Source organism: Ruegeria sp. CDSC021 (assembly GCF_059610845.1).
Genome location: NZ_JBXWOK010000017.1, coordinates 1 through 57,671 on the forward strand (window position 1 = coordinate 1; position 57,671 = coordinate 57,671).

Below are 57,671 nucleotides of genomic sequence, written 5' to 3' on the forward strand. Positions count from 1 at the left end.
CCAATCTCCTGAATCGGCTTCTTCTTCGCCTCACGCGCAATTTCGATGTCAGATTTATAGCTCATTGGGTTTCGGTCTCCCTGCATAAAATAGGCCAATAGTATTCCAACCAGAACGGCAAAGAGCCGAACCAGATTCGCATATATTTTTCTTTAAAGTAAATATTTATTCCCTAGGGTCAATATACGAGTTTAACACTCCCTGAAAGTGCTACTCGATTCATCATTAGGAAACAGAGGCTGGCCACAGCGATCAGGCGTATCTTTTCCGACCCGCGCTGAGACCAAGCAACCAATCTTCAACGATGCGCTGCTCTGGGAAAGCTTTGTGAAGAGGCCTTTTTAACAGGTAGTATCCGGACTGTGTTCGCACTGATGCGCCCAGAACCGGCCTGACCAAAGTGCCGCTTTCAAGCAAAGGATCAACAAGATGGGCCCAACCCAATGCAATTCCCAGTCCATCGACAGCTGCTTGCACTGACAACGGATAGGTATTGAACTCCACTGCCTGTTCCATCGAGGACGTCGATACCCCATTGCCACTGAACCAAGTGCGCCATGTCATCCACTCTGCATGGCCACTGGCCACTTCAATAAGGTCCAGTTCCGGCAGCGCAGATATATCTGCCGCTTTGGGGTTGCTCTTGAGATACTCTGGGCTGCAGACCGGAAATACGGTTTCTCCGAACAAAAGCTGTGCCTCGTATCCCGGCCAATCGCCATCTCCACGCAGGATCGTCAAGTCCATCGAATCCGACAGGCACTCTGCGTCGCTGTCAGAAGAGACCAGCGAAATACGGATGCGGCCATTTGATTTGTTGAACTTGCGAAGTTGCGGCATCAGCCAAAGAGAAGCAACAGAGTTGGTGGCGGAGATCGATACCGTGTTGGCCTGATGTTTGGCCAGCATATCCCGGCTGACATCCCGCATCAGGTCCAGCGACTTCTCCACGGTTGCCAGCAGGATGGCCCCTTGTTGGGTAAGCGAAACAGATCGGTGCCCTCGCACAAACAACGGCACATCATAGTGTTGCTCTAGCAACCGCACTTTGCGGCTGATCGCCGTTTCAGAGATGTTCAGAACCTTACTGGCCTGCGCAAAGCTCTGCGCCTTTGCGGCAGCTTCAAACGCCAACAAATAGTCGAGCGGTGGAAGGACTTTCCCTGTGACTGAAGTTTTCTTTGGCATTTCAGAGCGGATTCCCGAACTGGACGTTATAGCGATCGAAAAACATTTGGCCTCATCTGCTGGCAATCGATCAGGCAACTAATTGTTAAGATAGCAAAAAGTCGGGTTAGCCTCAAGAATTTATGGTCAAAGACCCTCAAATTTCTGTTCTGCGTCTGGGGCGATTCTGCGCAGAATGCACAAATTCGGGGCCGGAAGAGTCCACAACCTAAAAAATGAACATCACTCAGGGAGCAAACATGAAACTTACAAACCTCCTTTCTGCTGCAACTTTGGCAGCAGTTGCGGGAACAGGGGCGACTGCAGAAGACAGCAGCGACCCGATCGTGATCCCAATTCACAATTGGTCCAGCCAGATCGTGATGTCGAACGTTGTCGGCCTGATCTTTGAAGAGATGGGCAACAACGTCGAATACGTCACCACCGACAGCCAGGCGGTCTATGAATCGGTGCGCCTGGGCGATGTGGCGTTGGAGATGGAAGTCTGGGAAGGCGCGTTTGGCGCGTCCTACAGGGCGGCATTGGAAAAAGGTGGCCTGCATGACGCAGGCGATCATGACGCCGTTACACGTGAGGATTGGTGGTATCCCATGTGGACCAAGGAATCCTGCCCGGGCCTGCCAGATTGGAATGCATTGAACGACTGCGCACACCTGTTCGCGACAGCCGAAACCGGCGACAAGGGTCGGTATCTGGATGGTCCAGTTGACTGGTTGAAGCATGGTAAAGAACGCGCCGAAGCACTTGATCTGAACTTTACCGTGATCAATGCGGGTTCCGCCGCAGCCCTTTGGGCCGAGATAGGCGCGGCTGAGGCCGACAAAACGCCGGTACTGGTTTTTAACTGGACGCCAAACTTTGCCGAAGCCGTCTGGCCTGGTGAGTTCGTTGAGTTCCCAGCATGGGAAGACGGATGCGACAAAGACCCAGCCAAGGGTCCTAACCCGAATGCGTTGTATGATTGCGGCAACCCCGCCAAAGGTTACCTGAAAAAGGCAGCCTGGGATGGTATGAAAGACAAATGGCCGGCCGCGTATTGCGCCCTGACAGAGATTTCTTTCACCAATCCGCAGATTGCTGAGATGGCGAAGCTGGTCGATACTGATGAGCTTGAACCGGAAGAAGCCGCCGAAGAATGGCTGGACGCCAACCGCGCTGTCGTCGATCCTTGGATCAGTTCCTGCAGCTCATAATCCGGCTACATCCACCGAAACTGGCGCGGCCTTGACCATCTGATCGATGCAAGGCCGCGCTCAACAAGAAAGTTAGGCAGCCATGTCCGCCACAGCGCCTGTCATCTCAGCCAAAAATGTATGGAAACTGTTTGGGCCCTCGCCAGAGAGCTACCTGAAGTCCATGCCCGCTGGCCGCGGTTTTGATGAAATCCGTGCAGATGGGTATATCGCCGGTGTCAAGGATGTCTCGATTGAGGTTGGCCGTGGCGAAATGCTGGTCATCATGGGTTTGTCAGGGTCAGGCAAGTCGACGCTGGTACGTTGTTTTTCGCGCCTGCACGACATTACAGGCGGAACGATTGAGGTTGACGGTCAGGACATCATGAGCCTGAGCGAGCGCGATCTGATTGAATTGCGCAGAAACAAGATGGGCATGGTGTTTCAGTCTTTCGGACTGCTGCCACATCGCACGGTTTTAGACAACGTGGCCTTTCCGTTGGAAATGCGCGGACAAGATCGTCATGATCGGCGCGAACGCGCGCTGGAAGTCATCAAGTTGGTGGGCCTTGAAGGTCGGGAAGAATACTTCCCACGGGAATTGAGCGGCGGCCAACAGCAAAGAGTCGGAATCGCCCGGTCGCTCGCCATTGAACCCGATATCTGGTTTCTGGACGAGCCATTCTCGGCGCTTGATCCACTGATCCGCCGCGAAATGCAGGATGAATTCCTGCGATTGCAAGAGATGCTGGGCAAAACCATCGTTTTCATCACGCATGATTTTGACGAAGCGCTACGTCTGGCAGACCGGATTGCAATCATGCGCAACGGCGCGGTCGAACAATGTGACACCCCCGACAAGATTGTGATGAACCCTGCCACCGAGTACGTGGCCAAGTTTACCGAAGATGTCGACAAGGCCCGGGTCGTACATGCCAAAGGCCTGGCAAAACCTGTGAACGGTCATGCCTTGGAGGGCGCACCAATCAATGGTGGATCAACCATTCACGAACTGGCGCGGGTTCTTGTCAACGATAACCGCATTCTTTTACCGGTGGCGGATGACAATGGCGTTGTCACCGGTGTTCTGGAACGTGACGCCGCATTGAATGTTCTGCTTGGAGCTGAATGATGGCGGCGCTGTCCACCGAAGTACCGGACACTTCAGACGGGACGTGGGGAAAAACCAGAGTCCTGACTACACTTCTGGTCGCCGCCTTCGTGCTGATCGTTGCCAAAGCTGTCGGAGTTCTGCCCGAATGGCTAAACCGCATCCCCGAAGCCGCGATTCCGCCGACGGCGCAGGTTCTGGATGCAGTCTTCTACTTTATCCAAAATGATCTTGGCCTGATCTATGTCACACGATTTATCGCCGAAGGTCCGCTTGAGTTCCTGCTGGATACGTCAGCGAACCTTCTGGAAGGCAAGCGCCGTTGGCCCAATCTAGGTCCGATCCCATGGTCCGCAATCGCCGCAGTGGCAGCCGTCGTCGGCTACGCCGTAGGTGGTTGGCGTCTGGCCGCATTAGGCGCGGGAACCTTCATCTGGACGGCCGCGATCGGGCAGTGGAAGATCGCCATGCAGACGATGTCTGTCATCGTGGTTGCCGCACCGCTGGCGTTTCTTTTGGGCTTGATACTGGGCATCGCCGCCTGGAAATACAGCTGGTTCGAGCGGATGCTGAAACCCATGCTGTCCGTGCTGCAAACCCTGCCCTTCTTTACGTATCTCTTGCCAGCAGTGATCTTTTTTAAGGTCGGACCGACAGCTGGGGCCGTCGCAACAATTACTTTTGCCATCCCGCCGATGATCCTGATGACCACTCTGGGCTTGAAAAAAGTCAGCCCCGAAGTGATCGAAGCAGGCCAGATGTCTGGATGTACCAAATGGCAGATGTTGCGCCACGTCTACGTTCCAGCCGCGCGGACCGAGGTTCTGGTCGGCGTCAATCAGGTGATCATGTTGTGTCTTGCGATGGTTGTTCTGACCGCCTTTATCGGAATGCCCGGTCTTGGCGCGAAACTGCTGGCGATGATGGGTAGTTTCAAGCTGGGCCGTTCTTTCGAGATTGGCGTAACCATCGTCCTTCTGGCTGTCACGTTGGATCGGATGTCAAAGGCCTGGGTCGTCAAACAGCCAGTGCACTTCGAACGCGGCACCCCGTGGTGGAAGCGCCACCAGATTTCGCTGGTCGCACTGGGTCTGTTTGTTGGGTTCACTCTGCTGTCTCAGGTCTTCCCGATCCTGGCCGAAATTGGCCGCAAGCAGCATCTCAGCCAGGGCAAAGAAATCGACGTGGTTATCAAGTCGTTCCTGGCCATCGACATGATCAAAGGGACAACCGAATGGTTACGCTGGTTTCTGAACGTCAAGGTTCTGATTCCATTCCGGAATACGCTACTCGCCATTCCAACTCCCGCGTTCATCCTGCTGGTTGTTTCCTTTGCTTATTGGGTTGGTGGCCGAAAGCCCGGCATCTACGCAGCAGTCTTCTTTACGATTGTCGCGTTCTCGGGCTGGTGGGATCGGTCGGTTATTACTTTGTATACCGTGATCTCGGCCGTTGCGCTGGCAACCATGATCGGTATCCCCCTGGGCGTTGTCGCTGCGCGGTCCGCGCGTTGGTCCAAGAGCATTTTGCTGGCTTGCGACACTGCGCAAACCTTCCCCAGCTTCATTTACTTGATCCCTGCGATCATGTTGTTCGGGGTCAATGATGTCGCGGTTGTGTTCTCGATTCTGATCTTCGCCGCCGTCCCGCTGATCCGGTACACTATTATTGGCCTCAGCAACGTGCCGCCGGAAATGACCGAGGCAGCAGATATGTCCGGCTCGACCCGCCGGCAAAAGCTTATGTCGGTTCAGTTCCCTCTGGCGCTGCCAACTATGGCGGTCGGGTTTAATCAAGCCATCATGTTCGCCTTCTTCATGGTCATTATCGCGGCCTTCATTGGAACGCAGGACCTGGGGCAGGAACTTCAACGAACTCTGGCAGGTACCGAACTGGGCAAGAACTTTGTGCTCGGCATGAATGTCTCGCTGATGGCGCTTACCTTCGACATGGCGATCAGCAGTTGGGCTGATCAGCGCAAAAAGCGGTTGGGGCTCGACTAAGATGGCACAACAGCAGAGCGCACGCACCGTTATCCGCTTCGATGACCCCGGATTTGTCCGGATGCGGATGGACGGCCTGCCCGATGCGCAGGTCTGGTGGAAGAATATCAGTTTCGATGAAGAAACCGGACAAGGCAGCTATCTGATGAAGATGGCGCCAGGCACACGTTCGAACCCTCATGTCCATTACGGGCCGGAAGAGTTCTTTGTGCTTGAGGGCGATCTGACCGACCACGACGGGTTTCGATATCGCAGCGGCGATTTTGTCAGCCTTGCTGCCGGGTTCAGCCACTATTCGCGAACCGAGGCGGGATGCCTCTTGGTGGTTACCCATCGTGGTGCAACCGAAGCCATTCAGGAAAACACACTATGAATGTGAAGCCGGTCTTCGAAGTTCCATTCGAACGCAGCGGGGTTCTGGCCCCCGGCCTTCCGATCCTGCCGCATGGAACGGAACGCCACCCGATCCCCGGAATGGGGTCGCGCGCGGTACCGGTGTCCAAGGGCGATACCATCACGCTGCTGGACCGCGATGGGATGCAACCGGCTGAGATGGTCTTCTTTTCTCCTGACCGAAGCTCCGATGCAGCCATGCTGGGCACACAGGGGCATGGACGGCCCGAAGGTTTGATCGCAACCCTCGCAAATGGATCAGCATCTGGCAAAAAAGTTCTGCGTGCATTGGAAATCGCGGGCTTCGACATCGGAAAAGGCGACGCAATCCGGGCATTCGCTGGCGGTTCACGCCCGGGCGACATGGTGCATTTCGTGGCGGAAAGCGATGGTCTTTTGATTGTCGCTGCACCAGGCAAGGCTATGCGCCCTGAGGACAACAACCCTCCTACGGATATCATCTTGTACATCCAGCGCTCAGCGCCCGGATTGGAAAAGCCCGATGTCGGACCGCCCGATCCGCTGGCCGATCCGCTTAAGGATTTCAATATTCAGCCGGGAAATGCGCACTCATATGAAGTGAAGGCCGGTGAATTCATCCAGATCGTCGATATTCGTGGCCGAGAGTGTTCCGATTTTCAGGCCTTCAGCCGCCGCGCACTGGATCAGGGGATCGAGCGTGAAATCGACCCGACAACAACACGCAGCCTGATGGGCAGCTTGTATCCTCAACCCGGGATTTTCTCAAAGTACTGGTCAGTAGATCAAGAGCCTTTGATCGAAATCGTTCAAGATACCTGTGGGCGCCATGACACGTTCGGTCTGGCCTGTACGGCGCGATATTATGAAGACCTTGGCTATCCCGGCCATGTGAATTGTTCGGACAATATCAACAAGGATCTGGACCAATATGGCATCAAGCCGCGCGGTGGCTGGCCAGCGATCAACTTCTTTTTCAACACGATGCTGGATGACACCAACGCCATTGGCATGGACGATCCGTGGTCGCGACCCGGTGACTTCGTCCTGCTGCGCGCCCTGACCGATCTGGTTTGCGTCAGCACCGGCTGTCCCTGCGATATCGACCCGGCAAATGGCTGGAATCCAACAGACATTCAAGTGCGAACCTATAAGGCGACTGAGGATTTCAAGCGGTCCTATGGCTATAGAAAATCTGCGGAGGCGGATGTGGAAGAAACTAAGAAAACAGCATTTCACGACTGCTTTGCACGGCACACCCGTGATTTCGTCGAATACAATGGCTATTGGCTGCCCAACACGATGACCAATCATGGCGCGATTGCCGAATATTGGGCTTGCCGGGACAAGGTTGCTGTCATGGACCTCAGCCCGCTGCGCAAATACGAAGTCGTGGGACCTGACGCCGAAGAACTGATGCAGCTTTGCGTGACCCGCAACATGAAAAAGCTGAGCGTTGGTCAGGTCGTTTATACGGCCATGTGCTATGAGCACGGCGGTATGATCGACGATGGCACCGTCTACCGGTTGGGTGAGACGAACTTCCGCTGGATCGGTGGGAATGACACCAGCGGGTTGTGGCTGCAGGAACAGGCGCTCAAACGCAATATGAATGTCTGGGTGCGCAACTCTACGGACCAGTTGCACAACATTGCAGTTCAGGGGCGGCATAGCCGCGACATACTTTCCAAGATATTCTGGACACCGCCTCAGCAACCAACGATCGACGAACTGCCGTGGTTCCGGCTTTCGGTCGCGCGGGTTGGTGATGTGCAGGGGACTTCTGTTGTAATTTCTCGGACCGGCTATTCCGGAGAGCTTGGGTATGAAATCTTCTGCCACCCCAAGGATGCCGTCGAAATCTTTGATCGTGTCTGGGAGGTGGGCCAAGAGTATGGCATTGCGCCTCTGGGCCTGGGCGCATTGGACATGTTGCGGATCGAGGGCGGTCTGATCTTTGCCGGGTCAGAATTCGACGATCAGACCGATCCGTTCGAGGCCGGCATCGGCTTTACTGTGCCGCTGAAATCAAAGACCGACGACTTCATTGGGCGGGCGGCGATAGAGGAGCGCAAGGCCCACCCACACCGCAAACTGGTTGGATTTGAGATCGAAGGGGGTACGGTCCCCTCACCCGGTGACTGCGTGCGCGTTGGGAAAGCGCAGGTCGGAGAGATTACCAGCGCGATGAAATCACCCATCCTCGGCAAGGTCATCGCTTTGGGTCGGGTTTCCGTTACCCATGCCATCGTTGGAGCGGACATCGAAATCGGGCAGCTGGACGGCCAACAAAAGCGGTTGAAAGCCAAGATCGTGCCATTCCCGCATTTCGATCCAACAAAGGAACGTGTGAAGGGAATGTACGCAGAAGCGACGGTTCCGAACGCTGCAGAATAGCGACGGTGGTCTGACATCAACTTCTACCCGACCAAGGAATGCTGATGCTCGGACCTCATGCAACTCGAGTGGTGGCATTCCAAGTCAAATGCCTCTGGGCAGTGACATTGGATTGTTAAGGCTGAGCGGTCGGCCACGAACCACTGCAAGCCTTATTGCTTGGGTACCAAAAAAAAAATCTTTTGCTTCAGTGAGCTTTCGAACGCGTTGCTTTGCGCGCTTCCCGAGTGTGCCACTGAGATTTCGAAACAACAAATTGGATCCGCTGAAATGCCCTGCGGCATCGCCAATAAAGCGTTTCTGCCGGATAGCGTAACATGTAGGGGCTAATTCCATTTGTCCCGTCACAGAATTCATCGGCAAAAATAATGACGTCCATGCCGCATTCGCGAGCAAGCTTGGTGAGAATGCTAACCCACCGCCAAACGGTCCTGCATCCTGTCCGAGGCCATGGCGGACAGAGCGACCATTGTTGCGGCTGTTCCCAGAACCATTGCCAAATCACCGATCTGGTAAGTGAGGCCAGACAGCACTGTGCCCAGCAATCGGCCAGCCGCGTTGGCCATGTAATAGAAACCGACATCCATCGTGACCCGCTCGGCCTGAGAAAAGGACAGGATCAGATAGGAATGCAGCGAAGAGTTCACGGCAAAGATCACTCCAAAGATCAGCAAGCCGATCACCAGCGTAATGGTCAGCCAAGTGGCGGGCCCCGAGGATAAGGCTACAGCGACGGTCAGGGCGGCAGGCACGCAGAACAGGGTTACGGCCCAATCGCGCGCGGCGCGGATCAATTGGGGCTCGGACCGGTCAGAGGCGCGCAGGATCTTCGGGGCGCTGGCCTGAACTGCGCCGTATAGGATGATCCAGGCCGCCATGAATGTCCCGATCATGAAAAAGGCCGCTCGGTTCCCGGTTTCGGACCCGTCGGACAATACCGCATAGAAATAGATCGGAATCCCGACCACAAACCACACATCGCGAGCGCCAAACAGAAACATGCGGGACAAGCACAGCCAGTTGATATTGGGGGATTTCGAAAAAACCTCAGAGAATTTTGCGCCTTTACGCCCTTTGGGCAGGCCCGGCGGCATGAATAGAACGACCGCGATCAGGATGACGCCCAGCACCATAGCCATGGCCAGCACCGCCCAGTTAAAGCCAAACGTTGCCAACAGACCTGCGCCCAGCAAAAAGCCCAGCCCTTTGACCGCGTTCTTGGACCCGGTCAGCAGGGCAACCCAGCGAAACAGGCCGCCATCCTCGGTCGGGGCCAGCAGTTTCACGGCGGATTTCGAAGACATCTTGGCCAGATCCTTGGCCACGCCGCTGGCACCCTGAACGATCATGACAAAGGCCACTTTAGCTGGAATGGCCCAATTAGGGTCTAGTTGAGTCAGCAGCAGCAACGCCCCCACCTGCAGGCCAAGCCCCGCATAGAGCGTCGAGGTCAACCCGAACCGAGCCGCAATCCAGCCCGCCGCCAGATTGGTGCCGATACCGGCAATTTCATACAGAACAAACAGATAGGCCAGCTGGACCGGCGAGAAGCCCATCGTATGAAAATGCAGCAGCACCAGCATACGAAGCGCGCCGTCGGTCAGCATGAATGCCCAATAGGCTGCCGTGACCGCGATATAGGCGGACAACCCTTCGGGCTTCTGGGTCACAGCGCGGCTCCGACCATGAGCGCGACGTCGACCAGACGGTGCGCGTATCCCATCTCATTGTCATACCAGGCGTAGATCTTTACCTGGGTGCCGTTCACCACCATCGTCGACGGGGCGTCGATGATCGAAGAACGCTGATCATTGGTATAGTCGGTCGACACCAGAGGGCGGGTTTCATAGCCCAGAATACCCTTCAAATCTCCATCGGCGGCTTCTTTGAATAACGCGTTGACCTCTTCGACGGTTGTTTCCCGCTCTACTTCGAACACGCAATCGGTCAGCGAGGCATTCAGCAGCGGCACCCGGACCGCGTGACCGTTCAGCCGTCCTTGGAGTTCCGGGTAAATCAGGGTGATTGCCGTGGCCGAGCCGGTGGTGGTCGGGATCAGTGAGTTCAGAGCCGACCGCGCGCGGCGCAGGTCTTTGGCCGGGCGATCCACGATAGTCTGCGTGTTCGTTACGTCGTGGATTGTGGTCATCGACCCGTGGCGAATGCCGATATTCTCATGGATCACCTTGACCACCGGCGCCAGGCAGTTGGTGGTGCAAGAGGCAGCCGTCACGATGTGATGCGCGCTCGGATCATATGTACCTTCGTTCACGCCCATCACGATATTGGCGGTCGGGCCATCCTTGACCGGTGCCGAGACGACAACCTTCCTGACGCCTGCATCAAAATATGGCGCCAGCTTGATCTCGGTTTTGAAGGCGCCTGTGCAGTCAATCACCACGTCGACCCCGTCCAGTGGCAGCGCGTTCAGGTCGCGGGTACCGACAAACGGCAAGTGCATACCCTCTATGGTGACGCTGTCTTTGTCATAGTCAAAATCTGCTTCCCAGCGTCCATGAACCGTGTCGAATTCCAGCAAATGCGCGTGCATTTCAGGATCACCGATCCCGTCATTGATCCAGGCGATCTTTGCGCCTTTCTCCAATAGTGGTTTCAGGGCCAGCTTGCCCATCCGGCCAAGGCCATTCACGGCGTAGGTTGTCATGTCATGTCCTCGTCAGATGTTCTGGCAATATCGTCGACAGCAGATTGCAAGGCGATCCGGTCGAGGCTTTCGACCGGCAGCGAGGTAAAGGCCTCGATCCTGCGCCTGAGCGAACCATAGGCGTTCTGGAAGGCCAGGCTTTTTTCAGCCTTCGTGCCTGTCGCCATGACCGGGTCGACCACGCCCCAGTGACCGCTGATCGGCTGGCCATCCCAGGCCGGGCATTCCTCATTCGCGGCCTGATTGCAGACGGTAAAGACAAAATCCATCTCGGGCACGTCAGAGGTGGCAAATTCTGACATATGTTTCGAGCGCAGAGCCGAAACATCATGCCCTTTGTCCTTAAGGACCTGCACCGCTATAGGGTTGAGCCCGGATGAAGGCTGCGTTCCCGCAGAATATGCGTTGAAACGCTCACCCGCCAGCGCGCGAAGGATAGATTCAGCAAATATCGAACGGGCGGAATTGCCAACGCACAGGAAAAGAACGTTATATTTTCGGTCCGCTGATCTGTCGCTTTCCCAGCCTGACGGGATACAGATTTCGGGGCGTCCGCGGCAGCAATCGTTCAGTAGGTAATCCAGCATCTGCTGCACATTCTGCATCTCGATCGAGTAGAGCAAAGAGGTACCAGACCGATTCTGCCGGACCAGCCCCGCCTGTCGCAACGCGTTCAGATAGTTCGATAATGTGTTGGGCTTGATCCCCAGCCCCAAGGCAAGCTCTCCGGCCGGGACAGCGTCAGGAAAGCGTCAGGAAAGCGTCGCATCAACATGCGAAACACTGAAAGCCGTTGCGGGTGACCCAAAGTCGCCAGTTGTTCTGTTGCAGTAATTTCCATATTTCATGAAATATCGAAATATATAACTGCAGTCAACCCGGTTCCGATTTCCAGTGCGCGCCGGACCCTCAAAGAACGGTGATAACGAAATGCGGAAACAGGTGCTTCTAAGGTCATGAAACCCGGGATTTCACCGCTTGCAAGCACCTGCACGAGGGTTTAAACGAGCCTCGCTTGCCTCAATAGCTCAGCTGGTAGAGCAGGTCCTTCGTAAGGACAAGGTCGGGGGTTCGAGTCCCTCTTGAGGCACCAATTACATTCAGAGGCTAACAGAAGTCGCAAACCCTTGAACGTAAAGTGATTTCTGCAGTTCGAAGGGTTTTGTCCCGCCAACTTGCCGTTTGGATTCTCACACCCGTAATTGGACGAAGGTGACATCGAAGCAGCCATCGCCGATAAGCTACAATCGCCACGGATCTCCTCGGCAGATCATCGCACATGCGGTGTGGTTATACGTTCGCATCAATCTGATCCTGCGTAACGCCTTGGTGCTATGTAAAAAGTGGTGAGCCGTGCAGGATTCGAACCTGCGACCCACTGATTAAAAGTCAGTTGCTCTACCAACTGAGCTAACGGCCCACTCTTTTGTTTGGATCCTTTGGATCCGTGGCGCTCTGTAAGGCATTTTCCCGACTGGGTTCAAGGCCTTATTTCACACCTCGTTACGCCTGTAGTTTCTTTCGAAACGGCGTCCCGATAGGCGGCCTACTTAGGCAGGTGGCGCAAGGGGGTCAACCCCTTTTTTCACGAATCTGCGCCACAGGGTGGATTCCCATCCACAGCAACGTTATATGCCCGCCATGCAAGGAATTCAGAACACCGGATTGCCCTTTATGAAGATGCATGGGCTGGGCAATGACTTTGTCATTGTGGATGCGCGCGCGCATGAGGTCGGGGTGACACCAGCCTTGGCTCAAGCCATTGGGCATCGGCAATTTGGGGTCGGCTTTGATCAGCTCGCCGTCATCGAAAACGGCGCATCAGATGCCCATCTGGTGTTCTACAACGCCGATGGCTCGACCTCGGCCGCCTGTGGCAATGCCACCCGCTGTATCGCGCGGTTTCTGATGGAGGAAACCGGCAAACAGACCCTGACCCTGACCACCGAGCGGGGAACGCTCTATGCAAGCGATGCGGGGGACGGGCTGACTTCGGTTAATATGGGACTGCCGCAGCTGAACTGGCACGAGATTCCACTGACCGAAGACGTGGACACCTTGGAACTGCCGATCGAAGGCGCCCCAACCGCCACCGGCATGGGAAACCCGCATTGCACCTTCTTTGTCGACAATGCCGAGGCGATTCCGCTGGCAGAGTTCGGCGCACGGTATGAATATCATCCGCTCTATCCAGAACGGACCAATGTACAAGTGGCACAGCTGATCGGTCCGGATCATATCCGCATGCGCGTATGGGAACGGGGCGTTGGCATCACCCTGGCCTCTGGCTCTTCGTCCTGCGCAACGGCCGTGGCCGCAGCCCGGCGCGGCCTGACCGGACGCAAGGTTCAGATCGAGCTGGACGGCGGCACGATTTGGATTGATTGGCGCGACGATGGCGTCTGGATGACCGGCCCTACCGCCCATGTCTTCTCAGGCCTGCTGACGCCGGAATTCCTGAGGTCGCTGGGATGAACCCGCCCAAATTCGCCACGCTGGGCTGCCGCCTGAACGCCTATGAGACCGAGGCGATGAAAGAGCTGTCGCAACAGGCCGGTCTGACCGATGCGGTGGTGGTGAACACCTGCGCCGTGACCGCCGAAGCCGTGCGCAAGGCCCGGCAGGAAATCCGCAAACTGCGCCGCGAAAACCCGAATGCCCGGCTGATTGTGACCGGCTGCGCTGCGCAGACAGAACCGCAGACCTTTTCCCAGATGGAAGAGGTCGATGCCGTCATTGGCAACACGGAAAAGATGCGACCCGAAACCTGGAAAGGTATGGCGGCGGATTTCATTGGTGAAACCGAGGCCGTCCAGGTTGATGACATCATGTCGGTTACCGAAACCGCTGGCCACCTGATCGACGGGTTTGGCACTCGTTCCCGCGCCTATGTACAGGTTCAGAATGGCTGTGACCACCGCTGTACCTTCTGCATCATCCCATATGGCCGCGGTAATTCGCGCAGCGTCCCCGCGGGCGTTGTTGTGGACCAGATCATGCGTCTGGTCGATAAGGGCTATAATGAGGTCGTTCTGACCGGCGTCGACCTGACCTCATGGGGGGCTGACCTGCCTGCCCAGCCAAAGCTGGGTGATCTGGTTATGCGCATCCTCAAGCTGGTGCCTGATTTGCCGCGCCTGCGGATCAGCTCGATCGATTCGATCGAGGTCGATGAAAACCTGATGCAGGCCATTGCCACAGAACCCCGCCTAATGCCTCACTTGCATCTGTCGCTGCAGCATGGCGACGATCTGATCCTGAAGCGGATGAAACGCCGCCATTTGCGTGACGATGCGATCCGCTTTACCCAAGAGGCCCGCAAGCTGCGCCCCGAGATGACCTTTGGCGCTGACATCATCGCCGGTTTCCCGACCGAGACCGAGGCTCATTTCGAAAATTCGCTAAGGCTGGTTGCCGATTGCGATCTGACATGGCTGCATGTCTTCCCCTACTCCAAACGCGAAGGTACACCCGCTGCCCGCATTCCGCAGCAGGTCAACGGCAATGTCATCAAAACCCGCGCCGCCCGTCTGCGTGCCGCTGGCGAGGTGCAGATTGCCAAGCACCTGACCGCGCAGGTTGGCAAAATACATCACATCCTGATGGAAAATCCGCATATGGGCCGCACCGAGCAGTTCACCGAAGTCACGTTCAAAACCGCTCAATCCGAAGGGCAAGTCGTGACCGCCACCATCACCGGCCGCTCCGCAACACAGCTCTGCGCCTGAACCGCCCCTTCCACACGCTTGCAACAAAAAACCCCCGCTGCCAATGGCGCGGGGGTTTCTAACTTTTCTGAAAAGGCGCTTAGTGTTTCTTCTTGCCTTTAACGCCTGCCCACAGACGCTTGTTGACCAGGTACAGCAGGACCGACAGAAGCGTCAGGAAGACAACACCGACAAAGCCCGAATACTTACGCTCCATCATCTTCGGTTCAGCCGTCCACATCAGGAAGGCTGCAACGTCTTCCGACATATGCTCGACGTCATTTGCGTGGCCATCGGCAAACTCGACCTGCTCATCCGACAGCGGGGGCGCCATCGAAATCCAACCACCGGGGAAGGCGGTGTTTTCGTACAGAATCGTTCCCGCTTCTTCCTTTTCGTGGCCGGTATAACCATCCAGCAACGAGGCGATGTATTCCGGGCCGCCCATGCCGTTGACCAGCTGGTTGATCCCCAGACCGTAAGGGCCGTGGAAACCTGCGCGCGCCTTGGCCATCAGGCTCAGGTCGGGTGCGCCAACGCCATCATTGGCGGGGAAATGGTCAACGGGTTTAGCCGGGCGGAAATCGTCCAGCTCGGGGTCGAACACTTCAAAGTTGCCCGCCGCATAGGCGGTGACTTCGTCTTCCGAATAGCCCAGCGCTTCGAGGTCACGCAGAGGCACATAGCGCAGGCCGTGACAGGCCGCGCAAACCTCGGTGTAAATCTGCAGGCCGCGCTGCAACTGGTGTTGATCCCAGGTTCCGAACGGACCTTCGAATGAGAATTGGAAGTCCTCGATATGCTGTTCGCCTCCGCCTGCCGCGTTAGACGCGACAGGAGCAAGTGCGATAGCAAACGCGGCACCGATTGCAAGTTTCTTGAACATGTTTCCGGTCCCTCTTCTTACTCGGCCGGCGTGGCATCGGCGTCAGCCTTGCCATAATGCGCGTTGAAGTCTTCTTCGATGGTTTCCGGCTGTGCATCGGGTTTTTCGATGACACCCAGAACCGGCAGGATCACGAAGAAATAGCCGAACCAGTAGGCCGATGCGATTAACGAGAAGGTCGCATAGGGCTCTTCTGCGGGCATCGCACCCAGCCACATCAGGGCAAAGAAGTCGACGATCAGCAGGTAGAACCACCATTTGAACATCGGCCGGTATTTACCCGAACGTACGGTTGACGTGTCCAGCCATGGCGCCAGAGCCATAGCCAGGATCGCACCAAACATCGCCAGAACACCAAAGAACTTGGCGTCAATGATGCCGCCGGTGATGAAGCTGGCGAATTGAACAACCCAGACCTCGCCGGTAAAGGCACGCAGGATCGCGTAGAACGGCAAGAAGTACCATTCGGGCACGATATGTGCCGGTGTTACCAGCGGGTTGGCTTCGATGTAGTTATCCGGGTGGCCCAGATAGTTCGGCATGAAACCAACAATCGCCCAGAACACAACCAGGATGACCGCCAGTGCGAACAGGTCCTTGATCACGAAGTAAGGCCAGAAGGGCAGCGTGTCTTTCTCGGCCTCGGCTTTCGAACCGCGGCGAACCTCAACACCTGTCGGGTTGTTGTTGCCGGTGGTGTGGAAAGCCCAGACATGCACGATGACCAGCGCCGCAATTACAAAGGGCAGCAGGTAGTGCAGCGAGAAGAAGCGGTTCAGCGTGGCGTTGTCCACAGCCGGTCCGCCCAGTAGCCAGGTCTGGATCGCGTCACCCACAAACGGTATCGCACCAAACAAGCCGGTGATCACGGTCGCACCCCAGAAGGACATCTGACCCCAGGGCAGAACATAGCCCATAAAGGCAGTGCCCATCATGCAGAGATAAATCAGCATCCCGATGATCCACGTAACCTCGCGCGGGGCTTTGTACGAGCCATAGAACAGGCCGCGGAAGATGTGGATGTATACCGCGACAAAGAACAGCGATGCGCCGTTCATGTGCAGATACCGCAGCATATAGCCGCCATTCACGTTGCGCATGATGTGCTCGATGCTAGCAAAGGCCAGATCAACATGCGGAGTGTAGTGCATCACCAGAACGATACCGGTGACAATTTGCAGGACCAGGCAAAACGCCAGGACGATGCCCCAGATCCACCACCAGTTCAGGTTCTTGGGGGTTGGGATCATCAGGGTGTCATAGATCAGGCCGACGATGGGCAGGCGGCTGTTCAGCCACTTCTCGCCACTTGTCTTCGGCTCATAGTGATCGTGGGGAATTCCGGACATCTGGGTCTCCCTTAGCCGAGTTTGATGGTGCTGGCGTCCGTCCACTCAGCGGGCGGAACGGGCAGGTTTTCAGGTGCAGGACCTTTGCGGATACGGCCAGCCATATCGTAATGCGAGCCGTGGCAGGGGCAGAACCAGCCGCCAAAGTCACCAGCATCGCCCAGCGGGACACAACCGAGGTGAGTACAGACGCCCATCTGGACGATCCAGGCACCGGCCGCTTCGCCTTCCGGCGACGGCATCACGCGGTTTGCATCCGTGGCCGGTGCATCAGCATTCAGATTGAAGTTACGGGCCAGCGGGTCAGGCAGGGTATCCACGCCATCGGCGTCCTGCTTCTGCGCTTCGTCGATTTCGACACCGGTGCGGTGACGGATGAACACGGGTTTGCCCAACCATTTGACTGTCAGCTGGGTTCCGGGCTCGACACCGCTCACATCCACGCGGATCGAGGACAGGGCCTGAACGTCTGCCGAGGGGTTCATTTGGTTGATCAGGGGCCATACGGCTGCACCCGTCGCAACGACACCTGCGCCGCCTGCGACGTAGTAGAGGAAATCTCTGCGGGTGCCTTCGTGGTCTTCTGCGTGGGACACGAGGTTTTCTCCGATTCCGGCGCCCGGCAATACCGGGCAAACATGCATCAGCACCGCATCAAAGCGGCGTCTCATCGCGGCTATCTATCCGGGAGAAATCGGTTCGTCCAGCGGTCATAGGCGCGCACTACGCCGCATCTTGGCATTCATGTCACAACGAAAGGCGTTTTTTTCAAGGGATGGGCCGGATTACCCGTGAAAGTTTGCCCTGCCGCGCGGGTGGTTCACGGAGTGATTCGGATGGCAACTAGGCAACGAAAACACCCTCACAACACAGAACCCGAGACTGTTGGCAGGCGAAGATCTGCAAAATTCTGACCTGATTTTGCCACGCAAAAATCCACTTCGATTGAATCTACCTCGGCTAAAATAGTGAGTTAAAAATAGATATTTTTCAACACACTAGACGAGTCTCAATTCGATTGCACATTTGGCTGGAATGTCCCAAGGGCCTGTAACAGGACCAACCTTAGCGGGACTTTTCCATGCCAAAGCTTTTTACAGCCACTCTGACCTTCGCCCTGACCCTTTCATCGCAATCCATCGCCGCCGGCGATCCGGCAAAGGGGGAAAGCCTCTACAATCGGTGCTCTTCGTGCCATGCAATTATCAAAGATGGAAAAGTTCTGGTCAAAGGCGGCATCACCGGGCCGAATCTCTATGGGGTCGTAGGCCGGGTGGCCGGAACAGAAACCGATTACCTGAACGGAAGCGAACGCCTACCAATCGGGATGTACACCGATGACATGATCCGTGCAGGCCAGGAAGGGCTGGTCTGGACACAGGAAAACATCGTCGAATATTCGCAGGACCCGATTGTTTTCCTGAGGGACTATCTGGATGACGAAACCGCCCGTCCGAACATGAGCGTCAAACTGAAAAAAGGGGCTGAGGATGTCGCCGCTTATCTGGCGACCTTCAGCAACTGACCAGCCCGTCCGCTCACCTAGACCGCATGAGCGCGGCGAGGTGAGTGGTCTCGCTTCCGAACCCGTCTACCGCCACATGATCTGCGGCGGCTAGACGGACATCGTCCGGCTTGTTCTGGTTCAGCTTCCAGGTGCCCTGAATGTCATCTACCTGCAACTTGCAGGGCACAATCATGCGCATCATCTTGTCCAGAGCCTCCGCGCTCATCTTGCTGGCGCTCCAGGGTGGCTTGGGGTTCAACCGGCGCTCATAAAAATCCGACTGACGATCGAGTAAATCGCGCAACGCGTCCTGCGGAAGAAGCGAAAGCGTTCCGGTCAGGTGCACCGCCACATAGTTCCAAGTGGGCACCTGATCCTCAATCCCGTACCAGTCGGGCGAGATATATCCGTCAGGCCCCGATACAGCGATTCGAACCGTGCGCGGTTCATTCAATGCCCGGACGATCGGATTGGATCGCACCAGATGCAGCGAGGCTTCTGCGCCATCTTCTGACAACAGAAACGGCACATGGCTAAGCAAAGGCCCCTGGTCCGCTGACAAAGCCAAAACACCAAATGCGCGCTCGCGCGCAAAAGCAATATGACTGTCACGATCCTCGGCGCGGAAGGCGGGATTGGGGTGCATGGCGGTCCTCCTGCAAAAGCTCTTGCAGAACCGCGCACCTATTGGCAAGGTGCGCCTCGTTCTCAGGGCGGGGCGGAATTCCCCACCGGCGGTATGCGGGCGATGAGCCGTAAGCCCGCGAGCGGCCCCTTTTCGGGGTGTCAGCAGATCTGGTGAGAGGCCAGAGCCGACGGTTACAGTCCGGATGAAAGAGAACGTGCAGTGTGCCGGTAACCCCGCGCGCCTGCTCGTGATCGCCTTGGGTGACGTGTCATGTCGTGCTGGCAGCGAAAAGTGGGAACCGGTTTTCGCAACCGCCAGCAGACCACCAAACCGGAAGGAGATCTTGATGACACACACCCGCTATGCGTTTGTTAAGGCCAGCTGGCATGCCGATATTGTCGACCGTGCACTCGACGGGTTTCTGGAATTGATACCCGCCGATCAGGTGGACGTGTTCGACGTTCCAGGCGCGTTCGAAATGCCCCTGCTGGCCCGCGATCTTGCCCAGACTGGGCGCTACGCAGCTGTGACCTGCGCGGCCTTTGTGGTGGATGGCGGCATCTACCGGCATGATTTCGTGGCGCAAGCTGTGGTCGACGGGTTGATGCGCGCAGGTCTGGATACCGGTGTTCCGGTTCTGTCTGTTTCGCTGACGCCGCACCAGTATCAAGAGACGGACCACCACAATGCCATCTACCGCGCGCATTTCGTGGATAAGGGGCGCGAGGCGGCACAGGCGGCGTTGAAAATCACCGCCATGAGGACGCAGCTGTCCTCGGCGGCCTGACCGGAAAGGGTTGGGGTGCTGCGCCCCAACCGCAAATCCGCTTGAGGCTACGGGCCTTGCCCGCTAATCACGATGCTCAGAAGGAGCACGCCTTATGTCGATGAACAGCTTTGGCCATCTTTTCCGCGTCACCACTTGGGGTGAAAGCCACGGGCCCGCCTTGGGTGCCACTGTTGATGGCTGCCCGCCGGGGGTGACCATCGACGCAGAGGTGATCCAGCACTGGCTGGACAAGCGCAAACCAGGACAGAATAAATACACCACCCAGCGGCGCGAGCCCGATCAGGTGAAAATCCTGTCCGGCGTGTTCGAAGGGCAGACGACCGGAACTCCGGTCCAGCTGATGATCGAGAACACCGATCAGCGGTCAAAAGACTACGGCGATATCATGGAAAAGTTCCGCCCGGGCCATGCTGATATAACCTATTGGCAAAAATACGGTATCCGCGATTATCGCGGCGGTGGCCGCAGTTCGGCGCGCGAAACCGCCTCGCGCGTTGCCGCCGGGGGCCTGGCCCGCGAAGCCATCAAGCAGATCGCGCCGAATGTGCAGATCACCGGGTACATGACCCAGATCGGCCCGCATAAGATCGACCGCACGAATTTCGATTGGTCACAGATTGAACAGAACCCATTCTGGACGCCCGATGCGACAGCCGCCGAGGATTGGGCCGCCTATTTAGACGGGTTACGCAAGTCCGGCAATTCGGTCGGGGCAGTGGTTGAGGTCGTCGCGCGTGGTGTCCCTGCCGGGATTGGTGCGCCAGTTTATGCCAAGTTAGACACTGATCTGGCCGCAGCGATGATGTCGATCAACGCAGTCAAAGGTGTTGAGATCGGCGAAGGCATGGCCGCCGCTGAACTGACCGGCGAGGCCAATGCCGATGAGATCTTCATGGGGCAGAATGGCCCGCAATACAGCTCGAACCACGCAGGCGGCATACTGGGCGGGATTTCGACCGGGCAGGATATAGTCGTACGCTTTGCGGTCAAACCGACCTCGTCGATTCTGACCACGCGCAAAACGATCACCAAATCCGGAGAAGAGACCGAGATCATCACCAAAGGCCGCCATGACCCTTGTGTCGGCATCCGTGCGGTTCCGGTTGGCGAAGCGATGATGGCTTGCGTAATCCTTGACCACCTGCTCTTGCACCGGGGTCAGATCGGCGAGAACCGTGGCCATATCGGCTGAGCTGCGCGGCATCGTCGCGCAGCGCATGAAAACAGATCCTGCCCATGATCTGGCGCATCTGGATCGCGTTTGGATCAATGTACAGGCCATCGCGGACACGCAAGCAGATATTCGGGTTCTGCTTGCGGCAAGCTATCTTCATGACCTGGTCAACTTGCCCAAAGATGACCCTGATCGTCACCTCGCCTCACGCCAATCTGCGGCTGAATCAGAGCCTATTCTAGCGAAATTGGGGTTTTCTCAGCCTGAAATCGATGCCACTCAACACGCCATCGCCGCACATAGTTTCTCGGCCGGGATACTGCCTGAAACGCCCGAGGCCCGCATCCTTCGCGACGCAGATCGGCTGGATGCGCTGGGGGCCATCGGCATTGCGCGCAACTTCGCTGTTTCAGGTGATCTAGGTCGCGACCTGTATGATCCCGAGGATGCTTTTGCCACTGCCCGCGATCTGAATGATCAGCAATTCTCGATTGATCACTGGAAGGTCAAACTGTTGAGCCTGCCGGCAGACATGCTGACGCCCACCGGGCGCGAATTGGCACAGGCGCGTGTGGCACGGATGATCCGGTTTCTTGAGGCGTTCAGCGAAGAGATCGGCCAACCCCTGCCCGACACGTGGAAATCTGCCTGATTGGTACAATCCAATCGTTGATCTTTCGCAGTCAAAGGCTCAGGTTCTCGGCCAATGGCACAATCCCTGACTTCCCACCGACCCATGCTTGCAGTGGGCCTGAAACTGGCCGCGTTGGTTCTGTTCACCTCAATGTCTGCACTGGTCAAGGCCCTGTCCGAAGATTTCCCGCCCGGCGAACTGGTGTTTTTCCGGTCGCTCTTCGCCATTCCCGTCATCATTGCCTGGTTGCTTTGGCGCGGAGAGCTGGCGCAGGGCTTTGTGGTCAAAAAGCCGATGGGTCATTTCTGGCGCGGCGTTCTGGGCACTAGCGCCATGGGTTTGACCTTTACGGGTCTCAGCCTGTTGCCACTCCCCGAGGTAACAGCGATAGGCTATGCCACGCCGATCTTCACCCTGATCCTAGCCGCGCTGATTCTGGGCGAGCGCATTCGCATGATCCGCATCGGTGCCGTCGCGCTGGGATTGTTGGGCGTGCTGATTATGGTTTGGCCAAGGCTGGGCACCACCCAGATGGAGATGGCAGCCACAATCGGGGCGCTTTGCGTGCTGGCGGCCACACTCGCCCGTGCCTTTGTTCAGATCCACATCCGGCAGCTGGTCAAGGTGGATCACCCGGCCGCGATCGTGTTCTATTTCTCGATGACCGCTACCCTGCTTTCAGCTCTGACCGCGTTTTGGGGTTGGACCATGCCGACGTTTAATCAGGCTCTAATTATGATCATAATGGGGTTGATCGGCGGTGTTGCACAGATTCTGGTCACCTCGTCCTATCGCTTTGGTCAGGCCTCAATGCTGGCGCCCTATGACTATACCACCATGCTGTTTGCCATATTCATCGGCTATATCTGGTTTGATGAGCTGCCGACGCTTGCGATCCTGTTGGGTGCGACGCTGGTGATTGCGGGCAATGTGGTCGTGATCTGGCGCGAACACCAGCTGGGACTGGAACGCGGCAAGGCCCGGTCCCTGACCGATCACAAAGCGTGACTTTACCTTTTTCAATCTTGCCCTAGTTTGGGCCCAACAATCTCAGAGGTGCCCGAATGAGCGACGCGCAGGATCACAAAGAAAAGATGCAGCAGGTGCAGGCCAAGCACCGCAAAAAAGTGTCCGAGGCCGTCGACCCGGGCCGTGGTCTGGTGCTGATCAATACCGGCAAGGGCAAGGGCAAATCCTCGGCCGCGTTTGGTGTCGTGATCCGAGCGCTGGGATGGGGTCAGAAAGTTGCCGTCGTACAGTTCATCAAGGGCAAGTGGAAAACCGGTGAGCGACGGTTCTTTGAAGAGCGCGACTTGGTCACCTGGCACACGATGGGCGAAGGCTTTACCTGGGACACTCAGGACCGCGAACGCGATATCGCTGCTGCCAACGCCGCTTTTGACAAGGCGCGGGCACTGATGGAAAGCGGTGAGTATGATCTGGTCGTTCTGGACGAGATCAATATTGCCCTGCGCTATGAATATCTGACTGTCGATCAGGTGATCGACGGGCTCAAGGCGCGGTCCGACAAGACCAGCGTGTTCCTGACTGGTCGCGATGCGCCACAGGCGCTGCGCGACTATGCCGATCTGGTTACCGAAATGACCGAGGAAAAGCACCCGTTTCAAGCCGGGATCAAAGCCCAGCGCGGCGTCGATTTCTAGGATTAGAGTCAGTTTTACAGAGCGGGTAGGCCGGGTTGAGGGAATGCTAGCGCAAGGTCTGATGAGCGGGCTATGCGGTCATTGGCAATACTTTGAAAGCCAGCTTGAATTCCAGACGTAAACTCGACATGGAACCGAAACTAAATGACTTATGAAGAATGTTTGCGGTCCATATATTTCGACTGGGAAAGCTGGTTAATTGCCCTTGTGGCATTGGCTATCTCGCTCACTTTCTGGAAAAACACTAAGAAGGGCTTGGCCGTCGTGTCTGCTTGTTTCGGTTTGCTGCTAGCCTCTTCATGGGCTTATCTGTACTACGAAATGAATTGCGTGGAACTCATCCGACCATAGGAAGTTTGGGCTCAATTCGGTCATTGTAAGGTAGTTTACGCACTCACACATCTAACCGTACCTGTTGACGGTTGCCCAAAAGCAAAAAAACCCCGCCAAGGCGGGGTTTCAACTTGGTTGCAGGTTATGCCCGCACCAGTTTTTCGTAATCTGCGGCGATTTCGCGGGTGAGGTCACCGACCTCGAACGTATAGTCGCCGATCTGGCCCACAGGCGTGACCTCGGCCGCAGTACCGGTCAGCCAGCATTGTTCAAAATCGGCCATCTCTTCGGGTTTGATGCGGCGCTCATGCACTGTGATGCCTTTGTCTTTTAGCATCTGGATCACTGTCTGGCGGGTGATCCCGTTCAAAAAGCAATCGGCCAGCGGAGTATGAACTTCGCCGTCCTTCACAAAGAAGACGTTCGCCCCGGTCGCCTCGGCAACATAACCGCGCCAGTCCATGAACAGCGCATCCGAGCAGCCCTTGGCCTCGGCCTTATGCTTGGAAATGGTGCATATCATGTAAAGCCCGGCCGCCTTGGCATGGACCGGGATGGTTTCAGGGCTGGGCCGCTTCCATTCCGCGATATCCAGCTTGGCGCCCTGCATCTTGGCGTCGCCGTAATAGGCACCCCAGGGCCAGACCGCTACGGCCATGCGGACCGGGTTCTTGGCCGAGGCCACGCCCATATCCTCACCCGAACCACGCCAAACCAGCGCACGGACATAGGCGTCCTGCAAGCCACTTGCCTTCAGCGCGCCTTCCTTTGCCGCTTCGATCTGGTCGATCGTATAGGGCATCGGCATGTCCAGCGCCTTGGCCGAGGCGACCAGCCGTTCAGAATGCTCCCGACTTTTGAAAATTTTGCCGTTATAGGCCCGCTCGCCCTCAAAGACCGAAGACGCATAGTGCATCGCATGGCTCAGAATGTGGACATTCGCCTCGCGCCAGGGCACAAGTTCTCCATCCATCCAGATGACACCGTCACGATCATCATACCCCGCCATGCGAAACCTCCCTGCCTGGGTTGAATATTCCGATTATTGCGCAATATAGGTCCGAAGTGGACATAAAGTTGCGCAAAAACTGCGATTCGATACCTGTCCGCTCTTGGAATGTCAACAACGCTGACATAAACTCGGACCTGTGTAACGAATGAGGCAGACTATGTCAGATACCCGCCCCGCCCAGGCCTTTGGCGGAGAAAGCCTGTTGTTTCTTACGGATGAACAGCTGCGGCAGGGGATCGAGGCGATGTTTTTTGCCTATCGCGGGTTCACGGCGGACCCGGATCGCATTCTGACACAGCTGGCCTATGGGCGGGCACACCACCGTGCTATCCACTTTATAAATCGCGCACCGGGGACGACCGTCAATAACCTGCTTGCTATTCTTGGGGTGACGAAACAGTCTCTGAACCGGGTCCTTCGGACATTGATTGACGATGGGTTGGTCGAAAGCAGGGTCGGTACAGTGGACAAGCGCGAACGGCACCTGTTTCTGACCGAAGCCGGGAGGGCGCTTGAAACCAGGCTGTCCAAGGCCCAGCGCGTACGGATGCGCGCGGCCTATAAGGACGCAGGCCCAGAAGCGGTGTCTGGGTTTCGCAAAGTGCTTGAAGCAATGATGGATGCTGATATGCGTCATGCCTATACCAAATTGCGGGATACGACCTCATGAGTGATATGGATGCCCATCTGTTGATCGTTGACGATGACGAGCGTATTCGCGATCTGCTCAAGAAATTCCTGATGCGAAACGGGTTTCTGGTGACCGCGGCGCGGGATGCGGCCCATGCACGTCGGGTGCTGTCGGGGCTGGATTTCGACATGATCGTTCTGGATGTGATGATGCCCGGCGAAGATGGTGTCAGCCTGACCAGAGCCCTGCGCGAGACCCACACCACCCCGATCCTGTTGCTGACGGCGCGGGGCGAAACCGAACACCGTATCGCCGGGCTTGAGGCGGGGGCCGATGATTATCTGGCCAAACCGTTCGAGCCCAAAGAGCTTTTGTTGCGGATCAATGCGATCCTGCGCCGGATGCCGGAAACCCCGGCACAGGATGCCGCATCCAAGATTCTGCATCTCGGCCCGATCCGCTATGATGTTGAGCGCGGTGAGATGTGGCGGGGAGAAGAAACGGTCCGCCTAACCGCAACGGAAAGCCAGCTGATGAAGATTTTCTCGGCCCAACCCGGCGCCCCTATCAGTCGCGCCAAGCTGGTCGAGGATCTGGGCCGTGACAAGGGTCAGGCGCAGGAGCGTGCCGTGGATGTGCAGATCACACGGCTGAGACGCAAGATCGAGCAAGACCCGAAACAACCCCGGTACCTGCAGACCGTGCGCGGGGCCGGGTACATGCTGGCTCCGGATTGATTGAACCGCTGCGTGGCGGTTCTTTGCCTTCGGCGAAGGTATTTTGACCAGATGAACAGGGGATTGTGATGAAAACTGCCCTTTTGACCCATGCGGATTGCCTTGGGCACGTGACACCCGAGGGGCATCCGGAACAAGTCGCGCGACTGGAACATATCCTTCATGCGCTGGATAGGCTGGACCTGGATCGTGTGACCGCGCCGCTTGCAGCCGATGATGACCTGCTGCGTATTCACCCCGAAAGCCATATTCGCGACATCCGCAAAAGTCGCCCGACAGAGGGATTCCGGCAGGTGGACGGCGATACATTCATGTCGCCGGGATCTGTAGATGCGGCCTATAGGGCTGCAGGAGCTGTGGTAAAAGCCGTGGATTTAGTGCTGGGCGGAGAAGCCCCAAATGCGTTCTGTGCCATTCGCCCTCCCGGCCATCATGCCGAGAATGAAACCGCCATGGGGTTCTGCCTGTTCGGCAACGCCGCATTGGGGGTGAAACACGCGTTGGATCATCACGGTCTGCGCCGCGTCGCTGTGGTGGATTTCGATGTGCATCACGGCAATGGCACGCAGGATTTGCTGTGGGATGAGCCGCGCGCGTTGGTGATCACCAGCCAACAGATGCCCTTGTGGCCGGGATCAGGCCGCGCCGACGAGACCGGCGCCTTTGAAAACGTCCTGAATATTCCACTGTCCCCCGGAACCGGCGGCGCCGAGATGCGCGCCGCCTATGAAACATTGGCTTTCCCGCGACTGCGCGCCTTCAAACCCGAGCTGATCATAATCTCTGCCGGGTTTGACGCCCATCAGGATGATCCGCTGGCCAATCTGAACTGGGCCACCGAAGATTTCGCCTGGATCACTGCCGAATTGTGCAAGATTGCCGATCAGCATTGCGCGGGACGTATCGTCTCGACTTTGGAGGGCGGGTATGATCTGAAAGCGCTGGCCGAGGCCACACGTGCCCATGTGGAAGAGTTGATGAAGGCAGCCCGATGACAGATACACCCGTTGACCAGATGACATTCGAACAGGCGATGAAGGAGCTTGAGGCCGTTGTCGGCCAGCTGGAGCGTGGAGATGTGGCGCTGGACCAGTCCATCGCCTTGTATGAACGGGGTGCAGCGCTGAAGAAACGCTGCGAGGATGAACTGAAGCGGGCCGAGGAAAAAGTGGCCGCGATCACCTTGGACGCCGATGGTCAACCGACCGGGACGACGGTTGTCGAAGGTCAGTAAATGTTTCGCGAAAGACTGGCGCAGGATGCAACGCTGATTCAGGGCCATTTTGATCTGGTTCTGGGCGCGCTGGACGATCTGGATGTGACACAGGCGATGGCCTATGCCACGCAAGGCGGCAAAGGTCTGCGCGGGTTTTTGGTGCTGGAAAGCGCGCGGCTGCATGATGTGGATACAGCGCGTGCGATCTGGCCTGCCACGGGGATCGAGGCGTTGCACGCCTATTCTCTGGTGCATGATGACCTGCCCTGCATGGATAACGACGATTTGCGTCGCGGGCGCCCGACAGTTCATGTGAAATGGGATGAGGGCATCGCGGTTCTGGCAGGCGACGCGTTGCAGGCGCTGGCATTCGAACTTTGCACCCGTCCCGAAATTGGCCCCGCCGAAATTCGCGCGGAATTGGCCTTGTCTCTGGCGCAGGCAAGCGGAGCGCAGGGCATGGTGCTGGGCCAGGCGCTGGATATCGCGGCGGAATCGGCAGACTCTCCGCTGACGCTGGAAGAAATCACCCATTTGCAGGCAGGAAAAACCGGAGCGCTGATCGAGTGGTCTGCATGCGCCGGCGCGCGTCTGGCCCAAGCTGATCTTGCGCCCTTGCGCCAATATGCCCAATCCCTTGGTCTTGCTTTTCAAATCGCAGATGACATCTTGGATATAGAGGGTAACGCCGAAATTGCGGGCAAGCGCCTTCAGAAGGATGCCGAGGCGGGAAAGGCCACGTTTGTGTCTCTGCTGGGCCTCGACGCCGCCAGAACCCGTGCCGCGGAGCTGGTGGAACAGGCCTGCGCCGCGTTGGAAGGCTATGGCGCGTCGGCTGAAACCTTGAAGGACGCCGCCCGCTTCGTTATTGCCCGGGACAGCTAAGCCAGGAACGCGCCATATGTCTGACCGCCCGAACACTCCTCTGCTGGATCTTGTGAACCGCCCGGCCGACCTGCGGCAGTTTTCGGACGCGCAGCTGCATCAGGTGGCGCAGGAATTACGGGCCGAGACGATCTCGGCCGTGTCGGTCACCGGCGGGCATCTGGGTGCGGGTCTGGGCGTGGTGGAACTGACCACCGCGCTGCATGCGGTATTCGATACGCCGCGTGACAAAATCATCTGGGATGTCGGGCACCAGTGCTATCCGCATAAAATCCTGACCGGGCGGCGCGACCGGATCCGTACCCTGCGCCAACCCGGCGGGTTGAGCGGGTTCACCAAGCGCAGCGAAAGCCCCTATGACCCGTTTGGCGCGGCGCATTCCAGCACCTCGATCAGTGCGGCCCTTGGCTTTGCCGTAGCGCGTGATCTGGGTGGTGTCACACCTGAAGGCCTAGGCGATGCGATTGCGGTAATCGGCGATGGCTCGATGTCGGCGGGTATGGCGTTTGAGGCGATGAACAATGCGGGCCACCTGAAAAAGCGCCTGATCGTTATCCTCAACGACAATGAAATGAGCATCGCACCGCCGGTTGGCGCCCTGTCCAGTTATCTGTCGCGCATCTATGCCGAAGAACCGTTCCACGATCTGAAGGCCGCCGCCAAGGGCGCGGTGTCCTTGTTGCCGGAACCGTTCCGCGAAGGCGCCAAACGCGCCAAGGAAATGCTCAAGGGCATGGCCGTAGGCGGTACATTGTTCGAAGAACTGGGCTTTTCCTATCTCGGCCCGATTGACGGGCACGATATGGACCAATTGCTGCCGGTGCTGCGCACGGTCAAGGCACGGGCGACCGGCCCGATCCTGATCCATGTGTTGACAAAAAAGGGCAAGGGCTATGCCCCCGCCGAGCAGGCCCGCGACAAGGGTCACGCGACCGCGAAATTCGATGTTGTGACGGGTGAGCAAAAGAAGGCGCCGTCAAACGCGCCCTCTTATACGTCGGTCTTCGGCAAGACCCTTGTGGAAGAAGCCGCGCGGGACGACAAGATCGTCGCCGTCACCGCCGCCATGCCCGATGGAACTGGGTTGAACCTGTTTGCCGAACGCTACCCGTCACGTTGTTTCGATGTAGCGATTGCGGAACAGCATGGTGTGACGTTCTCGGCGGCTTTGGCTGCGGGCGGGATGAAGCCGTTCTGCACCATGTATTCGACCTTCCTGCAGCGCGGCTATGATCAGGTCGTGCATGATGTGGCCATTCAGCGCCTGCCCGTGCGATTTGCCATCGACCGCGCCGGGCTGGTGGGCGCTGATGGGGCGACCCATGCCGGATCGTTTGACATTGCCTATCTGGCCAACCTACCGGGCATGGTCGTGATGGCCGCCTCAGATGAGGCCGAGCTGATGCATATGGTGGCCACCGCCGTCGCCCACGACGAAGGCCCGATCGCCTTCCGCTATCCCCGCGGTGAAGGCGTGGGCGTGGACCTGCCCGAGCGTGGTGAAGTGCTTAAAATCGGCAAAGGCCGGATAATTCAGAAGGGCGCGCGTGTGGCATTGCTGTCTTTCGGTACGCGCTTGGCCGAAGTACAAAAAGCCGCCGAGGCCCTATCCGCACGCGGCATAACCCCTACCATAGCCGATGCACGTTTCGCCAAACCGCTGGACCGCGACCTGATCCTGAATCTGGCCTCCGATCATGAGGCGCTGATCACCATCGAAGAGGGTGCGATTGGCGGTTTCGGCAGCCATGTGGCGCAGCTACTGGCCGATGAGGGTGTGTTTGATCAGGGCCTTAAATACCGCTCGATGGTGTTTCCGGATATCTTCATTGATCAGGCAAATCCGGCGGATATGTATGCGGTTGCCGGTATGAATGCCGAACAGATCGAGGCCAAGGTCCTGTCTGTTCTGGGTGTGGCCACGATTGGTGAAAAACGCGCCTGAGGGACCATTAAGGTTACCAACTCCAAGGAAGAGCGTGCCTCAAGATAGCTCTTCAGTGAGTGAAGATTGAACTAAGCCAACATAAGTAAAAGATATTGCAAGTTTGTGATTTCACACGTGTCGCTTTTGTTTGGCCTTTTTGACTCTTTCCGCATTGCTTACACAGTCGCGGCCAAAAAAAAACGGGCACCGAGGCGCCCGTATTAGCTTCTTCTCGATGTTGATCAGTGAACCGTCTCGACCTTGTGGAAATCCAGATCACGGTCTTCGGGCATCCCATTGATGCTCAGCACCTCTTTGCGCTTGGTGATCAGGATATAAACCACACAGGCCAGATAGAGGCCGACAACAACTGCGCCGATCCACTGGATCTGCAACCACTGGCTTTGGAACAGCAAGGTCAGGACGAACAGCAGCACAACATTGCCCGCCACATAGATCGCTTTACCAAAGCGGGCGACTGTCATGTTCAGGTTGTCCGTATAGAGCCTGATCAACGAATCCAGTGAGTTGATCACGAAGGTCACGCCCACAATCACCATCGCAATGTTGGTGATGCCTGCAGTGCTGATGCCGTTCAGGTGGTAATAGTAGAGAACGGTGAACCAGATCGCCAAAGGTATCGACGGAAAGATCAGCAGAGCAGCCAGTAGCTGCCAGGTCTTCAGCCCACCTACAAAGCGAGATGTGAACTGGCCGATCATGATCGACCAGGCAAACCACCAGAACAGGTAGAAGGCGTGATAATCTGTCAGCGGCAGGACAAACTTGTGCAGGTTGGTGAAATAGGCACCAACATTGCTTCCGGTTTCCACAAAGCCATTCACGCCCATGCCCGCAGCAACCCACATGCCCAGGATCAGTGCCAGGAACAAAAAGGTCGAGCCCACCGACAGGATACGCACGTATTTCAGGTCGGTCGAAGAATAGGCCGCTGCCAGAATGACGACAAACACGATGACATAGAAGGTGGTGACCACTGACTCGCCGTCTCCGACCTCGGGCAGGTAGCCGGGCAGGTAGATCAGGAACAGGCTGGCGGTGAAAGCGCAGGTGCCGATGATGACCACATTGTTGATCAGCTTGACCAGCGGGATTTCAAAGAACTTCACGCGCGGCTCGATGACACAGAAATAGAACGCGGTCAGAAAGTAGAACGCCCAGATCAGAAAGCCCCAGAACCCGAATTCGATCGCCAGTGGGTTGGCAAACGCATAGGCGGGATCTTCGGCATAGCCGCCGAATTCGGTCAGCGGAAACATGATCAGGCCGACATCCAACCCGGATGTGAACAGAATCGCGATGAAGGTGAACAGATGAACCGGCGTTACGCCGACGATCCGCAGATTCCACCACTTCACCACAAAGAAGGCAACAAGGCCCAACGCCAGCAAGACGCCAAATGATAGTATGTACTCCAATAGCACCGACAATCCTCCCATTAATGTCAGTTCATGACGCTGTTATAGTTTATTGGCTGATCAATCAATAAAAACAGCACTGCTTGCGGCGCGCGCTTATTCGGTCAACAGTGCGCGAAAATCTGAACAGGGGGTCGCGATGGATTTTCGCGCAATGGCCATGGGGCTGACATTTGCGTTTATCTGGTCTTCGGCCTTCACCTCGGCCCGGATCATCGTGGCGGACGCATCGCCGTTGTTTTCCCTGGCTCTGCGGTTTCTGATCTCGGGTTTGATTGGCGTCGTGATTGCACGGGCGATTGGCCAAAGCTGGCGGCTGACGCGGTCACAATGGTATGCCACCATCCTGTTCGGGATATGTCAAAATGCCCTTTATTTGGGCCTAAACTTCTATGCGATGCAAACAATCGAGGCCTCTGTTGCCGCCATCATCGCCTCGACCATGCCATTGCTGGTTGCCTTGGCCAGTTGGGTGTTTATGGGCGACAGATTACGGCCAGTTGGAATTGTAGGCCTGTGTGCCGGGTTCGCCGGTGTTGCTCTGATCATGAGCAGTCGGATCGGCGACGGCGTTGATCTGTTCGGCGTCATGCTTTGTGGCATTGGAGCGCTTGCGCTGACATTTGCCACGCTCGCAGTGCGTGGGGCGACATCGGGCGGGAATTTCATGATGGTGGTTGGATTACAGATGCTGGTCGGATCAGCCATTCTGTTTGTTGCAGCACCGGTATTCGAAACGATTCATATCCACTTGACGGTGCCGCTGGTCCTGGCCTTCACCTATACAACTCTGTTTCCCGGCCTTCTGGCCACGTTCATCTGGTTCCTGCTGCTGGATCGGATCGGCGCAACCCGGGCGGCCACGTTTCACTTTCTCAACCCGGTCTTTGGTGTCACCATCGCCGCGATCTTGTTGGGCGAAAAACTGGGGCCGCTGGATGCGGTCGGGGTTCTTATCACAACACTGGGCATTCTGGCGGTGCAACTGTCTCGCCAACCCGGCAGAAAACCAGCCTGACCTTGCACAACTGCGCGAGCCCGGCAGAACACCCTTTGCTTTCCGCCAATAATCCCCATCTATTATGCGAACCACCAGAAGTCCGGAGGAGCAATGACCCGTTACACCAAATCCCCTGAGGCCGTCGCCGCATTGTCGCCCGAGGAATACCACGTCACGCAAAACAGCGGCACCGAACGGCCCGGAACTGGCAAACTGCTGAATAACAAAGAACCCGGCATCTACGTGGATATCGTCTCGGGTGAGCCTTTGTTCGCCTCGGCGCACAAGTACGAATCCGGCTGCGGCTGGCCCAGTTTCACCAAACCAATCGTGCATGAGCATGTTGAAGAACTGCGCGATGCCTCGCTGGGTATGATCCGGACCGAAGTTCGCTCGAAACATGGCGATAGCCATTTGGGGCATGTATTTCCCGACGGCCCCCGCGAACATGGCGGGCTGCGATACTGTATCAACTCAGCCTCATTACGGTTCGTCCATCGCGATCAGATGGAAGCCGAAGGCTATGGCGAATTCCTGATTCATGTGGAGGAGATCGAATGACCGAACATCGCGCCGTTCTTGCCGGGGGCTGCTTTTGGGGCATGCAGGATCTGATCCGCAAACGCCCGGGCGTTTTCCGCACTCGCGTCGGATATACTGGTGGAGACGTGCCCAACGCCACTTATCGCAACCACGGCACCCATGCCGAGGGGATCGAGATTTTTTACGATCCTACCGTGACCACCTATCGCGATCTGCTTGAGTTTTTCTTTCAGATCCATGACCCGACTACGGTGAATCGGCAAGGGAACGACATGGGGATGAGCTATCGCTCGGCCATTTATTATGTCGATGACGCCCAGAAACAGGTCGCCCTGGACACCATTGCCGATGTGAATGCCAGTGGCATCTGGCCCGGCAAAGTCGTGACCGAACTGGAACCCGTTGGCGATTTCTGGGAGGCCGAGTCCGAGCATCAGGATTATCTTGAACGCATCCCGAACGGCTATACCTGCCATTTCCCGCGCCCGGATTGGGTTCTGCCCAAACGCGACGCGGCCGAGTAAGGATTAGCCCCGGATCAGGGGCTAGTCCGACGCTACCCGCGGCCGTCCACTGGCCTCGACGGTGATCATTGCCTCAACAAAGACCTCCTGCGCTTCGATACGGGCGGTGCGGATATCCCGGTCGACGATCACTCGGATATCCTCGGCACCGGCTCCGCGCACTTCTCCTTCCGCCTCAGCCCTCAGGATGGATTCCAGCAGCGCCATCGCCTCGTCAGAATCGCTAAAGTCCTGAGGCCCGTCTTCAAGATGCACCCTGTACCGCCCTTCGGATGGCGCGGTGACGGTCCCGGCCCGGCGCAGTGTCAGCCTGCCAACCACAGCTCCAATCGCATTGGCCACGCCCGTGTGTTCCGGCAGAATCATGCGGCATCGCAATCTTTCCCCGACTGCGGGGTAATAGCTGGGGGCCGACGCCCCAAGACCAATCACATCCACATTCAGTGCCGCGTCCAGCGCCACCAAACCGCGATGCCCGGCCAGACCTTTCCGCGTCAAAACATGCCGGGCCAGATCGGGTGCCGGAACGCCGAACTCCTCGGCTTCTTCTGAGAAAGCGGTCTCTAACAAGGTCAAAGAGGTTTGTTCGGTCAGCTGATCAACGATCATCTGCGCCAACAGATCCGGTGTTGCAGCCAGCATATCGCCGGTGCCAATCCGTTTTCGCGCCACCAGTTCCAGCGCTTTGCGTGCAGCCTCTGCGTCCCAGGCATCCAAACGGCCCAGAACATGGCTGGCATCCGAAGGTGTCACGCCGGATACCTGAACGATTCCACGATCCACCAAACGAGTAAGTGCGCCTGTTTCCATCCGCGTTTTAATCAAATCGGACAGCGGCAGGACCTTCTGCCCCAAACGATCCACTAGGGCGGTTTCCCTTGCCCCCAGACCTTCGGCATGAACACCCGGTACCAGACGTGCGAACCGGGTGTCATGTTCACCCACGGTTGGGGCCCGCAACTGCGCATCCAAGGCCGTGTGAACCTCGTCGGGCGCTTCTGACGCGATCAGAGATACGGGCAAAACACGGCGCGGTCCCAGGAAGATGCCCCCGCCCAGCCCTTCGGTTACAACATGTACCTGACTGTCCCCGCCCAACCCGTGGGTCCGCATTGCGACGGCCTCCACCATGGTGCGAAAGCCGCCAACCCTGGCACCTTCGGGATCAATGGCGGGCTTGCCATCCCGGATCAAGGCGACATCGGTCGTGGTACCACCGATATCTGATACCAGCGCGTTCTCGGCTCCCGTTAGCCAGCGCGCCCCGACGATCGAGGCCGCAGGGCCGCTCAAAATCGTTTCAATCGGTCGATCCCGCGCCTGTTCGGCGCTCATCAACGCTCCGTCGCCTCGAACCACCATCATTGGCGCTGAAATACCTAGCGACACAAGCTGATCCTGTGCCCGTCCGATCAACCGGTCGATCATGCCAATCAACCGCGCATTCAGCACCGCTGTCACCGCACGTTTTGGGCCATTCAACTTGGCCGACAGATGGTGCGAACATGTCACCGGCGCACCCGTCCGATCAGTAATAATGCGGGCGACCTCAAGTTCATGCGCCGGGTTTCTGGTGGCGAACTGACCGGCCACAGCGAAACCTGAAACCCCTGAATTAGAGTCTAAAAAGGCTTCAATCGCCTGAACATCCAATGGCCTGGCCTCTGTTCCAGCATGCGTGTGACCGCCCGCCACAACCAAAGCAGGATCCCCTTTCAAAGCATCCCGCAGACCATGCTTTTCCAGATCTCCTTCCCTGAACCCGATATAGACAAGGGCAACCCGGCCACCCTGCCCTTCGACCAGCGCATTCGTGGCCAATGTCGTTGACAGCGACGCCATTGAGATCTGCTCCGGTGACACCTGAGCCTGCGTCAGAACCGCAGAAATCGCCTTGCCAACGCCAATCGCCAGATCAGCTCGTGTTGTCAGAGATTTGGCTGAAGCAATCACCTCAGTCTCATCCCGGACCAGCACCGCATCCGTATAGGTTCCGCCTGTATCAACCCCCAAAGCCAGCGCCATCGGGTTCTCCTTCCTGTTCGCTGTGATTGGGTTTAGCGGTTTGCACCGACACGTCCAGCCTGTTTGCGGCACCTAGGAGAGTTGTTTGACCGCCCAGCGCGCGGCATCTGCCACGGCTGAATCCGGATCCTCTGTCAAATCCTGTGCAATCGGTATCAACCCCTGCAGGCCTGAGTTGCCAATGGCGTACAGCACATTTCGCACAAACCGGTCCCGTCCAATCCGCTTAATTGGAGAGCCCGAGAATTTCGTTCGAAATTCCGGATCGTCCAGGCCAGCCAATTCTGCCAGCCGAGGAGCCTTCAGATCCTCACGCGCTGCATAGCGCATGTCACTGGCCGTGACTGCGAATTTGTTCCAGGGGCAGGCGGCAAGGCAATCATCGCAACCATAGATCCGATTGCCGAGTTTCGCGCGCAGGTCTTCATCAACCGGACCCTTGTGTTCGATTGTCAGGTAAGAAATGCAGCGCCGCGCGTCCAACTGATAAGGCGCCGGGAATGCGTCTGTCGGACAGGCGGCCAAACAGGCCCGGCAGGATCCACAGTGATCCACCTCTGCTTGATCCGAAGGTAGGTCCAGAGTTGTAAAAACAGACCCTATAAAGGCCCAATTTCCCCAATCGCGACTTACAAGATTGGTGTGCTTACCCTGCCATCCCAACCCCGCAGCATGACCCAAGGCCTTTTCCGGAACCGGGGCGGTATCGACAAAGACCTTCACCTCGCCACCAGCCTCGGCTATCAACCAGCGGGCTAACCTTTTGAGCCGCTTCTTGACCAGGTCGTGATAGTCCTTGTTCTGCGCATAGACTGAGATCGCCCCCTTCTCGGGGTGGTCCAGAATCTCGGTTGGATCATGTTCGGGCGCATAGCTTTCTGCCAACATGATCACCGATTTCGCCTCGGGCCAGAGCGCTGCCGGATCGCCTCGCCAATTGGTCCGCTCGGCCATCCATCCCATTTGCCCGTGATATTCGGCCTGCAGGAACGCCTCCAGCCGGGCGGGCACTTCGGGGACATCCCACGGGCGACAAATGCGACAAGACACAAAGCCCTCGCTCAGCGCCTGTGCCGCCAGCCTATCCTTTAAACCCGATCCGCTCTTCATCTGGCCCTAAATACCTTCGGGGGGAATCGCGCCCCAAGGCGCGATGGGGGGGCAGACAGCCCCCCTTGTGCGACCCTATCAGAAATCCAGATCTGCGTAATGGGTGGGCGGCCTGAACCCAGGAACCTGATCCGCCAGGATCGACCGGAAAGCAGGTCGGGATTTGATCTTGGCGTACCAGTCTTTAACCGCCTGAGACCGATTCCAATCCACGTCTGAGATATAATCCAGCGTCGATAGATGCGCCGCAGCCGCAAAATCGGCCAATGTCATCTGATCCCCGGCCAGCCAACGGCGGTGATCCAGCAACCAGGCCATGTAATCCAGATGATACTTGATGGCCTTGGCACCTTGCTTGACATTTTTGCTGTCAGGATAGCCCTGACCGGTAACTTTCTTGTTCACGCGCTCATAAACCAGTTTGGATGTCACCTCGTGATGGAACTTGTCATCAAACCAGGCCACCAGCCGACGCACTTCGTATCGAGCCTCCGGCGTTTGGGGCATCAGCGCAGGATCGGGCCGGGTTTCTTCGATATATTCGCAAATCGCGTTGCTTTCGGACATGATCTTTCCGTCCAGACGAAGAACCGGGACTTTTCCGGCCGGGTTGCGCCGCAGGAAATCCGGGTCTTTCTCCCAGTATTTCTCCTCGACCAGCTCAACCTCAATCTTCTTTTCCGCCAGTGACAGGCGCACCTTGCGGCAGAAGGGGGACAAGGGAACATGAAACAAACGCGCCATGGGCTTCCAATCGAACCAGTGAATACACTCAAGCTTTAGCCTTGCAGGGCCTTGGGTTTCAATCCTCGAAACAATCCGCGCGACCATCTGCGCGAATGGTGGCCGCCCCATCGAGGATCGAGGCAGCCCGTCTGCGTGTGCGGACCGACGGATCCCGAACGGACCTGTTTTTGGGAGAAGGCAGGATTGCGGCAATACGTGCGGCCTGAACTGGCGACAGCTGGGCCGCGGTCACATTGAAGTTGCGCTGGGCTGCGGCCTCAACGCCAAACACACCTTCGCCAGTCTCGGCCACGTTCAAATAGACCTCGAGAATGCGCTGCTTGCTCCAGAAAATCTCGACCACGGGGGTGAGAGATGTCTCAAGCGCCTTACGCACCCAACTGCGCCCCTGCCACAGGAACACATTCTTCACCACTTGCTGCGTGATGGTTGAGGCGCCACGTGTACCGCCTTCCTCCAAAGCATCGCGAATGGCATCGACATCAAACCCCCAGTGCAGGCAGAAATTGGCATCCTCTGCCGCCACCACGGATCGCGCCATGACGGGCGAGATCTGTTCAATCGGCACCCAATCGCGCTGAACCTTGCCCAGCCGCCGCCATTCAGACCAGATCGTATGGGTTACCGGGGGATTCACCACAGAAAAAAGCACCACAAGCGCCACAACAAACGCAACCAGACCCAATACCGCGCGGGTCACCCAGCGGCGAATCCGCGATTGTGTCTGGTTCTTTGCCTTCGACGCCTTGCTTTTCTTACTGCTCGATTTGCGCGCTGCTTTCTTTGCCATATTGTTGCTATACGACGCGGCGGCGATGTTTGGAACGGATTAAATCGCCAAAGCGCGCGCCTCGCGCGGGCGTATCACGGGACGGGCGGTTTCTGGCAGGACCGCGTCGCGGGTCTGCAATTCGGGAAACAGGGCCAGAACTTCAGCCTTTGTTTCGGCGTCAGACTGAGAGAGCGCGTGCCCCGGGTAATAACTTTCGCTTTTGGCCCCATTTGCAATGACGATCTCATGGTGCGAAAAGAGAAGATGAATATAGTCGATCTGACCACCCTCAACACGCGTAACAGAATCCCCGTTGACCAGGCAATGCGCTGCGATCAGCACTTCGGTATGGCCGAACAAATACGGCGCCCGCCAGTCCGAGACCAGCATCCGGTGCTGTGGCGATACGATCAAAGGCTGTTCCAGCCCCAGCACGCCAGCCTCAAACCGAATGGGCGCCAGCTTGCCTTCGGCCTCAACCGTGGTCCGCCCCATCCAAAGCAGCGGCTGCGCACCGTTGTCCGATGTGATGACCATATCGCCGGGCTTCAGATCTTCGATAAGACGAGGGCCATCAGCCGTTTCGATCAGCGTTCCGGGGGTGAAACAGGGCGGGCCAAGATTGCCAACATCTAGCGGCCCCTGCGTGTTGACAAAGGTTGATGAGACAAACGTGCCCGGTTGCAGAACCTGCCCGTCTGTTGGTGTAAAGACACGGGTTCCGTCAGCAAGATAGAAGGTCGTGCCGGTATAGGTGACATTGCCAACGCCTGTCACGTTAATCGTAACAACATCACCCGGCCACGACGAAGTAACATCCTGGCCGTTTACCGTATCCCCGCTGGGCGCGTCGATCTCGCCATCGTCATCCACATCGGTGAGGTTGAATTTATCAACAACTACCGATGTACCGCCCGGTGGCGGATTCGCGGGGTCAAACGAATAAAACTGATCAAGATAGGTGGTTGGCATCTAACAGACTCCTACGCGTTCGCACGACTGCAAAGCAGCCTAACCGCAACTTCCGAACAAAAAGTGACGAAATCTAGGCTTATTGGGCCCGTTTCGACAAGCAAACGACCACCTAGGACCAATAAAAGAAAACCCCACGTGGTTTAAAAGACACGCGGGGTTGCCATTTTCATTAGTCCTCAGATTACTCTGCAGGAACCGCTGTTGCCTCGACCGCCAACGGATGGCTAAGCTTGTTCAGCATCTCTTTCGGGCAGACCTGGATAAAGTTCGCCTTCTCGACCTCCCAGTGCTGCAGGATATCCGCAGCCTTGCGGCTAATGGTTTCGGCCTGATGGGTTTCGATCAGCGATTTCAGCTGATCTTCCCAATGGCCAATGGTCACGGGGCATGTCACCAGCGTTTCCATATTCATCAGCGCCTGCGCCTTGCCGTCGGGGTCGTACAGGTAAGCCATGCCGCCTGTCATGCCCGCTCCGAAATTGGCGCCGATACTGCCCAGGATCACGGCGACCCCGCCGGTCATGTATTCGCACCCGTTCGAGCCGCAGCCTTCGATCACCACCTTGGCGCCTGAATTGCGCACAGCGAACCGTTCCCCGGCGCGGCCTGCTGCAAACAGATACCCGTCCGTGGCCCCATACAGAACCGTGTTGCCAATGATGGTGTTGTCATCCGCCTTCAGCGGGCTGACCTGCGGTGGACGCACAACAATCATACCACCAGACAAGCCCTTTCCGACATAGTCATTGGCATCACCCGAAACTTCAAGCTTGAGTCCCGGCGCTGCAAACGCTCCCAGCGACTGACCGGCAGAGCCCTGCAGCTTCACGTGCAGGTGATCCGACTGGAACGTGTTCCGCATCCCGAAATTTTGCACGATATGGCTGGAAACCCGCGTCCCAACGGTTCGGTGCGTGTTTTGCACTGCGTAAGACAGCTGCATTTTCTCGCCGTCTTTCAGGAACCGGGCGGCATCGCGCACGATTTCCGCATCCAGCGTATCGGGCACTGCGTTCCGGTCTCTGTCGCGATTATAGACGATGTTATGGGCACCATCGACGGTGATCAGCAGCGGGTTGAGGTCCAGATCATCCAGATGCGCCGACCCTCGGCTGACCTGCGCTAGCAGATCTGCCCGACCGATGATCTCGTCAATCGAGCGCGCACCCAGGCTGGCCAGCAGCTCGCGCACTTCTTGCGCGTAGAAGGTGATCAGGTTGACGACCTTATCGGCATTACCGGTGAATTTGGCGCGCAGGCTTTCGTCCTGAGTACACACGCCAACTGGGCAAGTGTTGGACTGGCACTGACGCACCATGATACAGCCCATCGCGATAAGGGCGGCAGTGCCTATACCGTATTCCTCGGCCCCCATCATCGCGGCCATGACGATGTCACGACCGGTACGCAAGCCGCCATCGGTTCGCAGGGTCACGCGATCCCGCAGGTTGTTCATCGCCAGAACCTGATGCGCCTCGGTCAGGCCCATCTCCCACGGCAGGCCAGCATATTTGATGGATGTCGCAGGCGACGCGCCGGTGCCGCCATTGTGACCCGAAATAAGGATAATGTCCGCTTTTGCCTTGGCTACACCTGCAGCAATCGTGCCAACACCCGAGGACGCCACCAGCTTGACCGTCACCTTGCAGCGCGGGTTGATCTGTTTCAGATCATAGATCAACTGCGCCAGATCCTCGATCGAATAGATATCGTGGTGCGGCGGCGGTGAGATCAGTGTTACACCCTTGGTCGAATGGCGCAGGCGCGCAATCAGGTCGGTGACCTTCATGCCAGGCAACTGACCGCCCTCACCGGGTTTGGCACCCTGGGCAACCTTGATTTCCAGCTCTTCGCACTGGTTCAGGTATTCGGCGGTTACACCGAACCGGCCCGAAGCCACCTGTTTGATCTTGGCCGAGGGGTTGTCACCATTGGGTTCCGGCACGAAATGCGCCGGATCTTCGCCGCCCTCGCCGCTGTCGGATTTCGCCCCGATCCGGTTCATCGCAACGTTCAGCGTCTTGTGCGCCTCGGGCGACAGCGCCCCCAGCGACATGCCCGGCGTCACGAACCGTTTGCGGATCGAGGTGATAGATTCCACCTCTTCAATCGGGATCGGCTTGCTCAGCGGTTTGAAATCCATCAGGTCGCGCAGATGGATCGGCGGGTTCGATTGCATCTTGGCCGAATACTGCTTCCACAGCTCGTAAGACGCCTTATTGCAGGCCATCTGCAGCATGTGCATCGAGGTCGCTTCCCACGCATGGGTCTCGCCTGATTTACGCGCCTTATAGAAACCACCGATCGGCAGAACATCCAGACCGCTAACCCAACCCTTGGCATGGATCTCTTCGGCCTTGGATTGAATGCCGGTAACACCGATTCCAGAAATCCGGCTGGTCATACCGGGAAAAAATTCGGCGACCATGGCACGGCTGAGGCCCACAGCCTCAAAGTTCAATCCGCCACGATAGGATGAGATCACCGAAATCCCCATCTTGGCCATGATTTTCAGCAAGCCCTGGTCAATCGCCTCGCGGTACCGCGCGACGTTTTCGGTCAGGCTGCCATCCAGCAACCCGCGATCAATACGATCGGCCAGAGAATCTTCGGCCAGATAGGCGTTGACCACAGTGGCCCCGCACCCGATCAGAACGGCGAAGTAATGCGGATCAACGCATTCCGCCGACCGCACGTTCAGCGAGCAGAATGTGCGCAGACCCTTGCGGGTCAGATGCGAATGCACCGCGCTTGTTGCCAGGATCATTGGCATCGCCACGCGACCCTGACCTGAATTCATATCGGACAACACCAAATGCCCCGCGCCCGAGCGCACGGCCTCTTCGGCTTCGGCTCTAATACGGGCCAAAGCTGCGCCCAGCGCCCCTTGTCCGGCTTCAAAGCTACAGTCGATTTCTGCCAATGGGGCATTGAAGTTTTCTGCCAGTGCTTCCCATTGGGCATTGCCCACAAACGGGCTTTCCAGCACGATAATTTCGGTCTGGCTGCTGTCTTCATCCAGCACGTTTTTCAGGTTTCCGAACCGGGTTTTCAGCGACATCACACGATATTCGCGCAACGAGTCGATGGGAGGGTTGGTCACCTGGCTGAAGTTCTGGCGGAAGAAATGGCTGAGCGGACGGTACTGTTTCGACAGAACAGCGGATGGCGTGTCATCCCCCATCGAAGCCAGTGCCTCTTTTCCATCTTCGGCCATTGGCGCCAGAATCTGCTCCAGTTCCTCGATCGAATATCCGGCGGCGATCTGACGCTTGCGCAGCTCCTCGCCCGCATAGATCGGCGCTTCGGTGATTCCAGCCAGAGACTCGTCCAAATCGTTGATCTTGCCGACCCAATCGCCGAATGGCAGTGCGCGGGCCAGCTTGTTCTTGATCTGCGTATCGCGATACAGCTTGCCCTTTTTCATATCCACGGCCAGCATTTGGCCCGGGCCCAACGCGCCTTTTTCGGTCACGCTGGCCTCATCAATCGGGACCATCCCGGCCTCGGAGCCTGCAATTACAAGACCATCTCCAGTGACCACATAACGCATCGGACGCAATCCATTCCGGTCAAGACCGGCACAGACCCAGCGGCCATCGGTCATGGCCAACGCGGCAGGGCCATCCCAGGGTTCCATCACCGAGTTGCAGTAAGAATACATGTCGCGCCAGGCCTGCGGCAGTTCCACAGCTTGCTTGGACCAGCTTTCGGGCACCAGCATGGTTTTCGCCATCGGGGCCGAGCGGCCTGCGCGTACAAGAACTTCGAATACAGAGTCTAATGCGGCAGAATCCGACGATCCACCAGCGATGATCGGTTTGATATCCTCGGCGTAATCGCCAAAGGTGCCGCTGGCCATGCGGATTTCATGGCTTTTCATCCAGTTGACGTTGCCCCTGAGAGTGTTGATCTCACCGTTATGGGCCAGCATGCGGAAGGGCTGGGCGAGCCACCATTGCGGGAAGGTGTTGGTCGAATAGCGCTGGTGATAGATGGCAAAGGCGGATTCGAATCGTTCATCCATCAGATCGGGGTAGAAAACCGCAACCTGCTCGGCCAGCATCATGCCCTTGTAGATGATTGACCGGCAGGACAGTGACGCCAGATACAGCCCGGAAATCCCGGCCGCTGCGGCAGCCTTTTCAATGCGACGACGGATGACATAAAGCTCACGCTCGAATGTCTCTTCGTCCACGCCTTTGGAATTCGAGATCAGGATCTGCTCAATCTCGGGCCGGGTCGCGTTGGCCTTTTCGCCGAGGCAGGTGACATCAACCGGAACGTGGCGCCAGCCATAGATATAATAACCCATGCGCAGCACTTCGGATTCAACGATGGTCCGGCACTGTTCCTGCGCGCCGAAATCGGTGCGGGGCAGAAAGACCTGACCAACCGCGATCAGCTGATCCAATTTGGGCTCGTGCCCAGTGCGACGGATCTGGTCATAGAAGAAAGGAACCGGGATTTGCACATGGATACCCGCGCCGTCGCCGGTCTTGCCATCCGCATCTACCGCGCCGCGGTGCCAGATCGCCTTGAGCGCGGCGATGCCAGCATCCACAACCTTGCGTGACGGCTTGCCATCGACTGAGACCACAAGACCCACACCGCAGGACGAATGCTCTTCTTCCTCGGAATAGAGACCGTTTTCAGCCATGAACTGACGTTTGGCTTCTTCGGCCCGCACCCAATCGGCATCATATTTGGTCATTGGCTGTCTCCTTCTTCCGGCAGGCCGTACATGGCTTCGACCTCAGCTTTGGTCATCTGCCGACGCTCGCCTGCGAACGCGTACCCGTCAGGCTTTTTGTCGATATAAAGTTCCAGTTGCAGCGGATTGTCCGTGTCGTCGAACAGGCCTGCTGCCATTTGGGTATGCCCGTGCATTTCACCCGGCAGCGTGATCCGGTACCAAAGGGCCGATCCGCAATCGGCGCAAAATGCACGTTCCGCCCAATCCGAGGACGTAAAGGTCTTAACCGGCCCAAGGGCCGCATACCCCTCTTGCGCGGGAAACGTTATCAGCATCGAGCTGGTCCAGCGGCGACACTGGTCGCAATGGCACGCGCCCAACGAATCTTTCGCCGGGGTGGCAGTCACTGTGACCGCGCCGCACATACATTGGCCTTGCAATTCGGGCATCTCTGTCCCTCCTGTCGCGGGGCTTATTCGGCTGCAACCGCAGCCGTGTTGTTGAAACGGTCAAGGATCGCGTCGGCGCAGTCGCGCCCATCGCGGATCGCCCAGACCACCAGCGAGGCACCGCGCACGATGTCACCGATGGCATAAACCCCGTCCATCTCGGTCTCGCCGGTCTCGAACGCTGCTTTTACAGTGCCCCAGCGAGTCACGGGCAGGTCAGGCTGGCCAAACAGGGTGGGCAGGTCTTCGGGCTCGAACCCCAGCGCCTTGATCACCAGATCAGCGTCTTCGACATAGTCCGCGCCTTCGATCAACTCGGGGGCCTGACGGCCGGTGGCATCGGGCTGACCCAGACGCATCTTCTGGACCATAACGCCGGAGACCTGATCATCGCCGGTAAAGCCCTTTGGTGCGCTTAGCCATTCGAATACGACGCCTTCTTCCTCGGCATTCTGCGTTTCGCGCTGCGATCCGGGCATGTTCGCGCGGTCGCGTCGATACAGGCATTTGACCGAGGTCGCACCCTGACGGATCGAAGTCCGCACGCAATCCATCGCGGTATCACCGCCACCGATCACGACAACTTTTTTGCCTTCGGCATTCAAACAGCCATTGTCGAAATCTTCGACCTCATCGCCAAAGCTTTTGCGGTTCGAGGCTGTCAGGAAGTCGATGGCCTTTTCAATACCCGTCAAACCGCTGCCAGGCATGGACAGGTCGCGCGACTTGTAAACGCCGGTTGCGATGATAATCGCATCATGTTTGGAACGGATTTCCGCGAATTTGGCGGCGTCCACGTCGCAATTCAGAACGAACTCAACCCCGCCATCAGCCAACAGGTCATTGCGGCGCTGAACAACGTCTTTTTCCAGCTTAAAGCCCGGAATTCCATACATCAGCAGTCCGCCTGCCCGGTCATGGCGATCATACACGGAGACCTGAATACCCGCACGGCGCAGCATGTCCGCCGCTGCCAGCCCACCAGGGCCGCCGCCGATGATGCCGACGCTTTCGCGGCGCTCAGCACCCGGCACGACCGGCTTGACCCACCCCTTTTCCCAGGCTGTGTCGGTGATATATTTCTCGATCGAGCCAATGGTAACAGTGCCGTGCCCAGATTGTTCGATCACGCAATTCCCTTCGCACAGGCGGTCCTGTGGGCAGATGCGCCCACAAATCTCGGGGAAGGTGTTGGTGGCCTGACTGGTGTGATAGGCCTCTTCCAGACGGCCCGTTGCGGTCAAGTTCAGCCAGTCGGGGATGTTGTTGTGCAGCGGGCAATGCGACTGACAATAAGGCACACCGCATTGGCTGCAGCGGCTGGCCTGTTCTTCAGCTTTGGCAGCAGCGAATTCGGCATAGATTTCGTCAAAGTCTTCCGTACGGGCATCTGCGGCCCGTTTTTCCGGCATTACTCGGTCGATCTGCACAAATTTCAGCATCGGTTGCTTGGCCACGGGTCAGACTCCATGAATTGGCTTGGTCGCGCCTCTTTAAAAGATGCGTAGGGGGATTAAAAGTCAAGTGTGCTGACCTTTTTTCAAAAACTTTGCTGGATTCCACCGATGACCAGTGAGAAATACAGGATATTAGTTCCGATTCGGACCTATTTGCATCCTTTTCTTTTCCTTACCGCGCTTATACGCAGGGATCACAAAGAACACGTGGCGGCAGCACGGGCAGGTAAATGAGTCTTTTTCAGTTGATTCTTGCAGCAGTCATTCAGGGAATTACCGAATTTCTGCCGATCTCATCTTCGGGTCATCTGATACTTTTACCCAGCCTGACCGGTATGGACGATCAGGGGTTGGCCATCGATGTCGCTGTGCATGTGGGCACTCTGGGCGCCGTAATTCTGTATTTCTGGTCTGATGTGAAAATGGCGATTTCCGGACTGCCGCAGGCTCTTTTGGGGCGCACCGATACACCACAAGCCCGATTGGCCCTGGGGCTGATTCTGGCCACGATCCCAACCGTCATTGTCGGAGCGATCCTGTTCAAAACCGGGCTCAGCCAGTCTCTGCGCTCAATGACGGTCATCGGCTGGACGATGCTGGGGTTCGGCATATTGCTCTACTGGATGGACCAGAAAGGGCCGCAAAGCAAAGAAACCTCTGACTGGGGCCTGCGCGATGCGATGATCATGGGCCTGTGGCAAGTTCTGGCGCTGATCCCCGGAACATCCCGGTCCGGGATCACGATCACCGGGGCGCGCCAGCTTGGATACAGCCGCGAAGACGGTGCACGCATCGCGATGTTGATGTCCATACCCACGATTCTGGCATCCGGAGCGCTGCTGTCCACAGAGGTCATCCGCCAGGCAAATGCCCAACTGGCGTTCGACAGTGCTGTTGCTGCGTTCTTTGCATTTCTGTCCGCGCTGCTTGCCTTGTCGCTAATGATGCGCCTGTTGCGCAGCGTCAGCTTTACGCCATACGTGATCTACCGCGTAGTAGTGGGCGCAATCCTTCTGGTCATCGCCTACAGCTGATCAGGTCCGCATATTGCTGGCCGAGTTCTGTATGTCATCATACTGACCCGAGGGGCGGAACTTCCACAGATAATCCGGCAGGACCGAATCCAGCGTCGCCGGCTCGATCCCCAGATCGGCAAAGCCAAGCGCGCTATCTGAGACAACATTGTCGTGACGCAGATTCTTGAGCTGATCACGCGTCAGGATATTGTTCGGAAACAACTGAAAGCTCGCAAATTTCATTATGTCCAGCATTCCCGCCATGATCCGGGCCACCCAAAAGGGAATCCCAAGGACAATCCGATGGCGGTTGATCACATCCAGCATCTGCAGCATCAACGCACGGAAGGTTTTCACTTCGGGTCCGCCCAATTCGTAGACACCCCCGCTGGCCTGCCCCAGCACGCCCTGCACCGCAGCCTTGGCGACATCATCCACATAGACCGGCTGAAATTGCGTCTGGGCCCCGACCAGCGGCAGAAATGGCCCCATTCGGGTCATCGCAGCGAAACGGTTGAAGAACTGATCCTCGGTTCCGAAAATCACCGAAGGGCGCAGGATCATTGCACCCGGCATATGCGCCAGAACACCGGCCTCTCCCCGCGCTTTGGTACGAGAATATTCGCTCCCCGCCTCGGCATTAGCACCAATGGCCGAGATATGGACCATACGGTTTACACCTTCAGCGGCTGCTAGACGCGCAACGCGTTCAGCCCCTTCGGTTTGAACGGTATCGAATTCATTCCGGCCAATCTCGTTCAACACACCAACACAGTTCACCACCGCATCAGCCCCCCGCATCGCCAAAGCAACCGAAGCGTCATCGCGGATGTTACACAGGACAGGTTCGACTTGCCCCACCGCACCGTAGGGTCTAACAAACATCGCTTCGTTCGGACGGCGCACCGCAACCCGAACGCGCCAGCCTTCATTCGCCAGACGTCGCGCAATATACCGGCCGACAAATCCGGATCCGCCATAAATCGTGACCAGTTTGGACATTTGAGGGCTCCTGCTATTGGGTCCTGATCCGATCTACCGCCCAATGCCCTTTCAAACAAGGCGCAATAACGCCGCGCAGCCACGAAAAAGCAACGCGGCACAGACGGTTGAAAGCAGTGGTTAAAAAACTTTCAAAAAACTTTCCGAATCCGGTTGACGCCTTCCGCCAGTAGGCTTAAACGCCCCTCCACGACACCTGCCCAGGTGGCGGAATTGGTAGACGCGCTAGCTTCAGGTGCTAGTGTCCGTATGGACGTGGAGGTTCGAGTCCTCTCCTGGGCACCAAATTTCCATAATATTATTATATTTTTCAATCACTTAAGGCGGGTATCTGTATTTCTATCCACCTTATAGCCCACCTTTGAGCGTATGGTGTTATTCCAGCTTTCCGACTTGAAGGGCGGAGAGCTGGCCTTGGCCGCGAGTGCAAAGCGAACAGTTTATTAAGGAGATATTGCACTTGCAACAGCGTTGGTACTGATCCCAATAAAGTGATTTCGCTACCGCGAACGAACGGCGGCTCCCGTTTGAGGTCAACCAATTGATCCGTTTCTTGCGCTTTCACCTCAAGTAGCTCAACACCCGCAAGAACCGGGTCGCGATTCACTCGCATCATTCCTTAGGTGATTGGCATGTAATTTCAAAAAGGCATGACCATGGAACTTAAAGACAAAACCATCATCATTACCGGCGCGAGCAGCGGAATCGGTGCTGCAGCAGCGCTTCTGTTTGCCTCGGAAGGGGCGAATGTTGTGTTAGGTGCCCGCAGGGAAGCTCAGCTAAACACACTCGTCGGGCAGATTACCCAAAGCAACGGGCGCGCCGTTTACCTTGCGGGCGACGTGACGGACGAAACATATTCCAGGGATCTTGTTGATCTGGCGAAACGGCAGTTTGGCGGCCTTGATGGCGCATTTAACAATGCGGGCATTATGGGCGAGATGGGTCCAATTCACGAAATGGAGTCCGGCAACTGGCAGTCGGTTCTTGCTACAAACCTCAACAGTGCATTTTTTGCGGCCAAAGCGCAGATTCCGGCAATGGAGGAACGCGGTGGCGGGTCTATTGTATTCACCGGAACTTTTGTTGGTGTCAGCAATGGGGGAATGCCCGGCATGGGGGCTTATGCCGCATCAAAGGCTGGACTGATTGGGCTCGTACAGTCTTTGGCATCTGATCATGCGGCCAAGAGGGTCCGTATCAACACTATTTTGCCGGGTGGTACTAAAACTGACATGGCCGGCGATGATCCTGCGACGCACGACTTTATTGCCAACTTGCATCCCCTGAAACGCATGGCGGAGCCAAAGGAGATTGCCCAATCTGCATTGTTCCTTCTGTCAGACCGGGCAAGCTTCGTGACGGGTTCTCCGGTCGCCGTTGACGGTGGTATGGCGACCCGCCTGCTTTAGATATCTGCCGTTGGTTGCTTCGTAACCAACGGCGGTCTCCATCCAGACAAGATAGATCGCCCAAAAATCCATATCGTGGTGAACGCCATCTTTGACGACTTTCTCCAGGGTATCGTCACCGCAGACTGAATATTCGGATTGGACTTTCGCTGCTCGTCGCCTTTTTGATCAGGTAGATGGCCTTTGTTGCGCAAATCGGAGTTTGAGCGCAGTTCCCCCTTCCCCGGACAGACTTATCCTATATCTGCGGCTCAACTGAGGATGATGCCGCGCTGCCTCCGAGGTCCGCTCTGAGCCCAAAACCGACACCGAAGAAAATGCAAGACGACGCCAAAAAGTAGCGTCGCCCGATAGTCGCGGCTGTCGCTTTATTCTACCAGTTCCAGATCACCAGGACGCCAGGTCTTGTCGAACCAAGGCTCGAGCGGTCCGTAGAGGCGCATCATCACGTTGAAGCTTTGCCCGGGCATGGTTTGCGTCCAGTTGTTCTCCCAACCTTCTGGGGCTTCTGGGCCAAAATAGATGCTGGTACTCCCATCCTCATTCGGCTTTATCCCCGGTCGATTAGAGTCGATACCACCGGATTCCAGGTCAGTTTCAAGGATCGACCGTGTCTGTCCGCTATACAACATAAACGACGCAAAGTTTTTCGCGGGAACGGGTGCCGGGAGAGTTACCTTGTAGGTTTTTGAGCCATCCAGGTACTGTCCGTTGTTGTCTCGCGCCGTCATCGCATAGACAGACCCCGTACCGACCGGTGGCGAGGTCATCGCAGGCGTTATGCCCGTCGCCATATAGAAAAAGTATGAACGGTCATCGAGTATGCGTGCACCATCCTCAAGAAACAGATAGCTCTGACGTTGAAACGGTGAGTTCCATTGCCGGTCTTCATAAAAGAAAACTCCCGGATCGCGCGAGGCATACGTAATCGCTCGCGCCGTGGCGTTTGCTATCGCTGCCGCCTCCTTGAAAATGGCCTGCATACGGGCATCGGGTTCGAAGGGCTCGCCCTTCCTGATCCCTATGGAAGCAAACGTTCCTACAATTTCCGGACTGAACGCACCAATTGGATTGTTTTCGAGCGCGACGTGGATCTCTTCAAAAAAGTCTTCGTTGTTCGCGTGAACGGTGTTGTGTTGGACGCCTGAGATATTCAGGAAAGTTTCCGCGGGTGGATTATCTGCTTCACTAAGCGGATATACATTCAGACCCGCCTTGATCTCGGCAACGGGCCCAGCTGTATCTCCGTCTGCGTCCGGTGAGCGTCTCAGCAACAACCAGTGCTCGTTTGTCTTGGTGCGAAGCTCGAAGAACCCGTCGGGCACCGGCGTTTCATCATCGTTGTGCAAGAGTAGGTATTTGCCGCCTTCTCCCTTATCCGCGCCGAGCGCCCCGATATCCGTCACGTAGTCAAATGCGGCATCATCCAGCAACCCAAGCAGACCTGCCGGAACCTCAATCACCATCGGGCCATCAGAGATATCGACATTCGAACCAATGTAGATTGTGGTGGTATTGGGCGTCAGCCAGATGGATCGCGCGTCCAGCAGGTCTTCTGCAATCACGACGTCATTAGGATTGACGCCTAAGTCCTCGTACCCCTGAAACATAGCCCGAAGCGAAGCGATTTTCATACCATCTAAGAACGCCGTCGTAGCCCTAATCAGATCAAGGTTATCGAAGACCTTCTCCACCGTCTCGGGCGATGGCATACCATCGAAGAATTCAAGATCACCAAGCGTCTGGGTCTCGACTCGGTCTGGAGTTAGAATATTGTCAGGCACGTCGGCTTTGAACTCTTGGGCTGTAGATTGCGATCCGACTACTAGTGCGAACAGCAAGGCAACTGACTTTGCTTTCACTATTACCTCCATTGGTTTTTTTGGTTTTGTGGTCAGTTTACTTTTTCGAGATCTCCCAACATCCAGCCACTTTCCAACCAGCCGTCTTGCGGCCCGTAAAGGCGGAATAACAGGAAGTACGGCTCTGTGGTTGGTATCCAGTTGCTTTCCTTTCCGTCCGGAGCCTCTGGGCCAAAAAAAATGTCGTAGGAGCCGTCTTCATTAGCCTGCATCGCATCAGTGTCGCGCTCGGACAAACCGACAGGATCAACGTTCCGAATGAAGCTCTTGGTCTCCATCGAATAAACAATCACGGACCAAAAATCGTCGGCAGGTGTGTCCGCTGGGACGTTCAGTCTATAGGTCTGATTGTGATCGTACATTTCTCCGTCGCTGTCGCGCAGACCTGTCAGATAAAATGTACCTCCGCCCAGTTGTTTCGGCAGGTATGTAATCCAGAAATAACTGCCGCCCGCACGCGCATCCACAAGGACTTCGGTCTCTGTCTCATACGGGAAACCAGCCTCCGGTTGACCTTCGGCGAAGTCCCAAATCAGCCACTGGCTCCTCATCTCGCCGCTATCGTCGACCCAAAGTGGGATCATGGCTTTCCCAGGCGTCACAAAGTAATTCTGCATCGAGGCATATGCGAGCAGCAAGCCCTCGTTCATTGCCTGCATCTGAAGTTCACTTGGCTCGAAAGGCTTTCCCTTTTCGATCCCGAGATCTTTCAAAAAATTCACCATAACCTTGTCTTGTGGACGTATCGGGTTGTTTTGAACGTAATCGTTCAAGTCCTGAAAGAAGGTCTCGTTGTAGTAAGGAAGCGAGTCGTACGGGACTTCGGACGCTTCGAAATAGTTGTTTGGCGGTGGATTGTCGGCCTCAGACAAATAGTAGACCTTTATTGTCTGAGCGTAGTCGGCCGCATCGGCGTCCGTTCCGCCATTCGTCAGTTTTGGCCGGAACGAAAAACCATACTCGTAGGTATCTGTTTCAAAGGGAAGGTATCCCGCCTCAGTTAATTCCTCTAGGGACATATCCCCTTCGTAGCCTGGGGGTAGCATGAGGTACTTGCCGCCGGCACCTTCATCGAAACCATCGGGACCAACGTCCACGATAGGAACATCCCAAGCATTCACGATTGTACCGAAGTAGTTCACCTTGTCGGTAGCTGCGGGCACTTCAATGACAAGGGGACCGGGTTCGGAGGTCATTGAAGCCCAAGCATAGGCCGTAACATCGTTAGCCGTAATAAACCCATGTTTGGAATCGAACGGCTTGTTGAGATAAATGATGTCGTTGTAGTCGCCACCGAGGTCGCGGCGAATGCCCTTCAGAAAATCGATCATACCAGCGGCGGGCATTCCCCAGATGGCCGTCTGAGTGGCGCGCTGCACCATGATCTTGTACTCGATGTCCTCGACCTCGGCTGATCGTGCAAGGATGTCGCCCGTGTCGTTGAAGGACTGGGAGAAAACTGGTGAAGCAGAAATACCTGCGCCGAGCACCATTCCCAAAAAATGCATCGAAAAACCGCCGTGTAATGGCCGAAGTATTTTCATATTGCAATGCTCCCTGCTGTTTAGGGAAAGCTTGCACATCCGTTCAGCCGATGCGTATCATTTCACGACACGCGGGCAAACAAGCGGGTTGACGGATTGAACCTACCACCGATGATTTCGGCCAAGGCCTTGGGCGCGATGCCCCAGTTTGTGCTTGAGGCCGCAGGGGAAAGGCGCCTGTTGCGTGCTTTTGACTCGGCCGATCTTCCTGTTCACTTCATTGAGGAAAGAGGCGGTTACATCTCGGAGCATGCCTTGGCGACCTTTGTGCACGAAGCCGCACGATCCGCGGGACAACAAAACATCGGATTGTTGTGGTCACCGTATCTCACCGTCGCTGATTACGGCGCCTGGGGGAGCTACGTTCTTTCTGCTCCAATGCTGGGGGCAGCGCTAATACGAGCTTCTGCCGTCATGCCATTTCATTCGTCCGCGGATCGCGCGTGGCTTGAAACTACGGGCAGTAGCGCGCGTTACTGTTATCGTTTTGGACTTCGCTCGCATTTCGCGTATCCGGACATCGGTTTCTCGGCCGTTGGGGTTTTTCTGAGCATATTCCGCGCGTATTTAGGAAACGACTGGAAGCCATCGGCCGTGCTCTTGGACTTCCCGAAGGTTCCTGGATTTGTCGAGGCAGAAGACACCTACGCTTGTCCTGTAATCTGGAACGCCACCCGGCTTGGGGTTGAGTTTGATGCATCGACTTTGCGAGCCGAAGCCACGCCCAAAAAACTTAGCGGCGGCTCGACAACTGTCGGAGATATTTCTCGTGAACGATTGGGCGGCCCCCCCCAAACACTTCGAGGACAAGTCGAAGAGGTGGTTTGGCAACAAATTCATCGGGAGGAAATGTCGATTGATGCCACCGCGCGTTCGCTCGATCTTGGCGTTCGCACACTACAACGGAAGTTAGCAAGCGAAGGGGTTCGTTTTCGCGAAATCGTCAACGATGTTAGGGTAGCAAGGGCCGAGGAACTCCTAACGGATACGCGCGAGACAGTCTCCAGTATCTCCTCCATGCTAGGATATGAAACCGCAAACAATTTCAGCCGCGCATTTAGGAATTTGACGGGACTGGCGCCCTCTGACTATCGCAAGATGAACTCCGACCATAGTTGACTTGTGGGTCGCGAGACCAGTCTTCGAATGCCTGCTTTGTCCGCATTCCCGTCATAACCTAAGACACCGATATGCTCCTGCAGCGAAGGTCTGGAAAGCGGGCTGCAAACGCGGCATTTCGACCCTCGGTCTAGTGACCGGTTTGGGCCGGAAGTAGGTTAGCTACGCGAGCTCGCTGGCAATCGATTTTAGATGACGCATGTCGGTTCCGCAGCACCCTCCGAATACTTGGACCAACGGATTGTTCCGAGCAATCTTGGCAATTTGCTGACCAAGTTCAACGGGATCGCCTTCGTCCAGTTCATCTGTTTCGTCAAGTTCCGTATGAGAGCAACTTGAAGCGTTCGCCACCACACCTCTCAGCCTCGGGTGGTTGCCAAGCGCTCCAGCGAAATGGGTCGGATGAGCGCAATTGACCATAAAGAACATTGCCGCCTTTTCCGATTCTCCATCGATCTGCTCAATTGCGTCCACAAGTTTGGTTCCGTCCGCCAGGCACCCATCTGTCTCAACAACCAGAGACATGACGATCGGCAAACCAGCATCTCGGGCGGCGAGGATGCATCCTGTTGCCTCACTTGGACGGTTGAATGTATAGGCGGTGACGAGGTCGACAGTTGTGCCTTTCAGGCTGTGCATTTGAGCGGCGTGGTATTGCCGTGCATCTTCGACGGATATCGGCGGGATGTCGGCGTAAGGATCAAAGCGTGGGCCTATACAGGCCGATACCAATACATCTTCGCGAGCGGCGGCCCGGCGCACGTCTTCCACTAGACTGACTGCATCATTGTTCACCTCTACAAGCCGTTCTGCATCGTACCCCAAAGGTGCCGCCCGGTCGGCGTTCGCCATCCATGTGGGCGCATCAAGAATACAACCGACATTCATTTCGCTAGCTAGATCGACAAGAGCCTGCATCTGACCGGCAAGTATCGCTCTAGTGTCAGGCTGTTCGAGCAATGGAAACGAGGCAAATCCGGGTAGCTCAAGTCCATGATTGAATATCAGGTCGGTGCCAGTACCGGCATAAACTAAAAAGGTCTTGTCACCTTTGTTTTGGAGCTGTCGTGCCATCCTGATCTACGCCCTTTTCCCTTTCTATTCATAAGGAACCTACATTTTCTCGGGTCTCCTGTGAACCTATGGGCTGCCAGTACGCATGCCCTAATTTGTCCGAACGGCTGGCAAACACAGCGAATGTCTGAAAAGCGGGCTGTAGTTGCAGCAATCTAGGGGCATGTCGAGCGTCCGGTATGGGCCGTGAGACTCAGTGGGGCAGGCAGCAGCACTGCCTGCCTGAGAAGCACATTTGTTCTGTCATGCCGACGCTGTCTTGGGCCAATCTGCCTTCAACAGCCGTGCAAAGATCATCACATGTGTGACCAAAAGTACCGGGACAAAGAATGTTGGAATGAACCAAGTGGGGCCAAAGTAGTTAATTGCCTCGGCTTGGCGCAAGGCGTTCACCAGATCGACAGTACCAAGGATGTTGAAACCCCACACCAACGGAAGGGCAACCACTGATCTCCATCGCAAAGAGATAAGCGCGGCGATTGCCAGAAACGCCGAAAGTAGATCGCCATAGCTGGCGCTGGTTGCGAACGCCTCGGGCAACCCTCCGTTGTTGAGATTTGGTACCATGAAGCTCATTCCGATGTGTCGGAAAGCATGTGGCAACAGCAGGATTGAGAGCGCCGCCGCCGCCGACAGCCTTGCAAGCCAGGGTGCAACGTACCACGCCGCGATCAGAGCAAAGACAAAGAGACTCATCGCGAACTGAAGAAGGAATATCACTGTGGGCGTCATCTGATCGGTCCTTTCGATATGCGTTTGTTTACGTGAATTGGGGGTAGGCAGACCTTCACCCTCGAGCCGCAGTTTGCGATACGCTCAACTCGGCCCGGATCGCACCCAATGATGCGGCCGGAGCAATCTCGTGGGCTGTTCCAGTGGCGACATCATAAAGCAAGGCTGAGACGGTGATTGCGTCCGGTACCTCCGGTGCTACCGCTAGGCGCTTGATGTCTGCGAAAAGGTCGCTTTCCTGATCCGTGATCGCGTACTCGGACACATCTATCCCAAGCTTTTTCAGCAGCGCGTCCTGAAAGTCTGGATTGGACAGCCGCTGGGCTCCACATTGTGTGTGCTGCATCAGGATTACGTTGAAACCCTGTTCCCGACCCTCCGTCATAGCGCTCACCAGAAAGGCGAGAGTAGCGATTTCTTCGATTGCGGCGCGTGTAACCCTTCCGCCATTGTTCCGGATTACAACCGCATCACCAAGCTCCAGTCCGAGGATGTGCGCGGGATCGACCCGGGCATCGCCGCAGGTCAGAACAACCGTTCGCAACTTTGGCAGGATCGGCAGGTTAGCACTGTCAAAGCCCGCCGCGAATTCTTGGTTTCGAGTGATAAGTTCGTCCTGAATGTTCATTCAGAGGTCCTTTCGTCTTGGGGGACAATCCTTCGTCGTTTGCGGTCTCAGGCAACACGCTTCGGTTCGGTTTGTACGTCCTTGGGTTGGTGCTTTTCCGTCCAGGCCGCATTGTCCTGACAGAACGAAGCGGATGAGAGCTGCACGTAGTCTCGCTGCTTCTGAGCGTGATCAAGATCGAACGGGCGCGTCGTGAGAATCTTCAGGAAGATGCCGATCGCGCCTATGCTGCGGGACAGGCTGCGCACCAGGTCGGGTTGTTCAGCGACCTTGCGCCGTACAATGCTTTCGAAGGCTTCAGGTTCGTGCCCGCTGACTTGGAACACGTCTTCGGTTGGGGCGTTCACCGCGAAGGTGCCTCGCCGGTACTCTTCTGAATAGATTGCAAGCTGGGTGACTGCCGCTTCCGAATAGTTTGCTGGGCGAAGGGCTTTCAGCGCCTTGACCATCATACGCTCGGAAATGTCGGCGTAGCGAACACGCCGCCCCAGCGCACGGCCCATTGCTTCAGCGATCTCGTTGGGTGACAACAGCGTTGGGCCCGTGGGACGATAAGTCTTGCCTGCATGGTGTGCCGGATCCGTCAAGGCACCGACAACCACGCGGGCAATGTCTTCGTTTGAGGGGGCTGCATTCTTCTTCATGTCGCCGTCGCCGAGCGGCATCGTGAACTGCCCAAGATGGGCCGCCATGCCCAGTACCATCAGGTAGTTTTCGGCAAACCAGCCGACATTCACCGTGGTCACAGACATCTCGGGACGCATGCCGATCAGGATGTCGCCCAGATAGACTTCGCGTGTAAACAGGGATGGGTGATCCACGCTGGACAGCCATTGGCTAAGTGTAGCGACGTGTTCAATCTTTGATTGGTAAGCCGCAGCAGTAAATACCGCGTTGAAGTGCAGCCCGTTGGGTGCCGTCGGGGCGCATTGATAAGCCCGCTGCACGCCATTCATGGCGTTGCGCATGTCGCTCAGGGAATACTGGTCACCCACGAACAATTCAGCACCAGCGCGCTCAAGTAGGTCAGAACGATGATCTCTCCGCCGTATGAACGCACGGACAGGGTAAGCTTTTGCTTTGAGCTGAAGCGCGACTTGCAGCCCGGTCTTACCGCTTGCGCTTGTGACGAGGATCTTGGGCTTGGCAGGCACGGGCACACTCCTTTAGATGATACTTGCAATCTATATTTTAGATGGTACATGTAATCTTAAATGTCAACCCCGTCTGGGAGCGGAAAATGCCGAGAATGTCGGAAGCGGAAAAACAACGCAGTCACAAGAGGATATTGGATGCCGCAGCGCAGTTGTTCCGCGAGCGCGGTATCGAAGCGACTAGCCTCGCGGACGTCATGAAGGCAGCCGGAATGACACATGGCGGTTTCTACCGACATTTCGAGTCGAAAGAAGATTTGATCGCGGCAGCCTTCTGGCACGCAGTCGACGATGTGGTTTCCGACATGGAGCGCGAAGAAACCAGCGAAGGGCGAAAGAAGGAGCGCCAAGGCTACATAGCCAAGTATCTTTCCCAAGCTCACGCTCAAGATAGTCGGAACGG

At 56.7% G+C, this 57,671-nt stretch carries 50 protein-coding genes, 3 tRNA genes, 1 pseudogene and 1 riboswitch (1 of these 55 running past the window's edge); of the genes and pseudogenes, 28 read left to right on the forward strand and 26 right to left on the reverse strand.

Features of this window, described 5'->3' with window-relative positions:
* Positions 1–252: 252 nt before the first annotated feature.
* On the reverse strand, positions 253–1,188 hold the full coding sequence (locus tag AC2FGB_RS18700) for a LysR substrate-binding domain-containing protein (RefSeq protein WP_496694612.1): 936 nt from the start codon (positions 1,186–1,188) through the stop codon (positions 253–255).
* Positions 1,189–1,427: 239 nt separating this feature from the next.
* Between AC2FGB_RS18700 and AC2FGB_RS18705 the strand changes: the two genes are divergently transcribed.
* The 5 genes from AC2FGB_RS18705 (at position 1,428) to AC2FGB_RS18725 (ending at position 8,243) form a co-directional block, all read left to right on the forward strand.
* Positions 1,428–2,381 carry an ABC transporter substrate-binding protein gene (locus tag AC2FGB_RS18705; RefSeq protein ID WP_271951752.1) on the forward strand — a complete coding sequence of 318 codons (954 nt, stop codon included), beginning with the start codon at positions 1,428–1,430 and terminating at the stop codon, positions 2,379–2,381.
* An 82-nt stretch (positions 2,382–2,463) separates the two neighbouring features.
* Positions 2,464–3,492: a quaternary amine ABC transporter ATP-binding protein gene (locus AC2FGB_RS18710; RefSeq protein ID WP_271951750.1), complete on the forward strand. Its 1,029-nt coding sequence runs from the start codon at positions 2,464–2,466 to the stop codon at positions 3,490–3,492.
* Positions 3,492–5,474 (forward strand): ABC transporter permease, encoded by a 1,983-nt coding sequence (locus AC2FGB_RS18715; RefSeq protein WP_496690448.1) that lies wholly within the window; start codon positions 3,492–3,494, stop codon positions 5,472–5,474. The genes AC2FGB_RS18710 and AC2FGB_RS18715 overlap by 1 nt, the downstream gene beginning before the upstream one ends.
* Position 5,475: 1 nt before the next feature.
* Positions 5,476–5,847 (forward strand): cupin domain-containing protein, encoded by a 372-nt coding sequence (locus tag AC2FGB_RS18720; protein WP_142640214.1) that lies wholly within the window; start codon positions 5,476–5,478, stop codon positions 5,845–5,847.
* The gene (locus AC2FGB_RS18725; RefSeq protein WP_496690449.1) at positions 5,844–8,243 is read left to right on the forward strand and encodes a trimethylamine N-oxide demethylase; all 2,400 of its coding nucleotides are present in this window, start codon (positions 5,844–5,846) and stop codon (positions 8,241–8,243) included. Before AC2FGB_RS18720 ends, AC2FGB_RS18725 begins: the two co-directional genes overlap by 4 nt.
* Before the next feature lie 410 nt (positions 8,244–8,653).
* On the opposite strand, the gene arsJ is transcribed toward AC2FGB_RS18725, so the two are convergent.
* The 3 genes and pseudogenes from arsJ to AC2FGB_RS18740 form a co-directional block, all read right to left on the reverse strand.
* Positions 8,654–9,913 (reverse strand): organoarsenical effux MFS transporter ArsJ, encoded by a 1,260-nt coding sequence (gene arsJ, locus AC2FGB_RS18730; RefSeq protein ID WP_496694613.1) that lies wholly within the window; start codon positions 9,911–9,913, stop codon positions 8,654–8,656.
* Positions 9,910–10,908: an ArsJ-associated glyceraldehyde-3-phosphate dehydrogenase gene (locus AC2FGB_RS18735; protein ID WP_496690451.1), complete on the reverse strand. Its 999-nt coding sequence runs from the start codon at positions 10,906–10,908 to the stop codon at positions 9,910–9,912. The genes arsJ and AC2FGB_RS18735 overlap by 4 nt, the downstream gene beginning before the upstream one ends.
* Positions 10,905–11,749 (reverse strand): annotated as a pseudogene (locus AC2FGB_RS18740) (arsenate reductase/protein-tyrosine-phosphatase family protein). Before AC2FGB_RS18740 ends, AC2FGB_RS18735 begins: the two are co-directional and overlap by 4 nt.
* Positions 11,750–11,925: 176 nt before the next feature.
* Between AC2FGB_RS18740 and AC2FGB_RS18745 the strand changes: the two are divergent.
* Positions 11,926–12,001 (forward strand) — tRNA-Thr (locus tag AC2FGB_RS18745).
* Between the two features lie 251 nt (positions 12,002–12,252).
* Here the strand turns inward: AC2FGB_RS18745 and AC2FGB_RS18750 are convergent.
* Positions 12,253–12,328: transfer RNA gene (locus AC2FGB_RS18750), tRNA-Lys, on the reverse strand.
* Between the two features lie 212 nt (positions 12,329–12,540).
* Between AC2FGB_RS18750 and dapF the strand changes: the two genes are divergently transcribed.
* Both dapF and mtaB read left to right on the forward strand, forming a co-directional pair.
* Positions 12,541–13,383: a diaminopimelate epimerase gene (dapF, locus tag AC2FGB_RS18755; protein ID WP_271951728.1), complete on the forward strand. Its 843-nt coding sequence runs from the start codon at positions 12,541–12,543 to the stop codon at positions 13,381–13,383.
* On the forward strand, positions 13,380–14,636 hold the full coding sequence (gene mtaB / locus AC2FGB_RS18760) for a tRNA (N(6)-L-threonylcarbamoyladenosine(37)-C(2))-methylthiotransferase MtaB (RefSeq protein ID WP_496694615.1): 1,257 nt from the start codon (positions 13,380–13,382) through the stop codon (positions 14,634–14,636). Before dapF ends, mtaB begins: the two co-directional genes overlap by 4 nt.
* Before the next feature lie 79 nt (positions 14,637–14,715).
* Here the strand turns inward: mtaB and AC2FGB_RS18765 are convergent, their stop codons facing one another.
* From AC2FGB_RS18765 to petA, 3 genes are read right to left on the reverse strand one after another with little or no spacing between them, the layout of a single operon-like run.
* A complete protein-coding gene (locus AC2FGB_RS18765) occupies positions 14,716–15,501 on the reverse strand; it encodes a cytochrome c1 (protein WP_496694616.1) in 786 nt (261 codons plus the stop codon).
* Positions 15,502–15,518: 17 nt separating this feature from the next.
* A complete protein-coding gene (gene petB / locus AC2FGB_RS18770) occupies positions 15,519–16,850 on the reverse strand; it encodes a cytochrome b (protein ID WP_142640230.1) in 1,332 nt (443 codons plus the stop codon).
* Positions 16,851–16,861: 11 nt separating this feature from the next.
* Complete coding sequence (gene petA / locus AC2FGB_RS18775) at positions 16,862–17,446, reverse strand: ubiquinol-cytochrome c reductase iron-sulfur subunit (protein WP_496694641.1); 585 nt, start codon at positions 17,444–17,446, stop codon at positions 16,862–16,864.
* Positions 17,447–17,931: 485 nt separating this feature from the next.
* Between petA and AC2FGB_RS18780 the strand changes: the two genes are divergently transcribed.
* On the forward strand, positions 17,932–18,375 hold the full coding sequence (locus AC2FGB_RS18780) for a c-type cytochrome (RefSeq protein ID WP_142640232.1): 444 nt from the start codon (positions 17,932–17,934) through the stop codon (positions 18,373–18,375).
* A gap of 13 nt (positions 18,376–18,388) precedes the next feature.
* Here the strand turns inward: AC2FGB_RS18780 and AC2FGB_RS18785 are convergent, their stop codons facing one another.
* On the reverse strand, positions 18,389–19,003 hold the full coding sequence (locus AC2FGB_RS18785; RefSeq protein WP_142640234.1) for an FMN-binding negative transcriptional regulator: 615 nt from the start codon (positions 19,001–19,003) through the stop codon (positions 18,389–18,391).
* 54 nt (positions 19,004–19,057) lie between these two features.
* Positions 19,058–19,203: riboswitch (FMN riboswitch) on the forward strand.
* Between the two features lie 128 nt (positions 19,204–19,331).
* Between AC2FGB_RS18785 and AC2FGB_RS18790 the strand changes: the two genes are divergently transcribed.
* The 5 genes from AC2FGB_RS18790 (at position 19,332) to cobO (ending at position 23,247) form a co-directional block, all read left to right on the forward strand.
* A complete protein-coding gene (locus tag AC2FGB_RS18790) occupies positions 19,332–19,772 on the forward strand; it encodes a 6,7-dimethyl-8-ribityllumazine synthase (protein ID WP_496694617.1) in 441 nt (146 codons plus the stop codon).
* A 94-nt stretch (positions 19,773–19,866) separates the two neighbouring features.
* Positions 19,867–20,967: a chorismate synthase gene (gene aroC / locus AC2FGB_RS18795; RefSeq protein WP_271951712.1), complete on the forward strand. Its 1,101-nt coding sequence runs from the start codon at positions 19,867–19,869 to the stop codon at positions 20,965–20,967.
* Positions 20,951–21,601, forward strand: coding sequence for an HD domain-containing protein (locus AC2FGB_RS18800; protein ID WP_496694618.1), 651 nt, complete (start codon positions 20,951–20,953; stop codon positions 21,599–21,601). Before aroC ends, AC2FGB_RS18800 begins: the two co-directional genes overlap by 17 nt.
* 54 nt (positions 21,602–21,655) lie before the next feature.
* Positions 21,656–22,591 (forward strand): DMT family transporter, encoded by a 936-nt coding sequence (locus tag AC2FGB_RS18805; RefSeq protein WP_496694619.1) that lies wholly within the window; start codon positions 21,656–21,658, stop codon positions 22,589–22,591.
* A 56-nt stretch (positions 22,592–22,647) separates the two neighbouring features.
* Positions 22,648–23,247, forward strand: a complete 600-nt coding sequence (cobO, locus tag AC2FGB_RS18810; RefSeq protein ID WP_271951707.1) for a cob(I)yrinic acid a,c-diamide adenosyltransferase — start codon at positions 22,648–22,650, stop codon at positions 23,245–23,247.
* A gap of 475 nt (positions 23,248–23,722) precedes the next feature.
* On the opposite strand, the gene AC2FGB_RS18815 is transcribed toward cobO, so the two are convergent.
* The gene (locus AC2FGB_RS18815) at positions 23,723–24,589 is read right to left on the reverse strand and encodes a branched-chain amino acid aminotransferase (RefSeq protein ID WP_496690456.1); all 867 of its coding nucleotides are present in this window, start codon (positions 24,587–24,589) and stop codon (positions 23,723–23,725) included.
* A gap of 160 nt (positions 24,590–24,749) precedes the next feature.
* Between AC2FGB_RS18815 and AC2FGB_RS18820 the strand changes: the two genes are divergently transcribed.
* From AC2FGB_RS18820 to dxs, 6 genes are all read left to right on the forward strand, one after another.
* The gene (locus tag AC2FGB_RS18820; RefSeq protein WP_496694620.1) at positions 24,750–25,262 is read left to right on the forward strand and encodes a MarR family winged helix-turn-helix transcriptional regulator; all 513 of its coding nucleotides are present in this window, start codon (positions 24,750–24,752) and stop codon (positions 25,260–25,262) included.
* The gene (locus tag AC2FGB_RS18825) at positions 25,259–25,960 is read left to right on the forward strand and encodes a response regulator (protein WP_496694621.1); all 702 of its coding nucleotides are present in this window, start codon (positions 25,259–25,261) and stop codon (positions 25,958–25,960) included. The genes AC2FGB_RS18820 and AC2FGB_RS18825 overlap by 4 nt, the downstream gene beginning before the upstream one ends.
* A gap of 68 nt (positions 25,961–26,028) precedes the next feature.
* A complete protein-coding gene (locus AC2FGB_RS18830; RefSeq protein WP_496694622.1) occupies positions 26,029–26,955 on the forward strand; it encodes a histone deacetylase family protein in 927 nt (308 codons plus the stop codon).
* Positions 26,952–27,194, forward strand: coding sequence for an exodeoxyribonuclease VII small subunit (locus AC2FGB_RS18835; RefSeq protein ID WP_142640258.1), 243 nt, complete (start codon positions 26,952–26,954; stop codon positions 27,192–27,194). The genes AC2FGB_RS18830 and AC2FGB_RS18835 overlap by 4 nt, the downstream gene beginning before the upstream one ends.
* Positions 27,195–28,061, forward strand: a complete 867-nt coding sequence (locus AC2FGB_RS18840; protein ID WP_496678863.1) for a polyprenyl synthetase family protein — start codon at positions 27,195–27,197, stop codon at positions 28,059–28,061. It abuts the gene before it with no gap.
* Between the two features lie 16 nt (positions 28,062–28,077).
* On the forward strand, positions 28,078–30,006 hold the full coding sequence (gene dxs / locus AC2FGB_RS18845) for a 1-deoxy-D-xylulose-5-phosphate synthase (protein ID WP_496694623.1): 1,929 nt from the start codon (positions 28,078–28,080) through the stop codon (positions 30,004–30,006).
* Between the two features lie 224 nt (positions 30,007–30,230).
* Here dxs and AC2FGB_RS18850 read toward each other — a convergent pair whose 3' ends face one another.
* A complete protein-coding gene (locus AC2FGB_RS18850) occupies positions 30,231–31,427 on the reverse strand; it encodes a BCCT family transporter (protein ID WP_496699288.1) in 1,197 nt (398 codons plus the stop codon).
* Between the two features lie 139 nt (positions 31,428–31,566).
* On the opposite strand from AC2FGB_RS18850, the gene AC2FGB_RS18855 reads away from it, so the two are divergent.
* From AC2FGB_RS18855 to msrA, 3 genes are all read left to right on the forward strand, one after another.
* Complete coding sequence (locus tag AC2FGB_RS18855; protein ID WP_496694624.1) at positions 31,567–32,445, forward strand: DMT family transporter; 879 nt, start codon at positions 31,567–31,569, stop codon at positions 32,443–32,445.
* A gap of 93 nt (positions 32,446–32,538) precedes the next feature.
* Positions 32,539–32,988: a peptide-methionine (R)-S-oxide reductase MsrB gene (msrB, locus tag AC2FGB_RS18860; RefSeq protein WP_142640268.1), complete on the forward strand. Its 450-nt coding sequence runs from the start codon at positions 32,539–32,541 to the stop codon at positions 32,986–32,988.
* On the forward strand, positions 32,985–33,494 hold the full coding sequence (msrA, locus tag AC2FGB_RS18865) for a peptide-methionine (S)-S-oxide reductase MsrA (RefSeq protein WP_282022325.1): 510 nt from the start codon (positions 32,985–32,987) through the stop codon (positions 33,492–33,494). The genes msrB and msrA overlap by 4 nt, the downstream gene beginning before the upstream one ends.
* 21 nt (positions 33,495–33,515) lie before the next feature.
* Here msrA and AC2FGB_RS18870 read toward each other — a convergent pair whose 3' ends face one another.
* From AC2FGB_RS18870 to AC2FGB_RS18905, 8 genes are all read right to left on the reverse strand, one after another.
* Positions 33,516–35,519: a hydantoinase/oxoprolinase N-terminal domain-containing protein gene (locus AC2FGB_RS18870; RefSeq protein ID WP_496694625.1), complete on the reverse strand. Its 2,004-nt coding sequence runs from the start codon at positions 35,517–35,519 to the stop codon at positions 33,516–33,518.
* Between the two features lie 72 nt (positions 35,520–35,591).
* Positions 35,592–36,629 (reverse strand): tRNA epoxyqueuosine(34) reductase QueG, encoded by a 1,038-nt coding sequence (queG, locus tag AC2FGB_RS18875; protein WP_496694626.1) that lies wholly within the window; start codon positions 36,627–36,629, stop codon positions 35,592–35,594.
* A gap of 78 nt (positions 36,630–36,707) precedes the next feature.
* Entirely contained in the window at positions 36,708–37,373 is a 666-nt protein-coding gene (gene fzlA, locus AC2FGB_RS18880; protein ID WP_142640277.1) for an FtsZ-binding protein FzlA, read from the reverse strand.
* Between the two features lie 58 nt (positions 37,374–37,431).
* Positions 37,432–38,166: a monofunctional biosynthetic peptidoglycan transglycosylase gene (gene mtgA, locus AC2FGB_RS18885; protein ID WP_142640279.1), complete on the reverse strand. Its 735-nt coding sequence runs from the start codon at positions 38,164–38,166 to the stop codon at positions 37,432–37,434.
* A gap of 39 nt (positions 38,167–38,205) precedes the next feature.
* Positions 38,206–39,120, reverse strand: a complete 915-nt coding sequence (locus tag AC2FGB_RS18890; RefSeq protein ID WP_496694627.1) for a Hint domain-containing protein — start codon at positions 39,118–39,120, stop codon at positions 38,206–38,208.
* A gap of 184 nt (positions 39,121–39,304) precedes the next feature.
* On the reverse strand, positions 39,305–43,837 hold the full coding sequence (gene gltB, locus AC2FGB_RS18895; protein ID WP_496690462.1) for a glutamate synthase large subunit: 4,533 nt from the start codon (positions 43,835–43,837) through the stop codon (positions 39,305–39,307).
* Positions 43,834–44,268, reverse strand: a complete 435-nt coding sequence (locus AC2FGB_RS18900; RefSeq protein ID WP_281995942.1) for a GFA family protein — start codon at positions 44,266–44,268, stop codon at positions 43,834–43,836. The genes gltB and AC2FGB_RS18900 overlap by 4 nt, the downstream gene beginning before the upstream one ends.
* A gap of 23 nt (positions 44,269–44,291) precedes the next feature.
* Positions 44,292–45,725 carry an NAD(P)-dependent oxidoreductase gene (locus AC2FGB_RS18905; RefSeq protein WP_496694628.1) on the reverse strand — a complete coding sequence of 478 codons (1,434 nt, stop codon included), beginning with the start codon at positions 45,723–45,725 and terminating at the stop codon, positions 44,292–44,294.
* A 230-nt stretch (positions 45,726–45,955) separates the two neighbouring features.
* Between AC2FGB_RS18905 and AC2FGB_RS18910 the strand changes: the two genes are divergently transcribed.
* Entirely contained in the window at positions 45,956–46,759 is an 804-nt protein-coding gene (locus AC2FGB_RS18910) for an undecaprenyl-diphosphate phosphatase (protein ID WP_142640289.1), read from the forward strand.
* Here AC2FGB_RS18910 and AC2FGB_RS18915 read toward each other — a convergent pair whose 3' ends face one another.
* On the reverse strand, positions 46,760–47,743 hold the full coding sequence (locus AC2FGB_RS18915) for a complex I NDUFA9 subunit family protein (RefSeq protein ID WP_496694629.1): 984 nt from the start codon (positions 47,741–47,743) through the stop codon (positions 46,760–46,762).
* 198 nt (positions 47,744–47,941) lie between these two features.
* On the opposite strand from AC2FGB_RS18915, the gene AC2FGB_RS18920 reads away from it, so the two are divergent.
* Positions 47,942–48,028 (forward strand) — tRNA-Leu (locus tag AC2FGB_RS18920).
* A 371-nt stretch (positions 48,029–48,399) separates the two neighbouring features.
* Complete coding sequence (locus tag AC2FGB_RS18925; RefSeq protein ID WP_496690580.1) at positions 48,400–49,155, forward strand: SDR family oxidoreductase; 756 nt, start codon at positions 48,400–48,402, stop codon at positions 49,153–49,155.
* 368 nt (positions 49,156–49,523) lie between these two features.
* Here the strand turns inward: AC2FGB_RS18925 and AC2FGB_RS18930 are convergent, their stop codons facing one another.
* Both AC2FGB_RS18930 and AC2FGB_RS18935 read right to left on the reverse strand, forming a co-directional pair.
* The gene (locus AC2FGB_RS18930; protein WP_496694630.1) at positions 49,524–51,017 is read right to left on the reverse strand and encodes a DUF1254 domain-containing protein; all 1,494 of its coding nucleotides are present in this window, start codon (positions 51,015–51,017) and stop codon (positions 49,524–49,526) included.
* A gap of 32 nt (positions 51,018–51,049) precedes the next feature.
* Positions 51,050–52,561, reverse strand: coding sequence for a DUF1214 domain-containing protein (locus AC2FGB_RS18935; RefSeq protein WP_496694631.1), 1,512 nt, complete (start codon positions 52,559–52,561; stop codon positions 51,050–51,052).
* A gap of 96 nt (positions 52,562–52,657) precedes the next feature.
* On the opposite strand from AC2FGB_RS18935, the gene AC2FGB_RS18940 reads away from it, so the two are divergent.
* Complete coding sequence (locus AC2FGB_RS18940) at positions 52,658–53,680, forward strand: helix-turn-helix domain-containing protein (protein ID WP_496694632.1); 1,023 nt, start codon at positions 52,658–52,660, stop codon at positions 53,678–53,680.
* Positions 53,681–53,842: 162 nt separating this feature from the next.
* Here the strand turns inward: AC2FGB_RS18940 and AC2FGB_RS18945 are convergent, their stop codons facing one another.
* The 4 genes from AC2FGB_RS18945 to AC2FGB_RS18960 form a co-directional block, all read right to left on the reverse strand.
* Positions 53,843–54,754, reverse strand: a complete 912-nt coding sequence (locus AC2FGB_RS18945) for a homocysteine S-methyltransferase family protein (RefSeq protein WP_496694633.1) — start codon at positions 54,752–54,754, stop codon at positions 53,843–53,845.
* A 243-nt stretch (positions 54,755–54,997) separates the two neighbouring features.
* On the reverse strand, positions 54,998–55,486 hold the full coding sequence (locus tag AC2FGB_RS18950; RefSeq protein WP_496694634.1) for a DUF8737 domain-containing protein: 489 nt from the start codon (positions 55,484–55,486) through the stop codon (positions 54,998–55,000).
* A gap of 55 nt (positions 55,487–55,541) precedes the next feature.
* Complete coding sequence (locus AC2FGB_RS18955) at positions 55,542–56,114, reverse strand: carbonic anhydrase (RefSeq protein ID WP_496694635.1); 573 nt, start codon at positions 56,112–56,114, stop codon at positions 55,542–55,544.
* Positions 56,115–56,161: 47 nt separating this feature from the next.
* Complete coding sequence (locus AC2FGB_RS18960; protein WP_496694636.1) at positions 56,162–57,268, reverse strand: NmrA family NAD(P)-binding protein; 1,107 nt, start codon at positions 57,266–57,268, stop codon at positions 56,162–56,164.
* An 86-nt stretch (positions 57,269–57,354) separates the two neighbouring features.
* On the opposite strand from AC2FGB_RS18960, the gene AC2FGB_RS18965 reads away from it, so the two are divergent.
* Positions 57,355–57,671, forward strand: partial view of a TetR/AcrR family transcriptional regulator gene (locus tag AC2FGB_RS18965; protein ID WP_496694637.1) — the 5' portion only. Its footprint extends 271 nt past the window's final position; only the first 317 of its 588 coding nucleotides appear in the window; the start codon lies at positions 57,355–57,357; the stop codon falls past the right edge of the window.

Bases quoted from the DNA above. Each gene is read 5' to 3' on its own strand.
- AC2FGB_RS18935 (WP_496694631.1), bottom strand. From the start codon at position 52,561: ATGAAAATACTTCGGCCATTACACGGCGGTTTTTCGATGCATTTTTTG.
- AC2FGB_RS18700 (WP_496694612.1), bottom strand. From the start codon at position 1,188: ATGCCAAAGAAAACTTCAGTCACAGGGAAAGTCCTTCCACCGCTCGAC.
- gltB (WP_496690462.1), bottom strand. From the start codon at position 43,837: ATGACCAAATATGATGCCGATTGGGTGCGGGCCGAAGAAGCCAAACGT.
- AC2FGB_RS18955 (WP_496694635.1), bottom strand. From the start codon at position 56,114: ATGAACATTCAGGACGAACTTATCACTCGAAACCAAGAATTCGCGGCG.
- AC2FGB_RS18915 (WP_496694629.1), bottom strand. From the start codon at position 47,743: ATGTCCAAACTGGTCACGATTTATGGCGGATCCGGATTTGTCGGCCGG.
- AC2FGB_RS18765 (WP_496694616.1), bottom strand. From the start codon at position 15,501: ATGTTCAAGAAACTTGCAATCGGTGCCGCGTTTGCTATCGCACTTGCT.
- AC2FGB_RS18710 (WP_271951750.1), top strand. From the start codon at position 2,464: ATGTCCGCCACAGCGCCTGTCATCTCAGCCAAAAATGTATGGAAACTG.
- AC2FGB_RS18825 (WP_496694621.1), top strand. From the start codon at position 25,259: ATGAGTGATATGGATGCCCATCTGTTGATCGTTGACGATGACGAGCGT.
- AC2FGB_RS18855 (WP_496694624.1), top strand. From the start codon at position 31,567: ATGGATTTTCGCGCAATGGCCATGGGGCTGACATTTGCGTTTATCTGG.
- AC2FGB_RS18715 (WP_496690448.1), top strand. From the start codon at position 3,492: ATGGCGGCGCTGTCCACCGAAGTACCGGACACTTCAGACGGGACGTGG.
- AC2FGB_RS18840 (WP_496678863.1), top strand. From the start codon at position 27,195: ATGTTTCGCGAAAGACTGGCGCAGGATGCAACGCTGATTCAGGGCCAT.
- dxs (WP_496694623.1), top strand. From the start codon at position 28,078: ATGTCTGACCGCCCGAACACTCCTCTGCTGGATCTTGTGAACCGCCCG.
- AC2FGB_RS18780 (WP_142640232.1), top strand. From the start codon at position 17,932: ATGCCAAAGCTTTTTACAGCCACTCTGACCTTCGCCCTGACCCTTTCA.
- AC2FGB_RS18725 (WP_496690449.1), top strand. From the start codon at position 5,844: ATGAATGTGAAGCCGGTCTTCGAAGTTCCATTCGAACGCAGCGGGGTT.
- mtaB (WP_496694615.1), top strand. From the start codon at position 13,380: ATGAACCCGCCCAAATTCGCCACGCTGGGCTGCCGCCTGAACGCCTAT.
- fzlA (WP_142640277.1), bottom strand. From the start codon at position 37,373: ATGGCGCGTTTGTTTCATGTTCCCTTGTCCCCCTTCTGCCGCAAGGTG.
- msrB (WP_142640268.1), top strand. From the start codon at position 32,539: ATGACCCGTTACACCAAATCCCCTGAGGCCGTCGCCGCATTGTCGCCC.
- dapF (WP_271951728.1), top strand. From the start codon at position 12,541: ATGCCCGCCATGCAAGGAATTCAGAACACCGGATTGCCCTTTATGAAG.
- AC2FGB_RS18815 (WP_496690456.1), bottom strand. From the start codon at position 24,589: ATGGCGGGGTATGATGATCGTGACGGTGTCATCTGGATGGATGGAGAA.
- cobO (WP_271951707.1), top strand. From the start codon at position 22,648: ATGAGCGACGCGCAGGATCACAAAGAAAAGATGCAGCAGGTGCAGGCC.
- AC2FGB_RS18830 (WP_496694622.1), top strand. From the start codon at position 26,029: ATGAAAACTGCCCTTTTGACCCATGCGGATTGCCTTGGGCACGTGACA.
- AC2FGB_RS18735 (WP_496690451.1), bottom strand. From the start codon at position 10,908: ATGACAACCTACGCCGTGAATGGCCTTGGCCGGATGGGCAAGCTGGCC.
- AC2FGB_RS18890 (WP_496694627.1), bottom strand. From the start codon at position 39,120: ATGCCAACCACCTATCTTGATCAGTTTTATTCGTTTGACCCCGCGAAT.
- aroC (WP_271951712.1), top strand. From the start codon at position 19,867: ATGTCGATGAACAGCTTTGGCCATCTTTTCCGCGTCACCACTTGGGGT.
- AC2FGB_RS18950 (WP_496694634.1), bottom strand. From the start codon at position 55,486: ATGACGCCCACAGTGATATTCCTTCTTCAGTTCGCGATGAGTCTCTTT.
- AC2FGB_RS18785 (WP_142640234.1), bottom strand. From the start codon at position 19,003: ATGCACCCCAATCCCGCCTTCCGCGCCGAGGATCGTGACAGTCATATT.
- AC2FGB_RS18900 (WP_281995942.1), bottom strand. From the start codon at position 44,268: ATGCCCGAATTGCAAGGCCAATGTATGTGCGGCGCGGTCACAGTGACT.
- AC2FGB_RS18805 (WP_496694619.1), top strand. From the start codon at position 21,656: ATGGCACAATCCCTGACTTCCCACCGACCCATGCTTGCAGTGGGCCTG.
- AC2FGB_RS18945 (WP_496694633.1), bottom strand. From the start codon at position 54,754: ATGGCACGACAGCTCCAAAACAAAGGTGACAAGACCTTTTTAGTTTAT.
- AC2FGB_RS18820 (WP_496694620.1), top strand. From the start codon at position 24,750: ATGTCAGATACCCGCCCCGCCCAGGCCTTTGGCGGAGAAAGCCTGTTG.
- AC2FGB_RS18835 (WP_142640258.1), top strand. From the start codon at position 26,952: ATGACAGATACACCCGTTGACCAGATGACATTCGAACAGGCGATGAAG.
- mtgA (WP_142640279.1), bottom strand. From the start codon at position 38,166: ATGGCAAAGAAAGCAGCGCGCAAATCGAGCAGTAAGAAAAGCAAGGCG.
- AC2FGB_RS18870 (WP_496694625.1), bottom strand. From the start codon at position 35,519: ATGGCGCTGGCTTTGGGGGTTGATACAGGCGGAACCTATACGGATGCG.
- petB (WP_142640230.1), bottom strand. From the start codon at position 16,850: ATGTCCGGAATTCCCCACGATCACTATGAGCCGAAGACAAGTGGCGAG.
- msrA (WP_282022325.1), top strand. From the start codon at position 32,985: ATGACCGAACATCGCGCCGTTCTTGCCGGGGGCTGCTTTTGGGGCATG.
- AC2FGB_RS18925 (WP_496690580.1), top strand. From the start codon at position 48,400: ATGGAACTTAAAGACAAAACCATCATCATTACCGGCGCGAGCAGCGGA.
- queG (WP_496694626.1), bottom strand. From the start codon at position 36,629: ATGAAGAGCGGATCGGGTTTAAAGGATAGGCTGGCGGCACAGGCGCTG.
- AC2FGB_RS18705 (WP_271951752.1), top strand. From the start codon at position 1,428: ATGAAACTTACAAACCTCCTTTCTGCTGCAACTTTGGCAGCAGTTGCG.
- AC2FGB_RS18790 (WP_496694617.1), top strand. From the start codon at position 19,332: ATGACACACACCCGCTATGCGTTTGTTAAGGCCAGCTGGCATGCCGAT.
- AC2FGB_RS18910 (WP_142640289.1), top strand. From the start codon at position 45,956: ATGAGTCTTTTTCAGTTGATTCTTGCAGCAGTCATTCAGGGAATTACC.
- AC2FGB_RS18720 (WP_142640214.1), top strand. From the start codon at position 5,476: ATGGCACAACAGCAGAGCGCACGCACCGTTATCCGCTTCGATGACCCC.